At 75.2% G+C, this 48,072-nt stretch carries 42 protein-coding genes and 4 tRNA genes; 32 read left to right on the forward strand and 14 right to left on the reverse strand.

Translation table 11 applies throughout. From position 1 onward, the window contains the following. Positions 1-6: 6 nt before the first annotated feature. Entirely contained in the window at positions 7-2,463 is a 2,457-nt protein-coding gene (gene treY, locus V9U69_RS15145) for a malto-oligosyltrehalose synthase (RefSeq protein WP_337062686.1), read from the reverse strand. Between the two features lie 23 nt (positions 2,464-2,486). Next, positions 2,487-4,628 carry a glycogen debranching protein GlgX gene (gene glgX, locus V9U69_RS15150; protein ID WP_337062687.1) on the reverse strand — a complete coding sequence of 714 codons (2,142 nt, stop codon included), beginning with the start codon at positions 4,626-4,628 and terminating at the stop codon, positions 2,487-2,489. Positions 4,629-4,773: 145 nt separating this feature from the next. Between glgX and V9U69_RS15155 the strand changes: the two genes are divergently transcribed. Then, on the forward strand, positions 4,774-5,808 hold the full coding sequence (locus V9U69_RS15155; protein WP_337062688.1) for a YihY/virulence factor BrkB family protein: 1,035 nt from the start codon (positions 4,774-4,776) through the stop codon (positions 5,806-5,808). A 92-nt stretch (positions 5,809-5,900) separates the two neighbouring features. Here the strand turns inward: V9U69_RS15155 and V9U69_RS15160 are convergent. The 4 genes from V9U69_RS15160 to V9U69_RS15175 all read right to left on the reverse strand — a co-directional run bounded on the left by V9U69_RS15160 (position 5,901) and on the right by V9U69_RS15175 (position 6,826). Beyond that, positions 5,901-5,972: transfer RNA gene (locus V9U69_RS15160), tRNA-Val, on the reverse strand. Positions 5,973-6,005: 33 nt separating this feature from the next. After that, a tRNA-Cys gene (locus tag V9U69_RS15165) sits at positions 6,006-6,076 on the reverse strand. Between the two features lie 30 nt (positions 6,077-6,106). Then, a tRNA-Gly gene (locus V9U69_RS15170) sits at positions 6,107-6,179 on the reverse strand. Between the two features lie 218 nt (positions 6,180-6,397). After that, the gene (locus tag V9U69_RS15175) at positions 6,398-6,826 is read right to left on the reverse strand and encodes an SsgA family sporulation/cell division regulator (RefSeq protein WP_242127076.1); all 429 of its coding nucleotides are present in this window, start codon (positions 6,824-6,826) and stop codon (positions 6,398-6,400) included. 239 nt (positions 6,827-7,065) lie between these two features. On the opposite strand from V9U69_RS15175, the gene V9U69_RS15180 reads away from it, so the two are divergent. From V9U69_RS15180 to ruvC, 14 genes are all read left to right on the forward strand, one after another. After that, positions 7,066-7,716 carry a TIGR02611 family protein gene (locus V9U69_RS15180; protein ID WP_337062689.1) on the forward strand — a complete coding sequence of 217 codons (651 nt, stop codon included), beginning with the start codon at positions 7,066-7,068 and terminating at the stop codon, positions 7,714-7,716. Positions 7,717-7,798: 82 nt separating this feature from the next. Then, positions 7,799-7,870, forward strand: a tRNA-Val gene (locus V9U69_RS15185). A gap of 24 nt (positions 7,871-7,894) precedes the next feature. Further along, positions 7,895-8,509, forward strand: a complete 615-nt coding sequence (locus tag V9U69_RS15190) for an MOSC N-terminal beta barrel domain-containing protein (protein ID WP_337062690.1) — start codon at positions 7,895-7,897, stop codon at positions 8,507-8,509. Positions 8,510-8,566: 57 nt separating this feature from the next. Beyond that, a complete protein-coding gene (gene thrS / locus V9U69_RS15195) occupies positions 8,567-10,564 on the forward strand; it encodes a threonine--tRNA ligase (RefSeq protein WP_337062691.1) in 1,998 nt (665 codons plus the stop codon). Between the two features lie 8 nt (positions 10,565-10,572). Further along, positions 10,573-11,160, forward strand: coding sequence for an HIT family protein (locus tag V9U69_RS15200; protein ID WP_337062692.1), 588 nt, complete (start codon positions 10,573-10,575; stop codon positions 11,158-11,160). 3 nt (positions 11,161-11,163) lie between these two features. Continuing rightward, positions 11,164-11,796 (forward strand): phosphatidylinositol phosphate synthase, encoded by a 633-nt coding sequence (pgsA, locus tag V9U69_RS15205; RefSeq protein WP_337062693.1) that lies wholly within the window; start codon positions 11,164-11,166, stop codon positions 11,794-11,796. Next, on the forward strand, positions 11,793-12,755 hold the full coding sequence (locus tag V9U69_RS15210; protein WP_337062694.1) for a phosphatidylinositol mannoside acyltransferase: 963 nt from the start codon (positions 11,793-11,795) through the stop codon (positions 12,753-12,755). Before pgsA ends, V9U69_RS15210 begins: the two co-directional genes overlap by 4 nt. Beyond that, positions 12,752-13,897, forward strand: a complete 1,146-nt coding sequence (locus V9U69_RS15215; RefSeq protein WP_337062695.1) for a glycosyltransferase family 4 protein — start codon at positions 12,752-12,754, stop codon at positions 13,895-13,897. The genes V9U69_RS15210 and V9U69_RS15215 overlap by 4 nt, the downstream gene beginning before the upstream one ends. Next, the gene (locus V9U69_RS15220; RefSeq protein ID WP_337062696.1) at positions 13,894-14,511 is read left to right on the forward strand and encodes a hypothetical protein; all 618 of its coding nucleotides are present in this window, start codon (positions 13,894-13,896) and stop codon (positions 14,509-14,511) included. The genes V9U69_RS15215 and V9U69_RS15220 overlap by 4 nt, the downstream gene beginning before the upstream one ends. A gap of 63 nt (positions 14,512-14,574) precedes the next feature. After that, the gene (gene pdxS, locus V9U69_RS15225; protein ID WP_337062697.1) at positions 14,575-15,528 is read left to right on the forward strand and encodes a pyridoxal 5'-phosphate synthase lyase subunit PdxS; all 954 of its coding nucleotides are present in this window, start codon (positions 14,575-14,577) and stop codon (positions 15,526-15,528) included. A gap of 22 nt (positions 15,529-15,550) precedes the next feature. Further along, positions 15,551-16,060 carry an NUDIX hydrolase gene (locus V9U69_RS15230; protein WP_337062726.1) on the forward strand — a complete coding sequence of 170 codons (510 nt, stop codon included), beginning with the start codon at positions 15,551-15,553 and terminating at the stop codon, positions 16,058-16,060. A 26-nt stretch (positions 16,061-16,086) separates the two neighbouring features. Then, entirely contained in the window at positions 16,087-16,731 is a 645-nt protein-coding gene (gene pdxT / locus V9U69_RS15235; protein WP_337062698.1) for a pyridoxal 5'-phosphate synthase glutaminase subunit PdxT, read from the forward strand. Positions 16,732-16,780: 49 nt separating this feature from the next. Beyond that, the gene (locus V9U69_RS15240) at positions 16,781-17,542 is read left to right on the forward strand and encodes a YebC/PmpR family DNA-binding transcriptional regulator (RefSeq protein WP_337062699.1); all 762 of its coding nucleotides are present in this window, start codon (positions 16,781-16,783) and stop codon (positions 17,540-17,542) included. Positions 17,543-17,594: 52 nt separating this feature from the next. Beyond that, positions 17,595-18,206 carry a crossover junction endodeoxyribonuclease RuvC gene (ruvC, locus tag V9U69_RS15245; protein ID WP_337062700.1) on the forward strand — a complete coding sequence of 204 codons (612 nt, stop codon included), beginning with the start codon at positions 17,595-17,597 and terminating at the stop codon, positions 18,204-18,206. 22 nt (positions 18,207-18,228) lie between these two features. On the opposite strand, the gene V9U69_RS15250 is transcribed toward ruvC, so the two are convergent. Together V9U69_RS15250 and V9U69_RS15255 are read right to left on the reverse strand one after the other, a co-directional pair. Next, the gene (locus tag V9U69_RS15250) at positions 18,229-19,251 is read right to left on the reverse strand and encodes a hypothetical protein (protein WP_337062701.1); all 1,023 of its coding nucleotides are present in this window, start codon (positions 19,249-19,251) and stop codon (positions 18,229-18,231) included. Positions 19,252-19,310: 59 nt separating this feature from the next. Then, a complete protein-coding gene (locus tag V9U69_RS15255) occupies positions 19,311-20,015 on the reverse strand; it encodes a dienelactone hydrolase family protein (protein ID WP_337062702.1) in 705 nt (234 codons plus the stop codon). 117 nt (positions 20,016-20,132) lie between these two features. Between V9U69_RS15255 and ruvA the strand changes: the two genes are divergently transcribed. The 7 genes from ruvA (at position 20,133) to V9U69_RS15290 (ending at position 28,745) form a co-directional block, all read left to right on the forward strand. Further along, positions 20,133-20,738 carry a Holliday junction branch migration protein RuvA gene (ruvA, locus tag V9U69_RS15260; protein WP_337062703.1) on the forward strand — a complete coding sequence of 202 codons (606 nt, stop codon included), beginning with the start codon at positions 20,133-20,135 and terminating at the stop codon, positions 20,736-20,738. A gap of 7 nt (positions 20,739-20,745) precedes the next feature. Beyond that, the gene (ruvB, locus tag V9U69_RS15265; protein WP_337062704.1) at positions 20,746-21,846 is read left to right on the forward strand and encodes a Holliday junction branch migration DNA helicase RuvB; all 1,101 of its coding nucleotides are present in this window, start codon (positions 20,746-20,748) and stop codon (positions 21,844-21,846) included. 208 nt (positions 21,847-22,054) lie between these two features. Then, a complete protein-coding gene (yajC, locus tag V9U69_RS15270; protein ID WP_337062705.1) occupies positions 22,055-22,453 on the forward strand; it encodes a preprotein translocase subunit YajC in 399 nt (132 codons plus the stop codon). A 156-nt stretch (positions 22,454-22,609) separates the two neighbouring features. Beyond that, a complete protein-coding gene (gene secD / locus V9U69_RS15275; protein ID WP_337062706.1) occupies positions 22,610-24,574 on the forward strand; it encodes a protein translocase subunit SecD in 1,965 nt (654 codons plus the stop codon). Further along, positions 24,574-25,614, forward strand: a complete 1,041-nt coding sequence (secF, locus tag V9U69_RS15280) for a protein translocase subunit SecF (protein ID WP_337062707.1) — start codon at positions 24,574-24,576, stop codon at positions 25,612-25,614. The genes secD and secF overlap by 1 nt, the downstream gene beginning before the upstream one ends. A gap of 68 nt (positions 25,615-25,682) precedes the next feature. After that, complete coding sequence (locus tag V9U69_RS15285; protein WP_442907784.1) at positions 25,683-26,177, forward strand: adenine phosphoribosyltransferase; 495 nt, start codon at positions 25,683-25,685, stop codon at positions 26,175-26,177. 105 nt (positions 26,178-26,282) lie between these two features. After that, entirely contained in the window at positions 26,283-28,745 is a 2,463-nt protein-coding gene (locus V9U69_RS15290; protein WP_337062709.1) for a RelA/SpoT family protein, read from the forward strand. A 25-nt stretch (positions 28,746-28,770) separates the two neighbouring features. Here V9U69_RS15290 and V9U69_RS15295 read toward each other — a convergent pair whose 3' ends face one another. Both V9U69_RS15295 and V9U69_RS15300 read right to left on the reverse strand, forming a co-directional pair. Further along, positions 28,771-29,397, reverse strand: coding sequence for a hypothetical protein (locus V9U69_RS15295; protein ID WP_337062710.1), 627 nt, complete (start codon positions 29,395-29,397; stop codon positions 28,771-28,773). A gap of 119 nt (positions 29,398-29,516) precedes the next feature. Next, entirely contained in the window at positions 29,517-31,193 is a 1,677-nt protein-coding gene (locus tag V9U69_RS15300) for a DUF349 domain-containing protein (protein WP_337062711.1), read from the reverse strand. 122 nt (positions 31,194-31,315) lie between these two features. Here V9U69_RS15300 and V9U69_RS15305 point away from each other — a divergent pair, with 122 nt between their 5' ends. Then, the gene (locus tag V9U69_RS15305; protein WP_337062712.1) at positions 31,316-31,990 is read left to right on the forward strand and encodes an MBL fold metallo-hydrolase; all 675 of its coding nucleotides are present in this window, start codon (positions 31,316-31,318) and stop codon (positions 31,988-31,990) included. 9 nt (positions 31,991-31,999) lie between these two features. On the opposite strand, the gene V9U69_RS15310 is transcribed toward V9U69_RS15305, so the two are convergent. Then, positions 32,000-32,665 (reverse strand): pentapeptide repeat-containing protein, encoded by a 666-nt coding sequence (locus tag V9U69_RS15310; RefSeq protein ID WP_337062713.1) that lies wholly within the window; start codon positions 32,663-32,665, stop codon positions 32,000-32,002. Positions 32,666-32,811: 146 nt separating this feature from the next. Between V9U69_RS15310 and aspS the strand changes: the two genes are divergently transcribed. Together aspS and V9U69_RS15320 are read left to right on the forward strand one after the other, a co-directional pair. Continuing rightward, complete coding sequence (aspS, locus tag V9U69_RS15315; RefSeq protein ID WP_337062714.1) at positions 32,812-34,593, forward strand: aspartate--tRNA ligase; 1,782 nt, start codon at positions 32,812-32,814, stop codon at positions 34,591-34,593. Further along, on the forward strand, positions 34,586-35,272 hold the full coding sequence (locus tag V9U69_RS15320; RefSeq protein ID WP_337062715.1) for a phosphatase PAP2 family protein: 687 nt from the start codon (positions 34,586-34,588) through the stop codon (positions 35,270-35,272). Before aspS ends, V9U69_RS15320 begins: the two co-directional genes overlap by 8 nt. Here the strand turns inward: V9U69_RS15320 and V9U69_RS15325 are convergent. From V9U69_RS15325 to V9U69_RS15335, 3 genes are all read right to left on the reverse strand, one after another. Next, the gene (locus V9U69_RS15325) at positions 35,256-35,585 is read right to left on the reverse strand and encodes a hypothetical protein (RefSeq protein WP_337062716.1); all 330 of its coding nucleotides are present in this window, start codon (positions 35,583-35,585) and stop codon (positions 35,256-35,258) included. The genes V9U69_RS15320 and V9U69_RS15325 overlap by 17 nt on opposite strands. A gap of 362 nt (positions 35,586-35,947) precedes the next feature. Continuing rightward, complete coding sequence (locus V9U69_RS15330) at positions 35,948-37,507, reverse strand: sensor histidine kinase (protein ID WP_337062717.1); 1,560 nt, start codon at positions 37,505-37,507, stop codon at positions 35,948-35,950. Between the two features lie 50 nt (positions 37,508-37,557). Next, positions 37,558-38,301: a response regulator transcription factor gene (locus V9U69_RS15335; RefSeq protein WP_337062718.1), complete on the reverse strand. Its 744-nt coding sequence runs from the start codon at positions 38,299-38,301 to the stop codon at positions 37,558-37,560. 105 nt (positions 38,302-38,406) lie between these two features. Here V9U69_RS15335 and V9U69_RS15340 point away from each other — a divergent pair, with 105 nt between their 5' ends. From V9U69_RS15340 to V9U69_RS15370, 7 genes are all read left to right on the forward strand, one after another. Further along, entirely contained in the window at positions 38,407-39,795 is a 1,389-nt protein-coding gene (locus tag V9U69_RS15340; RefSeq protein WP_337062719.1) for a replication-associated recombination protein A, read from the forward strand. A gap of 189 nt (positions 39,796-39,984) precedes the next feature. Beyond that, the gene (alaS, locus tag V9U69_RS15345) at positions 39,985-42,666 is read left to right on the forward strand and encodes an alanine--tRNA ligase (protein ID WP_337062720.1); all 2,682 of its coding nucleotides are present in this window, start codon (positions 39,985-39,987) and stop codon (positions 42,664-42,666) included. Positions 42,667-42,706: 40 nt separating this feature from the next. Further along, positions 42,707-43,258 carry a Holliday junction resolvase RuvX gene (ruvX, locus tag V9U69_RS15350; RefSeq protein ID WP_337062721.1) on the forward strand — a complete coding sequence of 184 codons (552 nt, stop codon included), beginning with the start codon at positions 42,707-42,709 and terminating at the stop codon, positions 43,256-43,258. An 8-nt stretch (positions 43,259-43,266) separates the two neighbouring features. Further along, positions 43,267-44,358, forward strand: coding sequence for an endolytic transglycosylase MltG (mltG, locus tag V9U69_RS15355; RefSeq protein WP_337062722.1), 1,092 nt, complete (start codon positions 43,267-43,269; stop codon positions 44,356-44,358). Between the two features lie 31 nt (positions 44,359-44,389). Beyond that, positions 44,390-45,253 (forward strand): shikimate dehydrogenase, encoded by an 864-nt coding sequence (locus V9U69_RS15360; RefSeq protein ID WP_337062723.1) that lies wholly within the window; start codon positions 44,390-44,392, stop codon positions 45,251-45,253. Positions 45,254-45,706: 453 nt separating this feature from the next. Next, positions 45,707-46,771, forward strand: coding sequence for a type IV pilus twitching motility protein PilT (locus V9U69_RS15365; protein ID WP_442907785.1), 1,065 nt, complete (start codon positions 45,707-45,709; stop codon positions 46,769-46,771). A 14-nt stretch (positions 46,772-46,785) separates the two neighbouring features. Beyond that, positions 46,786-48,024, forward strand: coding sequence for a type II secretion system F family protein (locus V9U69_RS15370; RefSeq protein WP_337062725.1), 1,239 nt, complete (start codon positions 46,786-46,788; stop codon positions 48,022-48,024). Positions 48,025-48,072 lie beyond the last annotated feature (48 nt).

Consider the following 48,072-nt stretch of genomic DNA (forward strand, 5'->3'; position numbering starts at 1 on the left):
CGGCGCTCAGCCCTCGCGCACCAGGAGGGCCACCGGCAGCGCGCCCAGCACGTCGGCCACCCGCACGGCCCCGCCCTGCACCGTCGCCCCGGTGAAGGCGTCGCGCCACGTGCCCTCCGGCAGGGACAGCGTGTGCTCGCCCCAGCCGCCGTGCCGCTCCAGCGAGACGGGCAGCCGGGTCGTCACGGCGATCGCCCCCGGCGTGCCGACGGGACCGCGGGCGAACGCCAGCACGTTGCCCGTCGTGGTCGGGACGGGGGAGTAGCCGGCCTCCTCGCCGGTGAACCACTCGGGGTGCTCCCGGCGCACCCGCAGCGTGCGGGAGACGACGAGCAGCTTCTCGTCGGACAGGTCCGCCGGGGCGGAGCCGTCGTCCAGAGCCGCCAGCCGGCGGGAGCGCTCGGCGTAGTCCACCGGGCGCCGGTTGTCCGGGTCCACCAGCGAGAGGTCCACCAGCTCGCTGCCCTGGTAGACGTCCGGCACGCCCGGCATCGCCAGCTGCACGAACTTCTGCCCCAGCACCGCCACCCGGGCGGCACCGGCGGTGGACGTCACGAACTCGCGCACCGCGGCGAGGACGTCCTCGTCGCCCAGCACGCCGGTGGCGAAGCGCTCCACCGCGGCCTCGTACGCCTCGTTCGGCGCGGTCCAGGTGGTGTGGTCCTTCGCCTCGCGCGTCGCCTTCTGCAGGTAGCCCAGCAACCGCTCGGCGCTGATCGGCCCCTCGTCGCCCCAGGTGCCGAAGACCGTCTGCCACACCAGGAGCTCGGTGCGCGCGTCCAGCTCGGCGTCGCGGTGGCCGGTGGCCAGCTCCCGCCAGCGCGTCAGCGCCGCGCCCCACTCCTCGGTGTGCTCGGACAGCACCGAGATGCGCGCCCGCACGTCCTCGCTGCGCTTGGTGTCGTGCGTGGACAGGGTCGTCATCGCCGCCGGCCACTCGCGCGCCAGGGTGCCGCAGAAGGAGTGGAACTCCTCCGGCGAGGTGCCGAAGCGGGTGGGGTCCCCGCCGACCTCGTTGAGCGAGGACAGCCGGAACCAGCGGTAGAACGCGGTGTCCTCGATGCCCTTGGCCATCACCGGACCGCACGTCTGCTGGAACCGGACGACGAACTCGGCCACCCGCGTGTCGTCGCGGCGCCCGGCCCGCCCCAGAGCCAGGTCCACCACCACCTGCAGGGTGTCGTGGCGCTCCTCCGGCAGGTGCGCGCGGGCGTGCGCGGCCGCTTCCTCCACGACCCGCACGGCCTCCGCCGGGGCCTGCTCGCCGGGCACGACGTAGGCGCGGTACTGGTGGAAGGCCACCAGCAGCTCCACGACGCACTCGTGCAGGCCGCGGCGGGTGTGGTCGCGCAGGTCGACGTCGTCGTGGCAGATGCCCGACAGCAGGTCCACCAGCCGGTGGACCTCGGCGTACAGGCCGTGCTCGACGACCTCCCGCTTGGCGTGGTCCACGACCGCCTGGAACGTGCCGGTCTCGCCGGTGAGCGCCGTGTACTGCTCGGTCAGCGGCTCGGCCCCCGCGGGGTCCAGGAACAGCCCGCCCACCCGCTGCAGGGCGTCGTAGCCGGTCGTGCCCGCGCACGCCCAGTCCGCCGGCAGCTGCTCCTCGCCCTCGAGGATCTTCTCCACGACCACCCACGCGCTGCCGTCGCCGGTGGCGTCCGACGTGGCCTCCGCCAGCCACCGCAGGTACCCGCGGGGGTCGGCCAGGCCGTCGGGGTGGTCGATGCGCAGGCCCTGCAGGTCCCCGCGCCCGACCAGCTCCAGCAGCAGCGCGTGCGAGGCGTCGAACACCTCCCGGTCCTCCACGCGGATCGCCGCCAGGGTGTCCACGTCGAAGAAGCGCCGGTAGTTCAGCTCCTCGTCGGCGACCCGCCAGTGCGCCAGCCGGTACCACTGGCGGTCCACCAGCTCGGCCAGCGGCAGGTCCTCGGTGCCGGGCCGCACGGGGAAGACGTGGTCGTAGTAGCGCAGCACCCGCTCCTCGCCCTCGGGCGTGGACCGCGTGTCCAGGCTGAGCTCACCGGCGGCCAGCACCTGCCCGATGCGGCTGCCCAGCACCGCCATGAGGATCGCGCGGTCGGGCACCGACCAGTCCACGTCGAACCAGCGCGCGTAGGGCGAGCGCGGTCCCTCCTTCAGGACCGACCACAGCTGCGCGTTCTCGTGCGCCGGGGTGGGCACGGCCATGTGGTTGGGCACCACGTCGGCGACGGCGGCCAGTCCCGCGTCGCGCAGGGCGCTCACCAGGCGGTCGAACCCGGCGCGGCCGCCCGCCTCCTCGTTCAGCCGGGAGTGGTCCACCACGTCGTAGCCGTGGGTGGAGCCCTTCGCCGGCGCCAGCACCGGCGAGAGGTAGGCGTGCGAGACGCCCAGGCGCTGCAGGTGCCCGGCCTGCGCGGCGGCGTCGTCGAAGGTGAACGCCGGCTGCACCTGGAAGCGGTAGGTGCCGGTGGGCACCACGGCCGGTCGGTAGGTCTCCCGGCTCACTTCTCCCCCAGCGGTTCGCGGGCCAGCACCAGCATGGAGCGGCCGGCCACGGGCAGCTTCGTGCCCGGCGAGAACGCCGACTCCTCGGTGAAGATGGACACCACGCCCACCTGGTCGTCGGCGGTGTCCAGGCGCACGTGCCAGTCGTCGCCGTACGCCTTCTCCGGCAGCGTGAACTCCACAGGCTCGTGCCACGGGTTGTACATGATGAGGAAGGAGTCGCCGACGATGCGCTCCCCGCGGCGGTCCGGCTCGGGGATGGCCTCGCCGTTCAGGAAGATCATGACGCTGCGGTTGGCCGCGTCGGACCAGTCCTCGTCGGTCATCTCGGTGCCGTCGGCGACGAACCACTCGATGTCGCCGATCTTGCTCTCCCCGCCGTGGCCGGCGTCACCGGCGAAGAAGCGACGGCGCTGGAACACCGGCTCGGTGCGGCGCAGCTCGACCACCCGCCGCGTGAACTCCAGCAGCTCCTGCTGCGCCGGCGACAGGTCCCAGTCCATCCAGGCCAGCTCGTTGTCCTGGCAGTAGACGTTGTTGTTGCCCTGCTGGGTGCGACCCAGCTCGTCGCCGTGCAGGATCATCGGCACGCCCTGGCTCAGCAGCAGCGTGGTGAGCAGGTTGCGGTGCTGGCGGGCGCGCAGCGCCACGATCTCCGGGTCGTCGGTGGGACCCTCGACGCCGCAGTTCCAGGACCGGTTGTGGCTCTCGCCGTCCGCCCCGCCCTCGCCGTTGGCCTCGTTGTGCTTCTCGTTGTACGAGACGAGGTCGCGCATGGTGAAGCCGTCGTGGGCGGTGACGAAGTTGATGCTGGCGATGGGCTTGCGCCCGGAGTGCTCGTACAGGTCCGAGGAACCGGTGATGCGGCTGGCGAACTCCCCGAGCGTGCCGGGCTCGCCGCGCCAGAAGTCGCGCACGGTGTCGCGGTAGCGCCCGTTCCACTCCGTCCACAGCGCGGGGAACCCGCCGACCTGGTAGCCCCCCTCGCCGACGTCCCACGGTTCGGCGATGAGCTTGACCTGCGAGACGACCGGGTCCTGCTGCACCAGGTCGAAGAAGGCGCTGAGGCGGTCCACCTCGTGGAACTGCCGCGCCAGCGTCGCCGCCAGGTCGAAGCGGAAGCCGTCCACGTGCATGTCCGTGACCCAGTAGCGCAGCGAGTCCATGATCAGCTGCAGGACGTGCGGGGAGCGCATCAGCAGGCTGTTGCCCGTGCCGGTCGTGTCGAAGTAGTGCTTCTGGTCGCCGTCGACCAGGCGGTAGTAGGCCTGGTTGTCGATCCCGCGGAAGCACAGGGTCGGGCCCATGTGGTTGCCCTCGGCGGTGTGGTTGTAGACCACGTCGAGGATGACCTCGATGTTCGCCTCGTGCAGCGCCCGCACCATCGACTTGAACTCCTGCACCTGCTGACCGCGCTGGCCGGTGGAGGAGTAGGCGTTGTGCGGGGCGAAGAAGCCGATGGTGTTGTAGCCCCAGTAGTTCGACAGGCCCTTGTCGACCAGGTGGGTGTCCTGCACGAACTGGTGCACCGGCATCAGCTCCACGGCCGTCACCCCCAGCGAGGTGAGGTGCTCGATCATGGCGGGGTGCGCCATGCCGGCGTACGTGCCGCGGATCTCCTCGGGGATGTCCGGGTGCAGCTGGGTCAGGCCCTTCACGTGGGCCTCGTAGATCACCGACTCGTGGTACTCGTGGCCCGGGTGGCGGTCGTTGCCCCAGTCGAAGAAGGGGTTGACGACGACCGAGAGCATGGTGTGCCCCAGGCTGTCGTCGTCGTTGACGACGGTGTTGTCGTCGAAGCGGTACGAGAAGAGCGACTCGTCGCCGTCGACCTGACCCTCGATCGCCTTCGCGTACGGGTCCAGCAGCAGCTTCTCCGGCTGGCAGCGCGCCCCGCTCTCGGGGTGGAAGGGACCGTGCACCCGGTAGCCGTAGCGCTGCCCGGGCATGACCGAGGGCAGGTAGGCGTGCCAGACGAAGCCGTCCATCTCGGGCAGGTCGATCCGCTGCTCACTGCCGTCCTCACCGATGAGGCAGAGCTCGACGCGCTCCGCGACCTCGGAGAACAGGGCGAAGTTGGTCCCCGCCCCGTCGTAGGTGGCGCCCAGGGGGTAGGGCCGTCCGGGCCAGATCTGCATGGCGGGTCCTTCCACTGCCTAGCTCGTGCGCACCTCGTGCGCGGTCGACGGTCATCATGTCCGCTCGGGGCGCAGCTCACACCCCGACCGGCGGTGGCGGCGCGTGCGCCGCGGCCGGCACCGCCCGCGCGGCTACCCTGCGGCGGTGCCCGAAGACCCCTCCCGGCCCGCGGGCGCCCACCCCCGCCCCTCCGCCTCCGCGGCCGCCTCCGTCGCGAGCTCGGCCGTCCGCTCCGCGGCGGCCTCCGCCGCCCGCTCCGGGCGGGTGCGCGGCGCGCTGAGCACCACCCGCGAGCTGGTCGCCGGCACGGTCGGCGCCTGCCTGCGCTTCCGGATCACCGGCCTGGCCGCGGAGGGGGGCTTCTTCGCCCTGCTGTCCCTGCCGCCGCTCGTCTTCGGCCTCGTCGCCAGCCTCGGCTACGTCGGGCGCTGGCTGGGGCGCGACGAGGTCACCGCCGCCCGCGAGCAGCTGACCCGCCTGACGGAGGCCTTCTTCACGCCGGAGGCCATCGACGAGGTGCTCCTGCCCACCTTCGACTCGGTGACCACCGCGGGACGGGCCGACCTGACGCTCCTGGCCTTCGGGTTCAGCGTCTGGTCCGGCTCGCGCGCCCTCAACGTGTACGTGGACACCATCTCGATCATGTACGGCCTGGGGGGCCACCGCGGCATCGTGCGCACCCGGCTGCTGTCGCTGGGCACCTACCTGGCGGGCCTGCTGGCCGCGGTGGTCGTCCTGCCGCTGCTCCTGGTGGGCCCGCGCGTCGTGGGGCGCTGGTTGCCGCCGGAGCTCGCCGTGCTCTCGCGCGGCTACTGGCCCGTGGTGCTGCTGCTGTCGGTGTTCTGCCTGGCGACGCTCTACCACCTGGCCACGCCCGTGCGCAGCCGCTGGTGGCGCGACCTGCCCGGCGCCGTCCTGGCGCTGCTGCTGTGGCTGGTGGCGTCCTCGCTGCTGCGCCCGCTGCTGTCGGCCTCCGTCGGGGGCACCTCCACCTCGATCTACGGGCCCCTGGCCGCGCCGATCGTGGTGCTCGTCTGGTTCTACGTGCTGGCGATCGCCGTGCTCGCCGGGGCGGCCCTGAACGCCGCGGCGGACCGGGTGTGGCCCGACCCCGGCAAGGCGGCCGCGCGCGAGGCGGCGCGCGCCGAGGCGGTCGAACGGCGCCGCTGGGTGCCGTGAGGGCGGACCCGGCCGGGCGGGCGCGGCCGCTGGGGGCTCCGGACGCGACGAAGGCCCGGTACCTGTCGGTACCGGGCCTTCGATCGAGGGAGTGGGCGATACTGGGATCGAACCAGTGACCTCTTCCGTGTCAGGGAAGCGCGCTACCGCTGCGCCAATCGCCCTCGAGCGCACCGGGAGCTACCCGATGAGCTGTGAGGTGGAGACGGGATTCGAACCCGTGTGGACGGCTTTGCAGGCCGCTGCCTAACCTCTCGGCCACTCCACCGCGAGGCTCGCGCCTGTGAGCCGGCCTCCGAGCGGACGACGGGACTCGAACCCGCGACCCTCACCTTGGCAAGGTGATGCGCTACCAACTGCGCTACGTCCGCATGCCTGCGGTTTCCCGCCCTTCCGGCCGGTTCCCCGTGACGTCGTAGACAGTAGCCGACGGCTGCGGGTGCAGTCCAACCGCCCCTGTGCGGCGTGTTCACCCGCCGTTCGCCCGGGCGCGGGGGGCGGGGGAGGAGGCGGACGCGCCAAGGGCCCGCCCCCGGCGTCGGTGCCGGGTGCGGGCCCCTGGTGCGAGCGTCGCGCTCGTCGCTGCTGGTCAGGCGGTCAGCCGGGCGATCAGGTCGTCCAGGTCCAGGTGACGCGCCTCGCGCCCCGGCGGCACGAGGGCCTCTGCCCGGCGCAGGAAGCGCCGGACGTCCGCCTCGTCCGCCTCCAGTTCCGCGTTGCCGTCCGGGGACGACAGGCGGAGCAGGACGCGCGGGCGACCCTCGGGGGAGTCGGTGCACGGGCGCACCTGCACGTCGCCGTCCCCGGCGGGTGCGGTGAGCCCCTCCCTCAGCAGGTCGCGCGCGAAGACCCACTCCACGTCCGCGTCACCCCCGCGGAAGACCGCGTGGATGGCGAAGGGGTCGTCAGCCCCGTAGTGCAGGCTGGCGGGGACGGGGAGCCCGGGCCCGCTGGTGGTGCGTAGGCGCAGCGACACGTCGACGTCGACCTCGGTCTTGCGGTGCGGCAGTGCAGGCACGTCGACCTCCGTGTGCTCATGGCCGCTGACGGGCTACAGCGACCGTGCTGAGGAGTTTCCCACCGATCCGGCGTCCCAAACACCCGGACGGCGCAACTGGGACGCGTCCCGTCCACGTTCTCGCCCCCCGGGGGCCGCGGGCGCGTCGCCGGACCCGGCCCGGGAGCGTTCGCGGCGCCTCGCGCGTTGGGGGGTCGACGGACGGCTCCCCGGCGGCGGGGGCGGACGAGGAGGAGCGGGTGCGCGTGACGGCGGACGGTCGGCAGGGCCGCGCGGGCGGTGGGGACGCGGGCGGTGGGGACGGGGCCGAGCGCGTGCCGCCGCCCGGCCCCTTCGCCCCGCCCCGCGGGGGTGAGCGGCGCGGCGCGGACGGGCCGGTGCCCGCGGCCAGGGTCGGCGGCACGCCGCGGACGGGTGCGCCGGCCCACGCGGACGCGCCCGCGGGCCCCGGCGACCCGCTGCCGCCCCGCCACCGGCGCGCGGCGCACCTGCGGGCCGCCCTGCGCCGTCGCCGCGAGCGCCTGCGGGCCGACGCCCACGCCGACCGCGCCTACCGCACCGCCGTCGCGGTGGTCGGCACCGCGGTGACGCTCGTGGGTCTGCTCATGGTCCCGCTGCCCGGGCCGGGCTGGCTCGTCGTCTTCCTGGGCCTGGCGATCCTCGGCACCGAGTTCGCCACCGCCCGGCGCGTGCACCGCTTCGCGCACCGCCAGGTCCACCGCTGGACGCAGTGGATCGCCCGGCGCTCGTGGGGCGCTCGCACCGGCCTGGGGGTGGGCGCGGCGCTGGCGGCGGGAGCCGCGGTGTGGGGCTACCTGGCCTGGCAGGGGGTGCCCACCTGGAGCCCCGAGGTGGTCACCGCGCAGCTGACCCGCCTGCCGGGCCTGTGAACGCCGCACCCGTGGGGGAGGTCGTGAGCACCCCCGGGGACGCGGTATGGTTCTTCCACCGGTCGCGGTCAGCGGTCGCACCGGGCGATTAGCTCAGCGGGAGAGCACCTCGTTCACACCGAGGGGGTCACTGGTTCGATCCCAGTATCGCCCACACCAGCACCACCAGGAGCAGCGCGTGCAGAGCCCCGGAGTCGTCGACGCCGGGGCTCTCGTCGTTCAGATCGCCGTCTTCCCCGTGAAGTCCGTCGCCGGCCTGCTCCCGGCGTCCGTCGAGGTCGGCCCCGAGGGCCTGGCCGGGGACCGCGGGTTCGTGCTGACCGCCGACGGCGAGCCCCTGCGGGCGAAGACCGCTCCGCGGCTGCGCGAGCTGGAGCTCTCCGGTCCACCGCACGCACCCCTGGTGCGCGCCCCGGGCGCCGCCCCCGGCGACCTGCGGGCCGTGGCCCGCTTCCTCGGCGTCGACGGGCCCGTCCAGCTCCAGCCCGCCCCCGGGGGCGCGCGCCAGGTCGCCGCCGTGCACGTGGTGACCACCACGGACCGCGACGCGCCCGGCGCTGGCGACTCCTCGCGGGCGAACCTCCTCCTGCGGCCCACCGCCGCGGCGCTCCCGCCCGCCGCGCAGCTCGCCGGGGCCCTGCTGGAGGTCGGGCCGGTGCTGCTGCGGCTGGGGAGCCCGCCGCGCCACTGCGCCGGGTCCTTCGCCGAGGTGCTGCGCGGCGGGACCGTGCGCACCGGCGACGCGGCGCGGCTGCGGGCGCGTGCCGACGGCCCGGGCGGGGCTCCCGGCTAGAGTCGCGGGCGTGGGGGAGCCCCCACGCCCCTGACCGACGACCCCCGGAGGCGCGCAGTGTCCGCCCAGCTCACCGTCACCCGTTCCGGCGCCTCGGCGCCCGCGACGACGGTGCAGGTCGAGGCCGGCACGACCGCCGGCGAGCTGTTCGCCGACGACCGCGACGTCGTCGTCGCCCGCGTCAACGGCGAGCTGCGGGACCTCACGCACCCGCTGGCCGACGGCGACGAGGTCGAGGGGGTGCTCACCTCCTCCGAGGACGGCCTGGCGGTGCTGCGCCACTCCGCCGCGCACGTCGTGGCGCAGGCGGTCCAGCAGCACTTCCCCGACGCGAAGCTGGGCATCGGCCCGCCGATCCGCGACGGCTTCTACTACGACTTCGACGTCGAGCGCCCCTTCACGCCCGAGGACCTGAAGACCCTCGAGAAGACCGCGCAGCGCATCGTGAAGGAGGGGCAGCGCTTCGTCCGCCGCGTCGTCACCGACGACGAGGCGCGCGCCGAGCTGGCCGGTGAGCCGTACAAGCTCGAGCTCATCGGGCTGAAGTCGGCGGCCGGCGGTGACGCGGCCGACGCGGCCGAGGGCGCCGGCGTGGAGGTCGGTGCCGGAGAGCTGACGATCTACGACAACGTCCGCCGCGACGGCACCGTGGCCTGGAAGGACCTGTGCCGCGGGCCGCACCTGCCGAGCACCCGCCTGGTCGGCCACGGGTTCAGCCTGCTGCGCTCGGCGGCCGCGTACTGGCGCGGCAGCGAGAAGAACCCCCAGCTGCAGCGGGTGTACGGCACCGCCTGGCCCAGCAGGGACGAGCTGAAGGCCTACCAGGAGCGCCTGGCGGAGGCGGAGCGCCGCGACCACCGGCGCCTGGGCACCGAGCTGGACCTGTTCTCCTTCCCCGACGAGATCGGCTCCGGTCTGGTGGTCTTCCACCCCAAGGGCGGCGTGGTCAAGCGCGAGATGGAGGACTACGTCCGCCGCCGGCACGTCGAGGAGGGCTTCGACTACGTCGGAACCCCGCACATCTCCAAGGGCGGCCTCTTCGAGACCTCCGGGCACCTGCCGTACTACGAGGACACGATGTTCCCGGCGATGGAGCTGGAGAACAGCAAGTACTACCTCAAGGCCATGAACTGCCCCATGCACAACCTGATCTTCCGCTCGAGGGGGCGGTCCTACCGGGAGCTGCCGCTGCGGCTCTTCGAGTTCGGCACCGTCTACCGCTACGAGAAGAGCGGGGTCGTGCACGGGCTCACGCGCGTCCGCGGCCTGACCCAGGACGACTCGCACAGCTACGTGACCCCGGAGCAGGCGCCGGGGGAGATCAAGCACCTGCTCGACTTCGTGCTCGGACTGCTGAAGGACTTCGGCCTCGACGACTACTACCTGGAGCTGTCGACCCGGGGGGACTCCGAGAAGTTCATCGGCTCCGACGAGGAGTGGGAGCGGGCCACCGCCGTCCTCGAGGCCGCCGCCCGCGAGACCGGTCTGGAGCTGGTCGCCGACCCGGGCGGAGCCGCGTTCTACGGACCCAAGATCTCCGTGCAGGCCAAGGACGCCATCGGCCGCACCTGGCAGATGTCGACCATCCAGTACGACTTCAACCAGCCGGCGCGCTTCGGGCTGGAGTACACCGCCGCCGACGGCACCAAGCAGCAGCCGGTGATGATCCACTCCGCGAAGTTCGGCTCGCTGGAGCGGTTCTTCGGCGTCCTGGTCGAGCACTACGCCGGCGCCTTCCCGCCCTGGCTGGCGCCCGTGCAGGTCGTGGGCGTGCCCGTCGCCGACGCGCACGTGCCGCACCTGCAGGAGGTCGCCGCGAAGCTGCGCGAGCGCGGGATCCGCGTGGAGGTCGACGTCTCCGACGACCGGATGCCCAAGAAGATCCGCACCTGGACCAAGCAGAAGGTGCCGTTCCTCCTCATCGCCGGTGCCGAGGACGTCGAGGCGGGGGCGGTCTCCTTCCGCTACCGCGACGGCAGCCAGGAGAACGGCGTGCCCGTGGACGAGGCCGTGGCGAAGGTCGTGGACGCCGTCGAGCGACGCGTGCAGGTCTGATGACGGGCGTGGACGGACCGGTGCACGCAGAACCCGCCGACGGCCTGCCCGGCGACCCCGACGGGTTCGAGCGGCTGTGGACGCCGCACCGCATGGCCTACGTCCGGGGTGAGCGCAAACCCGCCGACCCCGACGACGCCCAGCAGTGCCCCTTCTGCCGCGCGCAGTCGGGCCCGGACGAGGACGGCCTCGTGGTGCACCGCGGCGAACGGGTGTTCGTCGTGCTGAACCTCTTCCCGTACAACCCCGGCCACCTGCTGGTGTGCCCCTACCGGCACGTGTCCTCCTACGTCGACCTCGACGCCGCCGAGCTGGCCGAGTTCAGCGCGCTCACCCGAGCGGCGCTCGCCACCCTGCGGGCCGCCTCGAACCCCGCCGGGTTCAACGTCGGCATGAACCAGGGCGCCGTCGCCGGGGCGGGCATCGCCGCCCACCTGCACCAGCACGTCGTGCCCCGCTGGGCCGGTGACGCGAACTTCCTGCCGGTGGTCGCGCGCACCAAGGCCCTGCCGGAGCTGCTGGAGGACACCCGCCGGCGCCTGGCCGAGGCGTGGACGACCGCCGGCCCGGCCGCCGCGGCCGGCGGCGAGGGCTGAGGCGTGCTCGGTCGCAACGCCCGCGCCTTCGCCGGGCGCATCTTCACCCCTCCCGCGAGGCTGCTGCTGCGCCTGGGCGTCGGTCCCGACGCGGTGACGATCGCCGGCACGGCCGGCGTCCTCGTCAGCGCCCTGGTGCTGTACCCGCTGGGGGAGCTGTTCTGGGGGTCCATCGCGGTGACCTTCTTCGTCCTGTCCGACACCGTCGACGGGATCATGGCGCGCACCCTGGGCCGCACGGGCCGCTGGGGCGCCTACCTGGACTCCACCCTGGACCGCTTCGGCGACGCCGCCGTCTTCGGCGGTCTCGTCCTGTGGTTCGCCCGCGGCGGCGACTCGCCGCTCACGGCCGGGCTGGCGCTGCTGTGCCTGGTGCTGGGCAGCCTCGTCTCCTACGCCAAGGCGCGCGCCGAGGGCCTGGGGTTCACCGCGGACGTCGGCATCGCCGAGCGCTCCGACCGGCTCGTCGCCGTCCTCGCCGCCACCGCGCTCGTCGGACTCGGCGTGCCGCGGCCGTTCCTGACCGTCGTGCTGGCGCTGCTCGCCGTGGCCAGCCTCGTCACGGTCGTCCAGCGCATGGCCGAGGTGCGCCGCCAGGCGCTGGCCGCCGCGGACGCCTCCCCGCCCCGCGCGTGAGCGGCGACCCCGCCGCCACCGCCTTCCGCCTGGCGTGGCGGCTGGCGCGCGCGGTGCCCGAGCCGGTGGCGCTGACGCTGGCCGAGCGGGCCGCGGACCGGGTGCACGCCCGCGGCGGCGCCCGGGTGGAGCAGCTGCGGGACAACCTGCGCCGTGCCCGGCCGCTGGCGAGCCCCGCGGAGCTGGACGCCCTGGTGCGCCAGGGCCTGCGCGCCTACGCCCGCTACTGGTGCGACGTGTTCCGGCTGCCCGCGTGGACGCGGGAGCGGACCGTCGGCACCGTGCGCACCCTCGGGATGGAGCCGATGCGCGAGCACCTGCGCTCCGGCCGCGGCGTCGTGGCGTTCCTCGGCCACCTCGGCAACTGGGACCACGCCGCCGCGTGGTCGGCCACCGAGCTCACCGGCGTCGTCACCGTCGCCGAGCGGCTGCGCCCCGAGGCGGTCTTCACCGAGTTCCTCTCCTTCCGCCGCCGCCTGGGCATGGAGGTCCTGCCCCTGGGGGACCCGGGAACCTTCCCCGCCCTCGTGCGCCGTGCCCGCGCCGGGGCCCTCGTGCCGCTGCTCGCCGACCGCGACCTGTCCGGCAGCGGGGTGCCGGTGCGCTTCCTCGGCGAGGAGGTGCCCATGGCCGCCGGCCCGGCGATGCTCGCCCTCGCCTCGGGCGCGGCGCTGTTCCCCGTCTCCGTCTGGTACGACGGCCCGCCGGGGCGACCGCGCACCCTCGTGCTCGAGGTGGGCGAGGAGGTCCACGCACCTCCTCGGGATCCCGCCCGCAGCGCCCGCGAGCAGCGCGCCGCCGCGGTGGGGGCCATGACGCAGGCCTGCGCGGACGTGCTGGCGGAGGCGGTGCGCGCGCACCCGAGCGACTGGCACGTGCTGCAGCCGCTGTTCGCCGGTGACGTGGCGCGCGCCCGTGCGCGCACCGGTGGGGGCGCGGCGCGCGGGGCGAGCGCGTGAGGGTCGGGATCGTCTGCCCCTACTCCTTCGACGTGCCCGGCGGTGTGCAGTTCCACGTGCGCGACCTCGCCGAGCACCTGAGCGGCCGGGGCCACCACGTGCGCGTGCTCGCCCCGGCCGAGGACCCCGCGACGCTGCCGCCCTTCGCGGACGCCGCCGGCGGGGTGGTCGCGGTGCCCTACAACGGTTCCGTGGCACGGCTGTCCTTCGGCCCGGTGACCGCCGCCCGGGTGCGCCGCTGGGTCGCCGAGGGCGACTACGACGTCCTGCACGTGCACGAACCGCTCTCGCCCAGCACCTCCCTGCTCGCGCTGTGGGCGGCGCAGCGGCCCGTCGTGGCGACCTTCCACACCGCGAACCTGCGCTCGCGGGCCATGCAGGCCGCCTTCCCGCTGCTGCGCCCGAGCCTGGAGAAGATCGCGGCCCGCATCGCCGTCAGCGAGGACGCCCGGCGCACGGTCGTCGAGCACGTCGGCGGCGACGCCGTCGTCGTGCCCAACGGCGTGTTCACCGAGCGCTTCGCCGCCGCGCCGCGGCGACCGGAGTGGTGCGGCACGCCCGAGCGGCCCGTCGTGGCGTTCGTCGGGCGCCTCGACGAGCCCCGCAAGGGGTTCGGCGTGCTGCGCGAGGCGCTGCCGCGGGTGCGCGCGGCCGTGCCCGGCGCCCGGTTCCTCGTCGCCGGCCGCGGTGACGTGGAGGCGGCCCGCGCCGCCCTGCCTGATCCCGGGGCCGTGGAGTTCCTCGGCGCGGTCCCCGACGAGGACAAGCGCTCCCTGCTCGCCTCCGCCGACGTCTACCTGGCCCCGCACACCGGGGGGGAGAGCTTCGGCATCGTCCTGGTGGAGGCGATGGCCGCCGGCGCCGCCGTGGCGGCCAGCGACCTGGGCGCCTTCCGCCGCGTGCTCGGCGACGGCGCGCACGGCAGGCTGTTCGCCACCGGCGACCCGGCGGCCGCCGCCGACGCCGTGCTGGCGCTGCTGCGCGACCCCGTCTCCCGGGAGCGGCTGGCGCGCTCGGGGCAGCGCGCCGCGCACCGCTACGACTGGTCCGTCGTGGCCGCCGAGGTCCTCGCCGTCTACGAGACGGTCCGCGCGGGGGAGGACGCCCACCGCGCCGGCGAGCAGCGCCGGGGCCGGCGGTGAACGACCCCCTGGCCTGGGCGCTGGCCGGGCTGCTGACGCTGTGCCTGCTGGCCTGGTACCTCTCGGGCACCGCGCAGCGCCTGGACCGCCTGCACCGGCGGGTCGAGACCAGCCGGGCGGCGCTGGACGCGGAGCTGACCCGGCGCGCCTCCGCGGCGCTGGAGCTGGCCACCTCGGGGCGGCTGGACCCGGCGGCCTCGCTGCTGCTGGCCGACGCGGCCACCGCCAGCCTGGACGCCCCGCGCACCCCCGCCGCGCTGCGGGACGCCACCGCCGCCGACGACGTGCAGCGCTGGCGCGCCGAGAGCGACCTGACGCGCGCGCTGGCGGCGGCCCTGCCGGGGACGGGGGAGCAGCAGGTGCCCGGCGCCACCGGTGCGCACGAGGGAGGTGCCGACGCGGACGGTGCGGACCCCCGGGTGCGGCGCGTGCGGGAGGCCGCGCACCGGGTGGGCCTGGCGCGCCGGTTCCACAACGACGCGGTGGTGCAGGCGCGCCGGCTGCGCAGCAAGCGGGTGGTGCGCGCCGCTCACCTGGCCGGGCACGCCCGCCTGCCGGAGACCGCCGACTTCCTCGACGGGACGGCGGACGGCGGTGCCCCACCCGGCTCGTAGGATGGGCCTGCGCAGGTCCGGGGACGCCCGGAGCGCCCCCTTCCGACACGAAGCGCGAGGACCGTGAGCACCGACCAGACCACCCTCACCGCCGGGGCGCCCGCCCCGCGGGCGCAGAGCACCGCGGGCACGGGCCCGGTCGTCGGCACCGACCGCGTCAAGCGCGGCATGGCCGAGATGCTCAAGGGCGGCGTCATCATGGACGTCGTCACCGCCGAGCAGGCCCGCATCGCCGCCGACGCCGGTGCCGTGGCCGTCATGGCCCTGGAGCGGGTTCCCGCCGACATCCGCGCCCAGGGCGGGGTCTCCCGCATGAGCGACCCGGACGTGATCGAGTCGATCGTCTCCGCGGTCTCCATCCCCGTGATGGCCAAGGCGCGCATCGGCCACTTCGTCGAGGCGCAGGTGCTGCAGTCCCTGGGCGTGGACTACGTCGACGAGTCCGAGGTCCTGACCCCGGCCGACTACGCCCACCACATCGACAAGCACGCCTTCACCGTGCCGTTCGTGTGCGGCGCCACGAACCTGGGCGAGGCGCTGCGGCGCATCACCGAGGGCGCGGCGATGATCCGCTCCAAGGGCGAGGCCGGCACCGGCGACGTCTCCAACGCGGTCACGCACATGCGCACCATCCGCGCCGAGATCAACCGGCTGCGCTCGATGGCGCCGGACGAGCTGTACGTGGCCGCCAAGGAGATGGCCGCCCCGTACGAGCTCGTGCGCGAGGTCGCCGAGCGCGGGAAGCTGCCCGTGGTGCTGTTCACCGCCGGCGGCATCGCCACCCCCGCGGACGCGGCGATGATGATGCAGCTGGGTGCCGACGGCGTCTTCGTCGGCTCGGGCATCTTCAAGTCCGGCGATCCCGCCCGGCGCGCCGAGGCCATCGTCAAGGCCACCACCTTCCACGACGACCCCGACGTCGTCGCGAAGGTCTCCCGCGGCCTGGGCGAGGCCATGGTGGGCCTGAACGTCGAGGCCATCCCCGAGCCGCACCGCCTGGCCACCCGCGGCTGGTGACCCGCTGAACGGGCACGACCCGCTGGGGCCGGAGTGGGGCACCGCCCCCGACGGCACCCGCACCCGCAGCGCGGCCCGCGTCGTCGTCCTCGACGGCGCGGGCCGCGTCCTGCTCGTGCGCGGCACCGACCCGGCCGCACCGGGGGCGGCGTGGTGGTTCACCGTGGGCGGTGGGCGCGGCGTCGCGGAACCGGCCCGGCGCGCCGCCGCCCGCGAGCTGCTGGAGGAGACCGGCATCGTCGCCGACCCGGCCGAGCTGGTGGGCCCGGTGTGGGAGCGCACCGCCGACTTCCCCTACCTGGGGCAGCGCTGCCGCCAGCACGAGGAGTTCTTCGTGCACCGCCTGCCCGCCCCCGCGCAGCTGTCCCGCGAGCGGTGGACGGCCCTGGAGACCGCCACCCTGACCGACGTGCGCTGGTGGGACGCGGCAGAGCTGGCCCGCACCACCGACACGGTGTACCCCGCCGGCCTCGCGGAGCTGCTCGGGCAGCTGCCGGTGCGCTGGGACGGGCCACCCCGGCGGATCACCTGAGCACCGCGGGGTCCTACGCTCGCCCGGTGCTCGAAGGACCGACGATCGGTGTGCTGGCCCTGCAGGGCGACGTCCGCGAGCACCTGGCGGCCCTGACCGCCGCCGGGGCGCGCGCGGTCGCGGTGCGCCGCGAGCGGGAGCTGGCCGAGGTGGACGGCCTGGTCCTGCCCGGGGGGGAGTCCACCACCATCGACCGCCTGCTGCGCACCTTCGAGCTGCGCGAGCCGCTGCGCGAGCGCATCGCGGGCGGCCTGCCCGTCTACGGGTCCTGCGCGGGCATGGTCCTGCTCGCCGACCGCGTCCTGGACGGTGCGCCGGACCAGCGCACGCTCGGCGGCCTCGACATCACGGTCCGGCGCAACGCCTTCGGGCGGCAGGTGGAGAGCTGGGAGGAGGACCTCCCGGTCGAGGGCGTCACCGACGGCGGTCACGACGTGCGCGCCGTCTTCATCCGCGCTCCCTGGGTGGAGCGGGCGGGTGAGGGGGTGCGGGTCCTCGCCCGCGTGGGCTCCGGTCCGGCCGCGGGTAGGATCGTGGCAGTGCGTTCCGGCGACCTGCTGGCCACGTCGTTCCACCCGGAGATCACCGGTGACGACCGGGTGCACCGGTACTTCGTGGGCCTCGTGCGCGATCGGGTCCGGGGGCGGGTGCGCGAGGAGCGGCGCGGCTGAGGGGCGCCCGGCAGTTGACGAGCAGCGAGCGAACGGCGGAGGGAACAGCATGTCCGGCCACTCCAAGTGGGCGACGACCAAGCACAAGAAGGCCGTCGTCGACGCCAAGCGCGCCAAGAGCTTCGCTCGGCTGATCAAGAACATCGAGGTCGCCGCCCGCACCGGCGGCGGTGACCCCGCCGGCAACCCGACCCTCTACGACGCCATCCAGAAGGCGAAGAAGACCTCGGTGCCGGCCGACAACATCGAGCGCGCCGTCAAGCGCGGCTCGGGCGCCGAGGCGGGCGGGGCGGACTGGCAGACGATCATGTACGAGGGCTACGGCCCCAACGGCGTGGCGCTGCTCATCGAGTGCCTCACCGACAACAAGAACCGCGCGGCCATGGAGGTCCGCACGGCCATGACGCGCAACGGCGGCTCCATGGCCGACCCGGGCAGCGTGTCGTACATGTTCAGCCGCAAGGGCGTCGTCGTCATCGGCAAGGAGGGCACCGACCTCACCGAGGACGACGTCCTGGCCGCCGTCCTGGAGGCCGGCGCCGAGGAGGTCACCGACCAGGGCGACACCTTCGAGGTGATCAGCGAGGCCACCGACCTCATCGCGGTGCGCGAGGCGCTGCAGGCCGCCGGCATCGACTACGACTCCGCCGACGCCAGCTTCGTGCCCAGCGTGCAGGTGCCGCTGGACGCCGAGGGCGCCGCGAAGGTCTTCCGCCTCATCGACGTCCTCGACGACTGCGACGACGTGCAGAACGTCTTCGCCAACTACGACGTCTCCGACGACGTGATGGCGGCCCTCGAGGACGCCTGAGCCCCGCGGGTCCAGCACGGCCCCCACCCCGCCGCGTGCGAGGGTGGGGGCCGTGCGCGTCCTCGCCGTCGACCCCGGCCTCACCCGTTGCGGGCTGGGGGTGGTCGAGTCCACCGGTCCCACCGCCCGGGCGACGGGCCGCCGCGTGCGGATGGTCGCCGTCGGCGTCGTTCGCACCCCCGCCGACGAGCCGGTGGCCGCGCGGCTGCTGTCCGTGGCCGAGGGCCTGGACGAGTGGCTCGATGAGCACACCCCCGACGTGGTCGCCGTCGAGCGCGTCTTCGCCCAGGCCAACGTCCGCTCGGTGATGGGCACCGCCCAGGCCGCCGGCCTGGTGCTGGTCGCCGCCGCCCGGCGCGGGCTGCCGGTGGCGATGCACACCCCCAGCGAGGTCAAGGCCGCCGTCACCGGCTCCGGCCGGGCGGACAAGGAGCAGGTGACGGCGATGGTGACCCGCATCCTCGGCCTGGACGCCCCGCCGCGGCCCGCCGACGCCGCGGACGCCCTCGCGCTGGCCCTGTGCCACCTGTGGCGGGGCTCGGCCACCACCCGGCTGGAGGCGGCCGCGCACGGCGCTCTCGTCACCGGGCGGCGCAACGGCTACGCCGAGGCGGCGCGGGCCGCGTCCCGCCGCACGGCACCGCCCGGCCGCGGTCCCCGCTGAGGGTCCTCCTCGGTCGGTCCCGTCAGCCGCGGCGGTGCGGCAGGGCCGCCACCAGGGTGAGGACCGCCGCGGCGACGTCCTCCACGACCGCCGCGTCCACGTCCGGCACGCGCTCGCCCGCCCAGGCGCGCCAGGCCGCGCCGGCGTACGAGCCGGCCACGGCGCCGGCCAGGCCCGCCAGCGCCGGCAGCAGCGCCCGGCTGTGCTCCCGGCGCGCCAGGGCGGCCGCTCCCACGGCTCCGGTGACCAGCCGCGGCGGCAGCCCGCTCGCGCTCAGCCGGCTCGGCATCGCCGGCAGCTTGTCGGCGATCAGCTCGCCGCCCAGGGCGAAGCCGCTGAGCGCGGCGACCGGCCCTCCGCCGGGCAGCGCCCGGTGCCCGGCGGACAGCAGTGCGGGGCCGGCCAGGCCCAGGGTGCTGCGCCCGCCCGCCGCCACGCCCAGCAGCGCGCTGCGCAGCACCAGGCCCGCGGAGGCGCGGGACGGGGCGCGGCGCTCGGCGGCGGGGCGGTTCAGCGAGGGCAGGTCGACGATCGGGGCGCGGGCGGGCTCGGGGGCGGGGTCCAGGGCGCACAGGGTCGCGTGCGTGACCACGCCGTACGCCAGGTGCGGCAGGGCGTCGGAGACCCAGTCCTGCGTGCTCCACGTGCGCAGGTCGCTCACGCCGAGCGCGTGCGCGGGCAGGTCGGTCGCCGCCATCGCGAGCGCGCCGGTGACCACGCCGCCCAGGCCGGCGGGCATCCGCAGCCCGGCGGCGCGGCCCAGCCCGACGAGCTTGCCCACCCCGACACCGGCGGCGTACCCGGACAGCGCGCCCAGGGCGGTGGTGTGGTGCGCGCGCTCCGCACCGCGACCGCTCACCGGCCGCCCGAGGCGCTCGGCCAGCGCGGTGGCGGTCCGCTCGGGCACCGTGCTGGGGGCGCGACCGCGCACGGCCATGTCGCCGTAGGTCACGGCGTTCAGGACCGTGGTGCCGGCGGCTCCGGAGGCGGCACCGGCGAGGATCACGCCGAGGGGGCTGCGGGGGCTGCGCGTGGTGGAGGTCACCGCGCCACTGTGCTGCGGTCCCCGCCGGTCGGCCACTCGGCGCGCTCCCGCGCGGTGCGTCAGCGCAGGTGCTCGCGCAGGAAGGCGGTGGTGCGCGCCCACGCCAGCTCCGCGGACTCGGGGCGGTGGTTCGCCCGCTCGGCGTTGTAGAAGGCGTGCGGGGCCGGGTAGGTGCGGAAGTCCACCTCGGCGCCGGACTGCTCGCGGATGCGCCGCTCGGTCTCGCGCACCGCGTCCAGCGGCACGGAGGTGTCCTCCTCGCCGAAGTGGCCCAGCACCGCGGCCCGCAGGCCGGAGAAGTCCGTGGTGGGCCCGGGGATCCCGTACCAGGGCACGGCCGCCCCGATCCGCCCGCCCTGCTGGGCGGCGAGGGTGAGCACGAACGCCCCGCCCATGCAGAAGCCCACGGCGCCGACGGTGGCGGAGGTGGTCTCCGGCAGGGAGAGCAGGTGCGTGACCGCGCCGGCCAGGTCGCGGGCGGCGCGTTCGGGCGGCAGTTCGGTGAGGAAGCGCTGCGCCTCCTCGGCGTCGTGGGTGGTGCGCCCGCCGTACAGGTCCGGGGCCAGCGCGACGAAGCCCTCGGCCGCGAAGCGGTCGACGACGCCGGCGACCTGGTCGGTCAGGCCCCACCACTCCTGCACGACGATCACGCCCGGCCCGCTGCCGGAGGCCGGCACGCGCAGGTAGCCGTGCGCGTGACCGCTCTCGGAGGCGGAGTCGAAGGTGACGTTCTGACGGGGGTTGGCGTGCTGCTCGTGGCTCACAGCACCCGATCGTGCCGCCCGCGGCCGCGCGCCGCGCGGGGGGTGTCGGTCGCGCTCGTTAGCCTGCGCTCGTACACGTGTTCGCGCGGGGCCGTCCCGCGCCGGGGTGGAGGTCGTGTGATCGCGTCGGTGCGCGGGCGGGTGCTCGCGGTGCGGCTGGACTCGGCGGTCGTCGAGGTCGGCGGGGTGGGGGTGCTGGTCCAGGCGACCCCGGCCACGCTGGCGGGGCTGCGGGTGGGCGAGGAGGGCGCGCTCGCGACGAGCCTGGTGGTGCGCGAGGACTCCCTGACGCTGTTCGGCTTCGCGGACGCCGACGAGCGCGAGGTCTTCGAGGTCCTGCAGACCGTCTCCGGGGTGGGCCCCCGCCTGGCGCTGGCGATGCTCGCGGTGCACCGGCCCGACGGTCTGCGCGCCGCGGTGGCCGCGGAGGACCACGCTGCGCTGGTGCGGGTGCCCGGCATCGGCAAGAAGGGCGCGCAGCGCATCTGCCTGGAGCTGGGCGACCGGCTCGGCCCGCCCAGCGGCGCTCCCGCCCCGGCGGTGCCCGCACCGGCCGCCGAGGACGTCCGCCGCCAGCAGGTGGTCGACGCCCTGGCGGGCCTGGGGTACGCGCCGAAGCAGGCCGGGGACGCGGTGGACGCGGTGGTGGGCGAGGACGAGGAGGGTGTCGTGGACGTGGCGGGCACCCTGCGCTCGGCCCTGCGGCACCTGTCGGGACGCTGACGCGGCGATGGCGAGGGAGGACGACGTGAGCGAGCGGATCGTCACGGCGGGCGCCGACGAGGGCGAGCGCGCCGCCGAGTCGGCGCTGCGCCCGCACGGCCTGGAGGAGTTCGTCGGCCAGAAGGTCGTGCGCGAGCAGCTCTCCCTGGTGCTCGACGCGGCCAGGGCCCGCGGCGGCACCAGCGACCACGTGCTCTTCTCCGGCCCGCCCGGGCTGGGCAAGACGACGCTGGCGATGATCGTCGCCGCCGAGATGGGTGCGCCCCTGCGCCAGTCCAGCGGCCCGGCGATCCAGCACGCCGGCGACCTCGCCGCCGTGCTCAGCTCCCTGGACGAGGGGGAGGTCCTCTTCCTCGACGAGATCCACCGCATGGCGCGCCCGGCGGAGGAGATGCTCTACATGGCGATGGAGGACTACCGCGTCGACGTCGTCGTCGGCAAGGGACCGGGCGCCACCGCCATCCCCCTGGAGCTGCCGCGCTTCACGCTCGTGGGCGCCACCACGCGCGCCGGGCTGCTGCCGGCGCCGCTGCGCGACCGCTTCGGCTTCACCGGCTACCTGGACTTCTACACGCCCGAGGAGCTGGTGCAGGTGCTGCGCCGCTCCGCCGCGCTGCTGGGGGTGCAGCTGACCGCGGAGGGCGCCGCCGAGATCGGGCGCCGCTCGCGCGGCACCCCGCGCATCGCCAACCGGCTGCTGCGCCGCGTGCGGGACTGGGCCCAGGTGCGCGGCTCGGGTCTGGTGGACCGCCGCGCCGCGCGCGCCGCGCTGGAGGTCTACGAGGTGGACGAGCGCGGTCTGGACCGGCTCGACCGGGCCGTGCTGGACGCGCTGTGCCGCCGCTTCGGCGGCGGCCCGGTGGGCCTGTCCACCCTCGCGGTCGTCGTGGGGGAGGAGGCCGAGACCGTGGAGACGGTCGCCGAGCCGTTCCTGGTGCGCGAGGGACTGCTGGGCCGCACCCCGCGCGGGCGCGTGGCGCTGCCGGAGACGTGGGCCCACCTGGGGCTGACCCCGCCGCGCGACGCCGCCTGGCAGCTGCTGCCGGAGCCCTCCGGCGAGGGCGGCGGCGAGCGTGACGACACCGGGCACGGCGCCGGCGGCGCGTGAGGGGCCCGGGGGAGCGGTGGGGCGCTGGCCGCGTCGTTGTCCAGGGCCGTCCGGGTGATCCGTCTAGACTGCGCGGGCGGGCCGGCCGGCCGGCGCCCGCCGGGTCGAGGAACCCGCCGAGGGCGCCTGGCGTTGGCCCGCCGTGCCGGCACCGGGCCGGCGCGGGTGCCGGTGCGCCGTCGAACCCACCGGCACGGAGAGGGATGTCGTGGGTGGTGCCGGCGGTAGCCAGCTGATCTTCCTGCTGCTGATGATCGCCTTGCTGGTGTTCATGTTCAGCCGGACCCGCAAGCAGCAGCGGGCGCAGGCGGAGATGCAGAACAGCGTCGGCCCGGGGGCCGAGGTCATGACGACCTCCGGCACCTACGGGACGGTCGTGGACGTCGACGGGGACGTGGTGCTCCTGGAGATCGCCCCGGGCGTGCGCACGCGCTGGGCGCGCCGCGCGGTCGCGCGCGTGGTGACCCCGGCCCTGGCACCGGTGGACCCCGCGGACGCCGTGCCCGGCGCTGCGGCGCCCGGCGCCGAGGGCGGCCTGGACCTGCGCAAGCCCGCGCAGGACCCGACGGGCGACGACCCCGCGGACGGCGGCGCCCACCGCGCCTGACACGCCCCGCACGGCCGTTCCCGGTCCGCTCACAGCGGTGACTGGTATGACAGCGGCTATCTACTATCAGTGACAAGCTTGCGCTGACCGGGTGACGACCGTCTCCGGGTGAGCCCCGTCCCGAGGTACCCAGTGTCCAACGACAGGCCCCCGCGCGTGCGCCGAGGCGCACCCATCCGCCGCCCCCACCCCGGTCGCACCCTGGTGCTGCTGGCGGTGCTGGTCGCGCTGCTGTTCGGCGCCGTCGGCGCCGGTTCGATCTGGGGGGCCGCGCGGTGGTCGCCGGGTCTGGCCCTCGACCTGGAGGGCGGCACCCAGGTCGTCCTCACACCGCGCGCCGTCGACGGCGGTGAGGTCGACACCGAGCAGGTGCAGCGCGCCGCGAACATCATCCGCCAGCGCGTGGACGCGACCGGGGTCTCCGAGGCCCAGGTGCAGGTGCAGGGCGGGGAGAACATCACCGTCTCCATCCCCGGCCGGGCCACCCGCGAGCAGCTCGACCTCATCGCGCGGTCCGCGCAGCTGCGCATGCGCCCGGTCATCTACGCCGAGCCGGTCGCCCAGTCGATGGAGCCCGAGCCCACGGCGGTGCCCGAGGAGGGCGCGACCCCCACCGACGGGACCACCCCCACCGACGGCGCGACCGCGACCGACGCCACCACTCCGACGCCCACGCCGACGCCCACGCAGAGCGCCGACGGCGCCGCGGCGCCCGCCGCCCTGCAGCAGGCCACCACGGCCCCCGCCGAGCCCGTGGCCCCCGCCGAGCCCGCGCCCACCCCGCCCTCCCTCACCGAGCTGGCCACGCCCCGGCCCACCCCCGGTCCCGGGCAGCCGAGCGAGGCGCCGACCCCGGCGCCCACGGACGCCAGCGACGACGCGTGGCTGTCCAGCCCCGGCCTGGTGGAGGTCTTCCAGGCCCTCGACTGCACGGACCCCGCCCAGCGCGCCGGCGGCCTCGTCGGCGACCCGGACCTGCCGCTGGTCACCTGCGACGTGGAGGGCACCGAGAAGTACGTCCTGGGGCCCGCCGTCATCGAGGGCACCCAGCTGACCGACGCCACCGCCGCCCAGGCGCGCAACGACCAGGGCTACGCGACCGGCGGCTGGGCCGTGCAGCTCTCCTTCGACTCCAGCGGGAACGCGGAGTTCCAGGAGCTGACCGCGCGCATCTCGCAGCTGAGCGACCCCAAGAACCGCTTCGCCGCGGTCCTGGACGGCCTCGTCGTCACCGCACCGGTCGTCAGCCAGACGATCGCCGGCAACCCCGAGATCACCGGGAACTTCACCCAGGCCAGCGCCGAGGCCCTCGCCCAGCAGCTGAAGTTCGGCGCCCTGCCGCTGTCCTTCGAGGTGCAGACCGAGGAGCAGATCTCCGCGACGCTCGGCGAGGACCAGCTGCGCAACGGCCTGATCGCCGGGCTCGTCGGCCTGCTGCTCGTCGTGGCGTACTCGGTCCTGCAGTACCGGGCGCTGGCCGTGGTCACGATCGGCAGCCTCGCCCTGGCCGCGCTGCTCACCTACGGCGTCATCCTGCTGCTGAGCTGGCTGCAGGGCTTCCGCCTGAGCCTGGCCGGCGTCGCCGGCCTGATCGTCGCGGTCGGCATCACCGCCGACTCCTTCATCATCTTCTTCGAGCGCGTGCGCGACGAGATCCGCGACGGGCGCGTGCTCTCCTCCGCCGTCGAGGCCGGCTGGCACCGCGCGCGCCGCACGATCCTCGTCTCGGACGCGGTGAGCCTGCTCTCGGCGGTCGTGCTGTTCGTCCTCGCGGTCGGCAACGTGCGCGGCTTCGCGTACACGCTCGGCATCACCACGCTCATCGACCTGCTCGTCGTCGTGCTCTTCACGCACCCCGTCGTGGCGCTGCTGGCGCGCACGAAGTTCTTCGGCGGCGGGCACAAGCTGTCCGGGTTCGACCCCGAGCACCTCGGGTCGACCGTCGCGCGGCACGCGCTGCACCACGGCGCGCACCGCCCCACGGTCGCCGAGCGGCGCGCGGCGGAACGCGCCCGGGCCGCGCAGGACGACGGGACGGGCGCCGCCGCGGACGGCGGCGCCGACGACGAGGCGGCGCGCACCGGCGGAGCCGGTGCCGCGAGCGACAGGAGCGACGCCTGATGGGCATGGCAGCACTGGGCAACCGGCTCTACACCGGTGAGTCCTCCTTCGACTTCGTGGGCCGGCGCAAGCTGTGGTTCCTCATCGCCGCCGCGTTCGTCGCGCTGTCCGCGGTGCTCCTCGTCAAGCCCGGCCTGAACTTCGGCATCGAGTTCGAGGGCGGCTCGCAGTTCCGCGTCACCGGCTCCAGCGACCAGCAGGCCGCCCGCGAGGCCGTCGAGTCCGTGCTGCCGGGCACCGTCCCCGAGGTGACGCAGGTCGGCACGAACGGCGTGCGCGTGCAGACGGAGACGGTCAGCACGGCCGAGCTGGACCGCGTCCGCCAGGAGCTCGCCACGGCCCTCGACGTGCCGCTGGAGGACGTGACGTCCTCCACCGTCGGGCCCAGCTGGGGCCAGGACGTGACGAACCAGGCGCTGCTCGCCCTCGTGATCTTCTTCGTGCTGGTCTCCGTCGTCATGGCGCTGTACTTCCGCACCTGGACGATGGCCCTGGCCTCGATGGTCGCGCTCGTGCACGACCTCGTCATCACCGCCGGCGTCTACGCCCTCATCGGCTTCGAGGTCACCCCCGCCTCCGTCATCGGCTTCCTCACGATCCTGGGGTACTCGCTCTACGACACCGTCGTCGTCTTCGACAAGGTGCGCGAGAACACGGCCGAGGCGTTCGTGAAGCGGAACCGCACCTTCGCGCAGGCGGCGAACCTCGCCGTCAACCAGACCGTGGTGCGCTCGGTGAACACCACGGTCGTGGCGCTGCTGCCCGTGGCGGCCATCCTCTTCATCGGCGACCTGCTGCTGGGCGCCGGCACGCTGCGCGACATCAGCCTGGCCCTGTTCGTCGGGACGATCGTGGGCGCCTACTCCTCGATCTTCGTCGCCACACCGCTGCTGGTGGTGCTGCGCTCGCGCGAGCCGCGGGTGCGGGCGCTGGACGCCGCCGTGCGCGAGCGCGGCGGGGCGGGGCAGGCCGAGGCCGCACCGGCGGGCGCGACCGCCGCCGGCACGAGCGCGGGCGGCACCACCGGTGGCGCCGCGTGAACGTGCCGCAGCAGCCGCGGGCGGCCGCGCCCGACGCGGAGCGCGTCGCCGCCCTCGTCGACGCGGGGATGCGCACCGTCCCCGACTTCCCCACCCCCGGGGTGCTGTTCCGGGACATGACGCCCCTGCTGGCCGACCCCGCGGCCTTCGCCGTGGTGCTGGCGGCGCTGGCCGACGTGGCGCGCCGCACGGGCGCGGAGGCGGTGGCCGGGGTGGAGGCGCGCGGGTTCATGCTCGCCGCGCCCGTCGCCGAGCGCACCGGTCTTCCCTTCTGGCCGGTGCGCAAGGCGGGCAAGCTGCCGGGGCCGGTGCTGCGGCGCGAGTACGACCTGGAGTACGGCACCGCAGCGCTCGAGCTGCGCGGCGACCTCGTGCGTCCGGGCCAGCGGGTCCTCGTGATCGACGACGTGCTCGCCACCGGAGGCACCGCGCGCGCCGCGTGCGAGCTGGTCGAGGAGGCCGGTGCCCGCGTGGTGGCCCTGGCGGTCCTGCTCGAGCTGGCCGCGCTCGGCGGTCGGGCCCGGCTGGGCGAGCGCGACCTGGTGGCGCTGAGCACCACCTGAACCCGGTGGCGCTGAGCACCACCTGCCCCGGCCGTCCGGGGCGCTCCTGTCCGCGCAGGGCCACGGCGGCTCCTAGACTGGCACTCCGCGGACAGGAGGAGCGCCATGGCTGACGGCACGGGCACCGACGGCCGAGCGGTGGGGGTCCACCCCGCACCGCCGGAGGGTGAGGACGCCCGCGCCCGCACGGCTCCCCCTCCCGCGTCGTCCTCGGTCCTGCCCGCCCCGGTCGCGGCCTCCCACCCGGCCCCGCCGGTGGCCCGCACCGCAGGGCCGGAGCGCCGCCGCGGCGGGGAGCGCGCCCGCCCGGCCGAGCCGGCCCACACCGGCCCGGTCACCGCCAGCCGCATGCTCTCGCGGCTGGCGCGCTTCGGTCAGCAGCGCCAGCCCAGCGTCTCCCCGGTGCTGGAGCCCCTGCTGCGGACGGTGCGCACGACGCACCCGAAGGCGGACCTCAGTGTCGTCGAGCGCGCCTTCGACCGGGCCGAGAACGCCCACGACGGCCAGCGCCGCAAGAGCGGCGACCCGTACATCACCCACCCCGTGGCGGTGGCGACCATCCTGGCGGAGCTCGGCATGACGCCGTCGACGCTGGCCGCGGCCCTGCTGCACGACACCGTCGAGGACACCGACTACTCCCTGGCCGACCTCCGGCGCGAGTTCGGCGACGAGATCGCCCAGCTCGTCGACGGCGTCACCAAGCTGGACAAGGTCACCTACGGCGAGGCCGCGCAGTCCGAGACGGTCCGCAAGATGATCGTGGCGATGGCCAAGGACATCCGCGTCCTGGTCATCAAGCTGGCCGACCGGCTGCACAACGCCCGCACCTGGCGCTACGTCCCGGCGGCCTCCGCGGAGAAGAAGGCCCGCGAGACGCTGGAGATCTACGCGCCGCTGGCCCACCGGCTGGGCATGAACACCATCAAGTGGGAGCTGGAGGACCTGGCGTTCGCCACGGTCTACCCCAAGGTGTTCGACGAGATCGTGCGGCTGGTGGCGGACCGCGCCCCCGCCCGCGAGGAGTACCTGGCCGGGGTGCGCACCCAGATCGAGGACGACCTCAAGAGCGCGCGCGTGCGGGCCACCGTGACCGGCCGGCCCAAGCACTACTACTCGATCTACCAGAAGATGATCGTGCGCGGGCGCGACTTCGCCGAGATCTACGACCTGGTGGGCGTGCGCGTCCTGGTGGACTCGGTGCGCGACTGCTACGCGGTCCTCGGTGCCCTGCACGCGCGGTGGAACCCGGTCCCGGGCCGGTTCAAGGACTACATCGCGATGCCGAAGTTCAACATGTACCAGTCGCTGCACACGACGGTCATCGGGCCCGAGGGCAAGCCCGTCGAGATCCAGATCCGCACCTTCACGATGCACCGCCGCGCCGAGTACGGCGTGGCGGCCCACTGGAAGTACAAGGACGACCCCAACGCCACCGGCGGCAAGCGCGACAACGAGATGGAGTGGCTGAAGTCCGTCGTCGACTGGCAGCGCGAGTCGCCCTCCAGCGAGTTCCTCGACGACCTGCGCTTCGAGATCAACGCCGGCCAGGTGTTCGTCTTCACCCCCAAGGGGGACGTGCGCGAGCTGCCCGCCGGGTCGACCCCGGTCGACTTCGCCTACGCCGTGCACACGGAGGTCGGCCACCGCACCATGGGGGCGCGCGTCAACGGCCGCCTCGTGCCGCTGGACTCCACCCTCGACAACGGCGACCTGGTGGAGGTCTTCACCTCCAAGGCCGACGGTGCGGGTCCCAGCCGGGACTGGCTGCAGTTCGTCAAGTCCCCCCGTGCGCGCAACAAGATCAAGCAGCACTTCTCCAAGGAGCGGCGCGAGGAGGCGATCGACCTCGGCAAGGAGGAGATCGCCCGCGCCATGCGCAAGCAGCACCTGCCGCTGCAGCGGCTGCTGTCGCACGAGTCGCTGCTGGCGGTGGCGCGCGAGCTGAACCTGGCCGACGTCTCCGCGCTGTACGCGGCGGTCGGCGAGAAGCACGTCTCCGCCCAGCACGTGGTGGACAAGCTCCTCGTCGCCGTCGGCGGCGAGGCGGCCGTCGAGGAGGACCTCGCCGAGGCCACCCGGCCCGGGGTGCCGAGCACGGGACGCCCCGGCGGGGACGCCGGGATCGTCGTCAACGGCAGCGGCGACGTGTGGGCGAAGCTGGCCAAGTGCTGCACCCCGGTGCCCACCGACCCGATCATCGGGTTCGTCACCCGCGGCGCCGGTGTCTCCGTGCACCGCCAGGACTGCGAGAACGTCGTGCGGCTGCGCCGCGAACCGGAACGCATCGTGGACGTGGCGTGGGGTTCGGCGTCCTCGCCGTCCGGTTCCTCCCGCCTGTTCCTCGTGCAGATCCAGGTCGAGGCGCTGGACCGCTCACGCCTGCTGTCGGACGTCACCCGCGTGCTCTCCGACAACCACGTCAACATCCTGTCCGCCACGGTCAGCACCAGCCGCGACCGCGTGGCGGTGTCGAAGTTCTCCTTCGAGATGGCCGAGCCGAACCACCTGGGGCACGTGCTGAACGCGGTCCGCCGCGTCGACGGCGTGTTCGACGCCTACCGCGTCTGAGGTCACCGGCCGGACCGGCTCGCGCTCACCGCGCGAGCGGTGCGGCCAGCGCGCGGCGGGCGGTGCGCACGTGCGCCCGGCCCCGGGCGCGGTGCACGGCGCGCTCGACGTCCCCGCTGCCGACCCCGGCGCTCTCCAGCAGCTCGCGCAGCCGTGCCGCGGAGCGCGGTTCGGCGCGGGCGACGTCCAGCAGGGTGCGCGCCGGGCGGGTCAGCGCCAGCCCCGCCACCTCCACGACGTCCCGCTCGTCGAGCAGGCAGCGCGAGGCGACCAGGCGCACCCCACCGACGACCCGGTGCCGCGCCGCTCCCGGGCGCACCACCTGCACCTGCTGCGGCGGCGGCAGGGGAGCGCCCACGTGCACCCACGCGGCCGCCCACCCCACGACCACCGCGCCGGGCGGCACGAGCAGCCCGAGGGCGCGGGCCCGCACACCGGTGTCCGGCTGCACCCCGGCGGCGACGACCACGTCGCCCACCACGCGTCGCAGCAGGCCGTCGCGCACGTCCCGGGAGGCGGCGGCGAGGGCGGCCGCCGTCGGCGCGGGCAGCCACGGCCCCGAGGGGTCCGGGCAGCGGCCGCGCCCCAGCAGGTCGGTGAGCCAGGCGGGCGAGGGGGCGCAGGCCGTGGGGGCCGTGGGGAACGCGGTCACGCCCGCAGTGGACCGCACCGAGCACCCCGGCGGCGGCCCGGCCGCCGGTGCCTGTGGACACCCGCCGGGTGCCGCGGTGCCTGTGGGCACCGCGGCACCCGGCTGGTCTCAGCGGGGTGTCAGCGGCCGGTGTCGCGCAGCGCCGCCTGCGCGGCGTCCAGCCACGCCCGGCGAGCGCGCAGCGCCTCCTCGGCCCGGGCCAGGGCCCGGGCGTCGCCCCGGGCGCGGGCCTTCTCCACGTCCTCCTCGAGGTCGCGGATGGCCGACTCCAGCTGGCTCGCCAGCCCGCCGGCACGTGCCTGCGCCTCCGGGTTGGTGCGCGACCAGCGGGCCTGCTCGGCGTCGCGCACCGCCGTCTCCACCGCCCGCAGGCGCCCCTCGACGCGGTTCAGGTCCGCCCGCGGCACCTTGCCGGCCGCCTCCCAGCGGTCCTGGATGCCGCGCAGCGCCGCCTTCGCGGCGCCCACGTCCTTCACCGGCAGCAGCGCCTCGGCCTCCACGAGGAGCTGCTCCTTGACGGCGAGGTTGCCGCGGAACTCCTCGTCGACCGCCTCGTTGGCGGCGGTGCGAGCCGCGAAGAAGACGTCCTGGGCGGCGCGGAAGCGCTCCCACAGCGCGTCGTCGTCCTTGCGGCCCAGCCGGCCCGCGGCCTTCCAGCGGTCCATGAGGGTGCGGTAGGCCGTCGTCGTGCCCCGCCAGTCCGTGGAGGTGGACAGCGCCTCGGCCTCCGCGACGAGCTTCTCCTTCTCGGCGCGCGTGCCGGAGCGCTGCTCGCCCAGGGCGGCGAAGTGGTGCCGGCGCATCTTGTCGAAGGTGCTGCGCGCGTGGCTGAACCGCTTCCACAGCTCGTCCTCGCTGCGCTTGTCCAGCCGGCCCTCGCGCTGGGCGGCCTTCCACTCCTCGAACAGCACCCGCAGCCGCTCACCGGCCGCTCGCCACTGCACCTTCTCGGGGTCCTGGGTGGCGATCGCCTCGGCCTCCTCCACGATCGCCACGCGGGCCGCGCGCAGCCGCTCGCGGTTCGCGGCCCGGGCCCGGTCGGCGGCCGCGCGCGCCTCGTCGGCGACGGTCGCCAGCGCCTCCACCCGGGCGGTCAGCCCGTCGAGGTCGCCCACGGCGCGGGTCTCGGCCAGCGCGGTGCGCAGCGCGCTCACACCGGCGACGATGTCCTTGCCGGCCAGCTCGGTGCTGCGCAGCCGCTGCTCGAACAGGTCGACCTGCGCCACCAGCTCCTCGTACTTGCGCACGAAGTACGCCACCGCCTCCTCGGGGGTGGCGTCCGGGTACTGCCCGACCTCGTGCTCGCCGTCGCCGCGGCGCACCCACACCGTGCCGCTCTCGTCCACGCGGCCGAAGGCGGCCGCGGCCTCGCGGTCCACGGACGTGGTGTGCGGGACCTCCGCGGCCACGGGCTCGGCAGCGGGGTCGCCCGCCAGAGCGCGCGCCACCGGCGGCACCGGGGCCACCGGCCGCGGGGCGGGGCGGCCGGCCAGCGCCGCCGGTGAGGGCCGCGACGCCGCGGCGTCCGCGACGTCCCGGGCCCCCTGCACCGCCTCCTCGGGCGTCGCGGGCGCGGGGACCTCGCCGACGCGCTCCGGCGAGGGCTCCCCGGCGGGGGCCTGCCCGGACCCACCGGCTCCCTCGCCGGCTTCCTCACCGGTCCCCGTGGGCACCGGGTCGGCGGCGCCTGCCGTCGGCTCCTGCGGCGCGGAGCTCTCCTGCTCCGCCGTCGTGGGGTCGCTGGGGGTGTCCTGAACGTCCTGGGCGGACGCCGGCTCCTGGGGGTGCTCGCTCACCCGCCGCAGTCTAGGTCCCGAGCTCCCCGGACGGCGCGGGTGCTCACCGGGCGTCGCCGAACGCTCTCGCGCCGTGCTCCTCCACGAGCGCGCCCGGCGGGTGCCGCCCTACTGTCGGCGGTGTGCTCGTGGAGACCGTGGAGGCGACCGTCGCCGGGACCAACTGCTACGTCGTGGCCCCCGCGGCGGGTCAGGAGTGCGTCGTCGTCGATCCCGGCGTCGACGTCGCCGACCGGCTGGCCGAGGTGCTGCGCCGGCACCGGCTGCGCCCGGCGGCGGTGCTGCTGACCCACGGGCACTTCGACCACACGTGGTCCGTCACCCCGGTGTGCGGTGCCCACGGGGTGGCCGCCACCATCCACGCCGACGACGCCCACCGCCTGCGCGACCCCCTGGAGGGCACGGGCCCGCAGCTGCGGGCGGCCCTGCAGGCCTCCGGCGCCGGCGCCTGGCGCGAACCCGACGACGTGGTCACCGTGGGCGACGGCGCCCGGCTGGCGCTCGCGGGGCTGGACGTGGCCGTCAGCCACGCCCCCGGGCACACCGAGGGCTCGGTGCTCTTCAGCGTCACCCGTCCCGGCGAGAGCGACCTGCTGCTGGCCGGGGACGTCCTCTTCGCCGGCTCGATCGGCCGCACGGACCTGCCCGGCGGTGACGGCGAGGCGATGCTGCGCAGCCTGGCCACGCGGGTGCTGCCGCTGGACGACGCCACCGACGTGCTGCCCGGTCACGGCCCGGCCACCACGATCGGCCGCGAGCGCGCCACCAACCCGTGGCTGCGCCAGCTGCAGGGGTGAGCCGCGCGCTCAGCCGGCGACCGCGATCCCCAGGTGCGCCGCCAGCAGCGGCGCCAGCCGCAGCAGCTGCACCTCGCTGACGACCGCGCCGCGCAGCCCCGCCACGCCGCTGACGCCGTCCAGCTCGCTGGTGGAGACGTCCACGTCCGCCAGCCGGGCCGAGGACAGCTCCAGCGCCCCCAGCCGGCAGTCCTCGAAGCGCACGCGCGTCCAGCGCGCCCCGGTCGCGTCCACGTCGCGCAGGTCGCAGCCGGTGAACGTCACGTCCGTCAGCTCCGACTCGCGCAGGTCCGCGAAGTCGACGCGCGCGCCCGAGACCGCCACCCGGGTCAGCGAGGCGCCCGGCGCCGACAGCGCCCCCACCCGCAGCTGCTCCAGCGCGCACTCGCGCCAGGACGACGAGCGCAGCGACAGCGCCGTCGCGGCCAGGCCCGCGACCGCGCAGTCCACGAACCGCGCCCCCGTCAGCACCAGGTCGTCGCCGCGGCAGCCGAGCAGCCGGCACCCCAGGAAGCGCGCATCGGTGGCGTCCGCCCCGGACAGGTCCACGCCCTCCAGCAGCAGGTCGTCGTGCGGCACCCCCGCCGCGGGCGGGTCGGTGGAACGCACCGCGTCGGCCGGGGCCGGCAGGTCGGGGGAGGGCGGCGCCGGACGGCGCGGCACGGGTCGGGTCACGGCGCCACCCTGGCGCACGCCCCCGACACGACCGCGACGCACCGCGAGCGCGCCGGGCGCCCGGCCCCGCGCCGGTCCGCCGCACCGGGCACGTCCGTAGGATCGTCGTCGCGCACCCCCGCGCACGGACGACGAGAGGAACCCCCGTGCTCCGCACCCACGAGGCCGGCGCGCTGCGCGCCGGCCACGCAGGCCAGACCGTCACGCTCACCGGCTGGGTGGCGCGGCGGCGCGATCACGGCGGCGTCGCGTTCCTGGACCTGCGCGACGCCTCGGGCGTCGTGCAGGTCGTCGCGCGCGACGAGATCCTCGACGCCGGCGGCGCCCACGAGCTGCGCAACGAGTACTGCGTGCGCATCACCGGCGAGGTGCGGCTGCGGCCCGAGGGCAACGAGAACCCGGCCATCCCCACCGGCGCCGTCGAGGTCGACACCACCACCCTGGAGGTCCTCAGCGAGGCCGCCCCGCTGCCCTTCCAGATCGACGACACCCTCAACGTCGGCGAGGAGGCGCGGCTGAAGCACCGCTACCTCGACCTGCGCCGCAGCGGCCCCGCGCGCGCCCTGCGGCTGCGCAGCGCCGCCAACAAGGCCGCCCGCGAGGTGCTCGACGCCGACGGCTTCACCGAGGTCGAGACCCCCACGCTGACCCGGTCCACCCCCGAGGGCGCCCGCGACTTCCTGGTGCCCGCGCGCCTGGCGCCCGGTTCCTGGTACGCGCTGCCGCAGAGCCCGCAGCTGTTCAAGCAGCTGCTCATGGTCGGCGGCGTCGAGCGCTACTACCAGATCGCCCGCTGCTACCGCGACGAGGACTTCCGCGCCGACCGGCAGCCGGAGTTCACCCAGCTCGACATCGAGATGAGCTTCGTCGACCAGGACGACGTCATCGCCCTCGGCGAGCGGATCGTCGCCGCGCTGTGGAAGCTCATCGGCCACGACGTGCCGCTGCCGCTGCCGCGCATGACCTACGAGGAGGCCATGCGCCGCTACGGGTCCGACAAGCCCGACCTGCGGTTCGGCATCGAGCTCGTCGAGTGCGCGGAGTTCTTCGCCGACACGTCCTTCCGGGTGTTCCAGGCCCCCTACGTCGGTGCCGTCGTCATGCCCGGCGGCGCCTCCCAGCCGCGCAAGGTGCTCGACGCCTGGCAGGAGTGGGCCAAGCAGCGCGGCGCGCGCGGGCTGGCCTACGTCCTCGTCGGCGAGGACGGCGAGCTGTCCGGTCCCGTCGCGAAGAACCTCTCCGACACCGAGAGGGCCGGGCTCGCCGCGCACGTCGGCGCGAACCCCGGCGACTGCGTCTTCTTCGCCGCCGGCGCCGTGAACCCCTCCCGGGCGCTGCTGGGCGCGGCCCGCGCCGAGATCGCGAAGCGGATCGGCGCGATCGACGAGGACGCCTGGTCGTTCCTGTGGGTGGTGGACGCGCCCATGTTCAAGCCCGCGGCCGAGGACGACGACGTCTCCATCGGCGGCGGCGCCTGGAACGCGGTGCACCACGCGTTCACCGCGCCCAAGCCCGAGCACCTGGACACCTTCGACACCGACCCCGGCTCGGCGCTGACGAACGCCTACGACATCGTCTGCAACGGCAACGAGATCGGTGGCGGCTCCATCCGCATCCACCGCCGCGACGTGCAGGAGCGCGTGTTCGCGGTCATGGGCATCGACGAGGCGAGCGCCCGGGAGAAGTTCGGGTTCCTGCTCGACGCGTTCTCCTACGGCGCCCCGCCGCACGGCGGCATCGCGTTCGGGTGGGACCGCGTCGTCGCGCTGCTGGCCGGTGCGGACTCCATCCGCGAGGTCATCGCCTTCCCCAAGTCCGGCGGCGGGTACGACCCGCTGACCGCGGCGCCGGCGCCGATCACCGCCCAGCAGCGCAAGGAGGCCGGTGTGGACGCCAAGCCCGAGGAGCCCAAGCAGCCCGGTGCCTGAGCGGGACGCGCGACGGCCGGCGGCCGTCGCCGCGGTGTGCGCGGCCGCGGCCGCCGCGCTCACCGCGGCCGTCGCCTCGGGAGCGACCGCCGGCCTGGACGTGCCCCTCTCGCGGGCGGCGGTCGCCGCGGCCCTGGAGCACCCCGGGCTGACGCGCGCCGCCCAGGTGCTCGAGCACGTCACCGAACCGGTGTGGGTGTACCTGGTTGCCCTGGCCGGGGTCGTCGCCTGCGTGCGCGCCGGCCGGCGCCGCGAGGCGTTCTGGGCGCTGCTCGCCGGGGCGCTCGCGGCCGTCGCCTCACCGGTCCTGAAGGTCCTCGTCGGCCGGGTCCGCCCCGCGCTGGACGCCGGGCTGACCAGCGCCGACGGCGGGGCGTTCCCCTCCGGGCACGCCTTCGCCTCCGCCACCGTCGTGCTCGGCACCCTCGTGCTGCTGCTGCCGCCGGCCCGCTCGTGGGCACGCCTCGCCGCGCGCGCGGCGGCCGGGGCGCTGCTGCTCCTGCTCGTCGGCGCCGACCGCGTGTGGCTGGGCGCGCACTGGCCCACCGACGTCCTCGGCGGCTGGCTGATGGCCGCCGCGCTCGTCGCGCTGGCGGCGGCGCTCGCCGCCCGGGGGCGCCCGGCCACCGGGCGCCCCGGCCCCGGCGGGCCCGAACGGGAGGTCAGAGCGAGACGGTGACCACGTGGGTGCCGCGCCCGCCGCCCGAGCCGGTCAGCTCCACCGGCAGCGCCGCCGGGGAGACGGCGGCCGCGGCGGCGGCGACGGGCACGCGGACGCCGGCGTCGACCGTGGCGACCGGTGCGGCGGAGGCGGTGCCGGCCGTGGCGACCGGTGCGGCGGAGGCGGTGCCGGCCGTGGCCAGCCCGATGCCGGAGACGCCGGCGATGAGGCCGGCGGCGAGCGCCCGGCGGTGCGAGGTGGCGCTGCGCGCGGAGCGCCGGGTGGCGCGGGCGGCGGTGCGGGTGGTGGTGGCGGTGCGGTTCGTCGTCATGGCAGGAGAGTGCTCCCCGGGTCTGTGACGGCCCTGTGGTGCGCTCCCGGCTGCCCTGTCGGTCCCCTGAGCGCTCCCTGAGCGCGCGAGCCCGGCGGGGGTCGTGCCCCCGCCGGGCCGGGGAACCAGCGCCGCGCGGTGACCGGGCCGGTGGTGGCGCCGGTCGTGGAGCACCCGGTGTCCTCAGGCGCACCGCCCGCACGCCCGGCAGCTCCGCCGCCGGGACCACGGCGTCCAGCACGTCCGCGCCGGGACGTGCGTGGGACCGGGGGCGCGGCTGTCACGCCGGCACGCTCGGCGCGGCGGCTTCCGCTGACGCGGGCCCCGGCTGTGCCGGTGCTGTGGTTCCCGCGCAGCGCCGTTCAGCGGACGGCGGTGGGCCGGCTCGCCTCCGCGGTCGCCGCCGGCAGCACCACCCGGAACGCGGTGCGCCCGGGCCGGGAGTCGACCGCGACCTCGCCGTGGTGGGAGGCCACCACGGCCTGCACGATCGCCAGCCCCAGGCCGGTGCTGCCGGCGGCGCGGGAGCGGGAGGAGTCCCCGCGGGCGAAGCGCTCGAAGACGTGCGGCAGCAGCTCCGGCGCGATGCCGGGCCCGTCGTCGACGACGTCCAGGTGCACGCGGTGCGCACCGCCCGGCCCGCGCGCCGCGCTCAGGTGCACCGTGACCGTGGTGCCCGGCGGGGTGTGGCTGCGGGCGTTGGCCAGCAGGTTGGCCAGCACCTGGTGCAGCCGGGCGGCGTCACCGGGCACCTCCACGGCCTCCTCGGGCAGGTCCAGGCGCCAGGTGTGCTCCGGGCCGGCCACGCGGGCGTCGCTGACGGCGTCCAGGACGGTCATGGTCAGGTCGACGTCCTCGCGCTCCAGGGGGCGGCCGGAGTCCAGCCGGGCCAGCAGCAGCAGGTCCTCCACCAGGCCGGTCATGCGCACCGCCTCGGACTCCACGCGGCGCAGCGCGTGCGCCACGTCGCCGGGCACGCTCTCGCGGTTGCGGCGCGCCAGCTCCGCGTACCCGCGGATCGCGGCCAGCGGGGTGCGCAGCTCGTGGCTGGCGTCGGCGACGAACTGGCGCACCCGCTGCTCGGAGGCGTGCCGGGCGCTCAGCGCGGACCCGACGTGGTCCAGCAGCCGGTTCAGCGCCGAACCCACCCGGCCCACCTCGGCGCGCTCGTCGGTGTCGCCCTCGGGCACGCGGTGCTCCAGGTCCACCTCGCCGCGGTCCAGCTCGAGCTCCGACACGCGCGCGGCGGTCGCGGCCACCCGCTGCAGCGGCGCCAGGTCGCGGCGCACCAGGACGGTGCCGGTCACGGCGGCGGCGGCCACCCCCAGCAGGATCACGGCGGCCTCCACCCCGGCCACCGCCAGCAGCGTGTTCTCCACGTCCGCCAGGGGCAGCCCGGTCACCTGCACGGCCCCGGTGGGCAGGGTCGCCGCCACCGCGCGGTAGGTCCCCAGCCCCGGCAGCTCCACGGTGCTCGGCTCGCTCTGGTCCACCGAGCCGAGCACCTCGCCGAGCACCTCGACCTGCGCGTCCGACAGCGCGACGGCGCAGTCCTCGGCGCCGGTGGTGCCGGTGTCGATGACGCCCGACTGCGCGGCGACCAGCTCGCCCCCGGTGAAGCGCGCCCCCAGGGTGCCGTCCACCTGCCCGGGGCCGACGAAGGCGGGCCGGGTGCCCGAGGGGCAGACGCTCGCGGCGCTGTCCGCGTCGTCGGGGCGCGGTCCGCCGCGGCCGCCGAACTCGGCCCGCTGGGCGAGGTCCACGGACTCGGCGAGCCGCGTGTCGACCTGGCCCACCAGCTGCTCGCGCAGCGCGTACGTCGTCACCACGCCGATCACCAGCCCCACCGCGACCAGCAGCGCGGTGACGGTGGCGATGAGCCGGCCGCGCAGCGTCTGCGGGCGGTGCAGCGGGGACCTCACCCCTCCACCCCGGCGCCTGCCGGTGCTGCCCGTCACGTCCGGTGCGCTGCTCAGGCGGCCGGGTCGACGGCGGGCTTGAGGACGTACCCGGCGCCGCGCACGGTGTGGATCATGGGGGAGCGGCCGGCGTCGATCTTCCGGCGCAGGTAGGAGACGTACAGCTCCACGATGTTCGCCTGGCCGCCGAAGTCGTAGTTCCACACCCGGTCCAGGATCTGCGCCTTGGACAGCACCCGGCGCGGGTTGCGCATGAGGAAGCGCAGCAGCTCGAACTCGGTGGCCGTCAGCTTGACCTCCTCGCCGCCGCGGAACACCTCGTGGCTGTCCTCGTCGAGGACGAGGTCGCCGACGCTGAGCACCGGCTCCTGCTTCGCGGCGGCCAGGCCGGAGCGGCGCACCAGGCTGCGCAGGCGGGCCACCACCTCCTCCAGGCTGAACGGCTTGGTGACGTAGTCGTCCCCGCCCGCGGTCAGGCCCGCCACCCGGTCCTCCACGGCGTCCTTGGCCGTCAGGAACAGCACCGGCACCTCCGTGGAGTCCGCGCGCAGCCGGCGCAGCACCTCCAGCCCGTCGATGTCCGGCAGCATGATGTCCAGCACGACGGCGTCGGGCCGGAAGGAGCGGGCGGTGCGCACGGCCTCCAGGCCGTCGGCGGCGGTGCGCACGTCCCAGCCCTCGTAGCGCAGGGCCATGCTCAGCAGCTCGGACAGCGTGGACTCGTCGTCGACGACGAGCACGCGCAGCGGGCTGCCGTCGGGGCGCTGCAGGTCGGCGCGGGTGGTGGCGGCGGTCATGGGGTCATCGTCGGTGCCCCGGCTGCGACGCTTCAGGGGAAACACTGGGAACCACCTGTGCGGGTGCCTGCGGCACCGGGTGCCGCGCCGGTTAGCGTTCGCGGGGTGGCCGACCTCTTCTCCGCCGCCGACCCGGGCGAGGACCCCGCGACCGGCGTGAGCGCCGGGCGCCCCGCCGTGCTGGCCGGGGCGCCGCTGGCGGTGCGGATGCGCCCGCGCACGGTGGACGAGGTCGTCGGCCAGCAGCACCTGCTGGGGCCCGGCTCCCCGCTGCGTCGGCTGGCCACCGAGGGCGACCTGGGCCGTGCCGGTCCCGCCTCGGTGGTGCTGTGGGGGCCGCCCGGCACCGGCAAGACGACGCTGGCGCACGTCATCGCCCGCTCCGGGGGACGCCGGTTCGCGGAGCTGTCGGCGGTGACGGCGGGGGTGAAGGACGTGCGCCGCGTGATGGAGGAGGCGCGCGAGACGCGCGACCTGCACGGGCGGCAGACCGTCCTGTTCCTCGACGAGATCCACCGCTTCACCAAGGCGCAGCAGGACGCGCTGCTGCCGGGGGTGGAGAACCGCTGGGTGGTGCTCGTGGCGGCGACGACGGAGAACCCCAACTTCTCCGTCGTCACCCCGCTGCTGTCGCGCTCGCTGCTGCTGACGCTGCGGCCGCTGACGGCCGACGACGTGCGCGGCCTGCTGCGCGCGGCGGTGGCCGACCCGCGCGGGCTGGCCGGCGAGGTGGAGCTGGCCGGCGAGGCCCTGGAGCACCTGGTGCGCCTCGCCGACGGCGACGCCCGGCGCGCGCTGACCTCCCTGGAGGCCGCGGCCGGGGCCGCGTTCGACACCCCCGTCGCCGCCGGCGCCCGCCCGGTGGTGACGCTGGAGCACGCCGAGCGGGCGCTGGACCGCGCCGCGGTGCGCTACGACCGCGCCGGCGACCAGCACTACGACGTGGCCAGCGCCCTCATCAAGTCGATGCGCGGCTCCGACGTCGACGCCGCCCTGCACTACCTGGCGCGGATGCTGGAGGCGGGGGAGGACCCGCGCTTCGTCGCCCGCCGCGTGGTCATCGCCGCCTCCGAGGACGTCGGCATGGCCGACCCGAGCGCGCTGCAGACGGCGGTGGCCGCGATGCACGCGGTGGCGCAGATCGGGATGCCGGAGGCGCGGATCGTGCTGGCGCAGGCGGTGGTGCACGTGGCGACCGCCCCGAAGTCCAACGCGGCGTACAACGCGGTGAACGCCGCCATCGCGGACGTGCGCGCCGGGCGCGGCGGCGCGGTGCCGGCGCACCTGCGCGACGCCCACTACGCCGGCGCGAAGCGCCTCGGGCACGGCGGGGGGTACGTCTACGCGCACGACGCGCCCGCCGGGGTGGCCGCCCAGCAGTACCCGCCGGACGAGCTGGTGGGCCGCGACTACTACGCGCCCACCGACCGCGGCTTCGAGGGGCAGCTGCGCGAGCGCGTGGCGCGCCTGCGCCGTCTGGTCCGCGGCCGCTGACCCCACCCCCGCTGTCCACGACCCTCGGTGATCATGCACTCTTGAACGCTCAACCACGCATGATCACCGTGGGGGGCGGAGGGAGGCGGAGCCGGGCGCGGCACCGGGGGGCGCCCGCCGCCGGGTAGGGTCGAGGGTCGAGCGCCGGGCGGCCGACCCGGCGGCACCGCACGAGCAGGAGGCACCTCGATGCAGACGGCCGAGATCCGTCGGCGCTGGCTGGACTTCTTCGAGCGCAAGGGCCACGCCGTGGTGCCCAGCGCCTCGCTGGTCTCCTCCGACCCGAGCCTCATGTTCACCGTCGCGGGCATGGTGCCGTTCATCCCGTACCTCACCGCCCAGGTGCCCGCGCCGTACAAGCGGGCCACCAGCGTGCAGAAGTGCCTGCGGACCCTCGACATCGAGGAGGTCGGCAAGACCACCCGGCACGGCACGTTCTTCCAGATGAACGGCAACTTCTCCTTCGGCGACTACTTCAAGCGCGAGGCGATCGCCTTCGCCTGGGAGCTGCTGACCACCCCGGAGGCCGACGGCGGCCTCGGCTTCGACCCGCAGCGGCTGTGGGTGACGGTCTACCTCGACGACGACGAGGCCTTCGGGTTGTGGCGCGAGGTGGGCGTGCCCGCCGAGCGCATCCAGCGCCGCGGCAAGGCCGACAACTACTGGAACACCGGTCAGCCCGGCCCCGGCGGCCCCTGCTCGGAGATCTACTTCGACCGCGGCCCCCAGCACGGCGCGGACGGCGGCCCGGAGGCCGACGAGGACCGCTACCTGGAGATCTGGAACCTCGTCTTCATGCAGTACCAGCTCTCCGCGGTGCGCTCGAAGACCGACTTCGACGTCGCCGGTGAGCTGCCCGCCAAGAACATCGACACCGGCATGGGCCTGGAGCGCGTCGCGTTCCTCAAGCAGGGCGTCGACAACATGTACGAGATCGACGAGGTCCGCCCCGTCCTCGACAAGGCGGCCGAGCTGTCCGGCAAGCGCTACGGCGCCTCGCACGAGGACGACGTGCGTCTGCGGGTCGTCGCCGACCACGTGCGCAGCGCCCTGATGCTCATCGGCGACGGCGTCACCCCCGGCAACGAGGGCGCCGGCTACGTGCTGCGCCGCCTGATCCGTCGCGCCGTGCGGGCGATGCGCCTGCTGGGCGTCGAGGAGCCCGCCCTGCCGCACCTGCTGCCGGCCTCGATGGAGGTCATGAGCGCCTCCTACCCGGAGCTGCGCACCGGCTTCGAGCGCATCTCGGCCGTCGCCCACGCCGAGGAGGACGCCTTCCGCCGCACCCTGGTGGCCGGCACCTCGATCTTCGAGACCGCCGTCGCCGCCACGAAGGCATCCGGCGGCTCGGCGCTGTCCGGCGAGCGCGCCTTCGCCCTGCACGACACCTACGGCTTCCCCATCGACCTGACGCTGGAGATGGCCTCCGAGGCCGGCGTCACCGTCGACGAGGCCGGCTTCCGCGCCCTCATGGCCGAGCAGGTCGGCCGCGCCAAGGCCGACGCGAAGGCGAAGAAGACCGGCGGGGTGGACCTGTCCAGCTACCGCACCACGCTGGAGGGCATGCCCGGCCCGGTGGTCTTCACCGGCTACGAACAGGCCGACAGCGAGGGCGGCGTCGCCGTGCTGCTGCGCGACGGGGTCAGCGTGCCGTCCGCCCCGGCCGGCACCGACGTCGAGGTCGTCCTGGACCGCACCCCCTTCTACGCCGAGGGCGGCGGCCAGCTCGCCGACCACGGCACCCTCACCACCGCCTCCGGCGCCCGCGCCCGCGTGAACGACGTGCAGCAGCCGGTGCGCGGGCTGTACGTGCACCGCGCCACCGTCGAGTCCGGCGAGCTCGTCGTCGGCGACCGCGTGCACGCCGTCGTCGACGCGGTGCGCCGGCGCGCCGTCAGCCGCGCCCACACCGCCACCCACCTCGTGCACCAGGTGGTGCGCGAGCACCTCGGCGACACCGCCACCCAGGCCGGCTCGGAGAACGCCCCCGGCCGGCTGCGCTTCGACTACTCCGCCAGCGGCCAGGTCGGCGCGGACGTGGTGCGCCAGATCGAGGGGGTCGTCAACGAGCGCATCGCCGACGACCTCGAGGTCGGCGCGCAGGTGATGGACCGCCAGGCCGCCCTGGACTTCGGCGCCATGGCCCTGTTCGGCGAGAAGTACGGCGACCGCGTGCGCGTGGTCACCATCGGCGGCGACTGGTCCAAGGAGCTGTGCGGCGGCACCCACACCCTCACCTCCCAGCAGGTGGGGCTGGTCTCCATCGTCTCGGAGGGCTCCATCGGCTCCGGCGCGCGCCGCATCGAGGCGCTCGTCGGCACCGACGCCTACGACTTCCTCACCCGCGAGCACCTGCTCGTCAGCCGCCTCACCGACGTCGTCAAGGCGCGCCCGGAGGAGCTGCCCGAGCGCATCGGCTCCCTGGTGACGCGGCTGCGCGACGCCGAGAAGGAGATCGCGAAGCTGCGCGCCGGGCAGGTCCTGGCGCTGGCCCCGCAGCTGGCCTCCGGCGCCCAGGACGTCTTCGGCGTCAGCGTCGTCGCCCACGACGCCGGTGCCGCCTCCGCCGACGACCTGCGCACCCTCGCCCTCGACGTGCGCTCCCGGCTCGGTGAGGAGCGGCCCTGCGTGGTCGCCGTCGCCGGTGTCGCCAAGGACCGCCCCGTCGTGGTCGTGGCCACCAACGCCGAGGCGCGCCGCTGGGGCGTGAAGGCCGGCGAGCTGGTGCGCGGCGCCGCGCAGACCCTCGGCGGCGGGGGTGGCGGCAAGGACGACGTCGCCCAGGGCGGCGGGCAGGACCCCGCCAAGGTCGGTGAGGCCCTGACGGGCTTGCGCGACGCCGTCGGCCGGCGCGTCACCGGCTCCCGCTGAACCGGGCGCCGCGACGGTGCGGGCGGGTGTTCGCCTCGGCGTGGACGTGGGGAGCGTCCGCGTCGGGCTCGCGGCGTGCGACCCTTCCGGGGTGATCGCCTCTCCCGTGCGCACCCTCGCGCGCGACGAGCAGGCGGACGCGGACGTCGCCGAGGTCGCCGCGGAGGTGCGCGAGCGCGCCGCCGTGGAGGTCGTGGTGGGCCTGCCGCTGTCGATGGACGGATCCGAGGGCCCTGCGGCCTTGCGCGCGCGCGAGCACGCGAGCAAGATCGCTGTGGCCGTCGATCCCGTGCCGGTGCGTCTCGTGGACGAGCGCCTCAGCACGGTCGGCGCCCACCGGGCCCTGCACGAGGCGGGCCGGCGGGAGAAGCAGTTCCGCGACGTCGTCGACCAGGCGGCCGCGGTGGTGCTGCTGCAGGCGGCCCTGGACGCCGAGCGCTCCACCGGACGCGCACCCGGCCGGGTGCTCCCGGCCGGTGGGGGAGCCGGCCGCGCGACGCGGCGCAAGGCCAGGCACGGCAGGACCGCACGCCCCGCCGGGGCGGACGCGGCGCACGACCCGCACGAGCGTCCCGACGCCACGGAGGGCTGAGAAGCGTGATGGACCTGATGGACCTGCCCGGCACCCGCGAGGGCCGGCCCCGCCGCCGGCGCACCGGGCGCGCGGTCGCCGTCCTGCTCGTGGCCCTGGGCCTCGTCGGCGGCGGCACGTGGGCCGCCTGGGGCACCCTGGAGCCCGTCGTCAGCCGGCTGACCGCCAGCGACGACTACGAGGGCACCGGCACCGGCAGCGTCGACGTGAAGGTGGAGGCCGGTGACAGCGGCACCGCCATCGGCCGCACCCTGCAGGAGGCCGGGGTCGTCAAGACCACCGAGGCGTTCGTCTCCGCCGCCTCCTCCCACCCCGGCATGGCCGGCATCCAGCCCGGCACCTACCGGCTGAAGGAGCAGATGTCCGCCGCCTCGGCGGTCGCCCTCCTGATGGACCCCGCCTCGAAGGTCACCACCCGGCTGACCGTGCCCGAGGGCCTGCGCGTCACGCAGGTCGTGGAGCTGATCGGCGAGCAGACCCCCATCAGCACCCAGGACGTCGAGGCCGCCCTCGCCGACCCGGCCGCGATCGGCCTGCCCGCCTCCGCCGGCGGGAACGCCGAGGGCTACCTCTTCCCCGCCACCTACGAGGTGGACCCCGACGAGACCGCCGTGGAGCTGCTCAGCAGCATGGTCGCCCGCACCCAGCAGGCCCTCACCGAGCTCGGCGTGGCCCCCGAGCGCGAGCGCGAGGTGATCGTCATGGCGAGCATCGCGCAGAAGGAGGCCCGCACCGCCGCCGACATGGCGAAGGTGACGCGGGTGCTGCTGAACCGCATCGAGGACGGCATGAAGCTGCAGCTGGACTCCACCGTCAGCTACGGCACCGGCGGCACCACCGTCACCACGACGGCCGAGGAGCGCGCCACCGACACCCCGTGGAACACCTACATGCACGAGGGCCTGCCCACCGGGCCCATCAGCAACCCCGGGATGGACGCCCTGCGCGCGGCCGTCAACCCGGAGCCGGGGCCGTGGAGGTTCTTCGTCACGGTGGACCTCGCGACCGGTGAGACCCGCTTCGCCGAGACCGGCGCCGAGCACGCCGCGAACGTGGAGCTGTTCCGCCAGTACCTGCGGGAGCACCCGGAGTCCGAGTGAGCACGCCCGCGAACGCACCGGGGGGCGCGCGGTGAGGGCCGCCGTCTGCGGTTCCCCCATCGCGCACTCCCTGTCCCCGGCCCTGCACCGCGCCGCCTACGCGGCCCTGGGCCTGACCGGGTGGGAGTACGACCTCCTCGAGGTCGACGAGGAGCGCCTGCCCGCCCTCGTGGCGTCCCTGGACACCGGCTGGGCCGGACTGAGCCTGACGATGCCGCTGAAGCAGGCCGTCCTGCCCCTCGTCGACGAGGTCAGCGACTTCGCTCGCGCCGTCGGCGCCGTCAACACGGTCGTGGTCACCCCCCGGCCCGCCGGCGGCACCGGCCGGTCCGGGGTGCACCTGCGCGCGGAGAACACCGACGTGCACGGGATCGTGGCGGCGCTCGCGGAGGCCGGTGCGGTCGGCGTGGCGCGCGGCGCGGTCGTCGGCGGGGGGGCGACGGCCCGTTCGGCGCTGGTGGCGCTGTTGCGCGCCGGCTGTCCGCGGCCGGTGGCGGTGGTGCGTTCCCCCGCCCGCGCCGAGGAGCTCACGCGCGTGGCGGCGCGCCTGGGCGGCGAGGTGGAGGTGCGCGACTGGGCGGAGCTGCCGAGCGTCCTGGACGCCGACGTCGTGGTCTCCACCGTGCCGGCCGGCGCTTCGCAGGCCGTGGCCGACGTCCTCGCCCCGGCCGGTGCCCCGGGCGGCTCCCGCCCCGCCCCGCTGCTGCTGGACGTCGTCTACGCGCCGTGGCCCACGCCGTTGGCGCACCGCTGGCGCGGTCCCGTGATCGGCGGCTTCGAGATGCTGCTGCACCAGGGGGCGGCGCAGGTGGAGCTGATGACGGGACGCACCGCGCCGCTGGAGGCGATGCGTGCCGCCGGCCTGGCCGTGCTGCGCGAGCGCGCGCGGGCGTGACACCGGCAGGCCCCTGACCCGAACGGCTGACGTCCGTCCCCGGCGGTGACCGCCCCCTCAAGACGCGTCCCCCGCGCGCCGACACGGTGAGGACGGTGCCGACCGACGGCGCCGTCGTGCGCCGTGGCGGGCGCCGTGGAGGGGAGCGAGATGAACGACGCGGGTGCCGCTGGCCGGCCCGTCGACGCGTACGTGCCGGTGAACCTGCGGCCCGACGGCGAGGTGGCCCCGCGCCGCGACGTCAGCGCGCTGCTGGCGAAGCTCACCGGTGACGCCCCCGTGCCGGAGACCACCACCGTGGAGGTGCCCCCGCGCGCCGTGCAGCCCCCCGCGACCCCCGGCCTGGCCGAGGAGCTGGTGCGCCCCGCCGTCCCGGCGCTGGCACCCGACCCGGCGCAGGCGCCCGTGGCCGCCGACGCGCTGGTCACCTCCGGCGGCGACGACACCGGCCCGGTGTTCAAGGTCAACGACGTCCTCGTCGCGGCGCTGGAGGCGGGTGCCTCCGACGTGCACCTGACCTCCGGTGCCCAGCCGACCGTGCGCCTGTCGGGTGAGCTGACCCCCCTGGACGGGTTCGGCAAGCTCACCCCGCCGGTGCTGCAGCGGGCGATCTACGCGATCCTCACGCAGAAGCAGCGCGAGCAGTTCGAGGCGGCCCTGGAGCTGGACTTCGCCTACGCGGTGCCCGGGCACTCCCGCTTCCGCGTCAACGTGTACCGCCAGCGCGAGTCCCTCGGGGCGGCGTTCCGGCGCATCCCGTACGAGATCAAGCCGCTGGAGGACCTCGGCGTGCCGCCCGTGGTGGGTTCGTTCGCGGGCCTGCAGCGCGGTTTCGTGCTCGTCACCGGCCCCACCGGTTCCGGCAAGTCGACGACGCTGGCGTCGATCGTGGACCTGGCGAACCGCACCCGCAAGGACCACATCATGACGGTGGAGGACCCCATCGAGTTCCTCCACCGGCACAAGAACTGCCTGGTGAACCAGCGGGAGGTGGGGGAGGACACGAAGTCCTTCGCGAACGCGCTCAAGCACGTGCTGCGCCAGGACCCCGACATCATCCTCGTCGGGGAGATGCGCGACCTGGAGACGATCTCGGTGGCGCTGACCGCCGCCGAGACCGGCCACCTCGTCTTCGGCACCCTGCACACGCAGGACGCCGCGCAGACCATCGACCGCGTCATCGACGTGTTCCCGCCGCACCAGCAGCAGCAGATCCGCGTCCAGCTCGCCGGCGCCCTCCAGGGCGTGGTGTGCCAGACGCTGTGCAAGCGCGCCGACGGCAAGGGTCGCGTCGTCGCCACCGAGGTCCTGGTCGCCACCCCGGCCATCCGCAACCTCATCCGCGAGGGCAAGACCCACCAGATCGGCTCCACCATGCAGGCCGGTGCCCAGTTCGGCATGCACACCCTCGACCAGCACCTCGCGGAACTCGTCCGCACCCGCCAGATCACGTTCGAGCACGGCCTGGAGAAGTGCCACGCCGCCGACGAGTTCCGCCGCCTGACCGGCCGGATCTGAGAGAGGAGCCAGGCATGGCCACCGCCACGAAGGGGCAGCGGACCTTCGAGTACGCCGTCCGCGACCGCGCCGGGAAGCTCGTGAAGGGGACGCTGGAGGCGTCCGACCAGGACGCCGTGCTGCAGCGCCTCCGCAGCCAGGGCATGGCGCCGATCCGCGTCACCGAGTCCAAGGTCGGCCAGGGCCTCCAGATGGAGATCAGCCTGCCGGGGTCCAACGGCGTGGGGATGAAGGACATCGCCGTCATGTCGCGCCAGTTCGCGACGATGGTGTCCTCGGGCTTGACGCTCATCCGCGCACTGGGCATCCTCGCCGAGCAGACGGAGAGCAAGAAGCTGGTCAAGGTGCTGCACGAGGTGCGCGCCGAGGTGGAGCAGGGCACGGCCCTGTCGACGGCGATGGCCAAGCACCCGCTGGTGTTCCCCCCGCTCATGACCAACATGATCCGGGCGGGTGAGGTCGGCGGTTTCCTGGACGGGGTGCTGCTGCGCATCGCGGCGAACTACGAGTCCGAGGTCAAGCTCCGCGGCAAGATCAAGTCGGCGATGACCTACCCCGTCGTCGTGCTGATCATGGCCGTGTTCGCCGTCTTCGGCATGCTCATGTTCGTCGTGCCGGTCTTCAAGGAGATGTTCGCCTCCTTGGGCGGGAGCCTGCCTGCGCCGACGCAGCTGCTGGTCGTCCTCAGCGAGCAGATGAAGTGGGTCGCCCCCTCCACCGTCCTGCTGCTGATCGCCTTCGGGTTCGTCTGGAAACGGGTGAAGAACCGCGACGGCGTGCGCGGTGTCATCGACCCGCTGAAGCTGAAGGTCCCCGTCTTCGGACTGCTGTTCCAGAAGGTGGCGCTCAGCCGGTTCTCCCGCAACATGAGCACGATGCTCGCCGCCGGCGTCCCCATCCTGCAGGCCCTGGACATCGTCGCGGAGACCACCGGCAACATCACGCTGACCCGCGGCATCCGGGACGTGCAGGAGAGCGTCCGCAACGGCGAGTCGCTCACCGCGCCGCTGTCCAAGCACAAGGTCTTCCCGGCGATGATGGTGCAGATGATGGCCGTCGGCGAGGACACCGGCGCCATCGACGCCATGCTCGAGAAGATCTCCGAGTTCTACGACCAGGAGGTCGAAGCGATGACGGAGAGCCTCACGGCCCTCCTGGAACCGCTGATGATCGCCGTGCTGGGCAGCGTCATCGGCTCCATGGTCATCGCCCTCTACATGCCCATGTTCAGCATCATGGACCAGATCAAGTAGGCCCCAACGCCCCCGCAGCCGGCCCGGGGGCGCTCCCGCGCTCACGGG

Source organism: Kineococcus sp. G2 (genome assembly GCF_037154035.1).
In the GTDB taxonomy this organism is placed as follows: domain Bacteria; phylum Actinomycetota; class Actinomycetes; order Actinomycetales; family Kineococcaceae; genus Kineococcus.

Bases quoted from the DNA above. Each gene is read 5' to 3' on its own strand.
- V9U69_RS15285 (WP_442907784.1), top strand. From the start codon at position 25,683: ATGCGCACCGTCCCCGACTTCCCCACCCCCGGGGTGCTGTTCCGGGAC.
- mltG (WP_337062722.1), top strand. From the start codon at position 43,267: ATGGACCTGATGGACCTGCCCGGCACCCGCGAGGGCCGGCCCCGCCGC.
- V9U69_RS15240 (WP_337062699.1), top strand. From the start codon at position 16,781: ATGTCCGGCCACTCCAAGTGGGCGACGACCAAGCACAAGAAGGCCGTC.
- V9U69_RS15290 (WP_337062709.1), top strand. From the start codon at position 26,283: ATGGCTGACGGCACGGGCACCGACGGCCGAGCGGTGGGGGTCCACCCC.
- alaS (WP_337062720.1), top strand. From the start codon at position 39,985: ATGCAGACGGCCGAGATCCGTCGGCGCTGGCTGGACTTCTTCGAGCGC.
- ruvB (WP_337062704.1), top strand. From the start codon at position 20,746: ATGGCGAGGGAGGACGACGTGAGCGAGCGGATCGTCACGGCGGGCGCC.
- V9U69_RS15335 (WP_337062718.1), bottom strand. From the start codon at position 38,301: ATGACCGCCGCCACCACCCGCGCCGACCTGCAGCGCCCCGACGGCAGC.
- secF (WP_337062707.1), top strand. From the start codon at position 24,574: ATGGGCATGGCAGCACTGGGCAACCGGCTCTACACCGGTGAGTCCTCC.
- V9U69_RS15370 (WP_337062725.1), top strand. From the start codon at position 46,786: ATGGCCACCGCCACGAAGGGGCAGCGGACCTTCGAGTACGCCGTCCGC.
- glgX (WP_337062687.1), bottom strand. From the start codon at position 4,628: ATGCAGATCTGGCCCGGACGGCCCTACCCCCTGGGCGCCACCTACGAC.
- V9U69_RS15325 (WP_337062716.1), bottom strand. From the start codon at position 35,585: ATGACGACGAACCGCACCGCCACCACCACCCGCACCGCCGCCCGCGCC.